This window comes from Pseudomonas sp. LBUM1658, from assembly GCF_059716055.1.
The window spans coordinates 2,126,865-2,184,404 of record NZ_CP166798.1 but is presented as its reverse complement, the minus strand read 5'-3'; the positions used below and the strand labels follow the sequence as shown (position 1 = coordinate 2,184,404).

Annotated in this window: 55 protein-coding genes and 1 pseudogene (2 of these 56 running past the window's edge); 41 read left to right on the top strand and 15 right to left on the bottom strand. The window is 60.6% G+C overall.

Translation table 11 applies throughout. The features are described 5' to 3' along the window. Together ACA064_RS09980 and ACA064_RS09975 are read left to right on the top strand one after the other, a co-directional pair. Positions 1-1,604: the 3' portion of a trimethylamine N-oxide demethylase gene (locus tag ACA064_RS09980; protein ID WP_497673200.1), read on the top strand. The gene continues 739 nt to the left of window position 1, outside the view; only the last 1,604 of its 2,343 coding nucleotides appear in the window; its start codon lies beyond the left edge, outside the window; its stop codon occupies positions 1,602-1,604. Positions 1,605-1,788: 184 nt separating this feature from the next. After that, a complete protein-coding gene (locus ACA064_RS09975; RefSeq protein WP_497673199.1) occupies positions 1,789-3,498 on the top strand; it encodes an APC family permease in 1,710 nt (569 codons plus the stop codon). A 572-nt stretch (positions 3,499-4,070) separates the two neighbouring features. Here ACA064_RS09975 and ACA064_RS09970 read toward each other — a convergent pair. The 5 genes from ACA064_RS09970 to glnT all read right to left on the bottom strand — a co-directional run bounded on the left by ACA064_RS09970 (position 4,071) and on the right by glnT (position 10,093). Continuing rightward, on the bottom strand, positions 4,071-5,405 hold the full coding sequence (locus ACA064_RS09970; protein WP_497673198.1) for an ammonium transporter: 1,335 nt from the start codon (positions 5,403-5,405) through the stop codon (positions 4,071-4,073). A 356-nt stretch (positions 5,406-5,761) separates the two neighbouring features. Continuing rightward, on the bottom strand, positions 5,762-7,084 hold the full coding sequence (locus tag ACA064_RS09965; RefSeq protein WP_497673197.1) for an FMN-binding glutamate synthase family protein: 1,323 nt from the start codon (positions 7,082-7,084) through the stop codon (positions 5,762-5,764). Between the two features lie 10 nt (positions 7,085-7,094). Further along, positions 7,095-7,778 (bottom strand): protein glxC, encoded by a 684-nt coding sequence (locus tag ACA064_RS09960; RefSeq protein WP_497673196.1) that lies wholly within the window; start codon positions 7,776-7,778, stop codon positions 7,095-7,097. A gap of 11 nt (positions 7,779-7,789) precedes the next feature. Next, positions 7,790-8,695 carry a class II glutamine amidotransferase gene (locus tag ACA064_RS09955; protein WP_497673195.1) on the bottom strand — a complete coding sequence of 302 codons (906 nt, stop codon included), beginning with the start codon at positions 8,693-8,695 and terminating at the stop codon, positions 7,790-7,792. A 63-nt stretch (positions 8,696-8,758) separates the two neighbouring features. Then, positions 8,759-10,093, bottom strand: coding sequence for a type III glutamate--ammonia ligase (glnT, locus tag ACA064_RS09950; RefSeq protein ID WP_497673194.1), 1,335 nt, complete (start codon positions 10,091-10,093; stop codon positions 8,759-8,761). A 381-nt stretch (positions 10,094-10,474) separates the two neighbouring features. Here glnT and ACA064_RS09945 point away from each other — a divergent pair, with 381 nt between their 5' ends. From ACA064_RS09945 to ACA064_RS09870, 16 genes are all read left to right on the top strand, one after another. Beyond that, positions 10,475-11,068 carry a helix-turn-helix domain-containing protein gene (locus ACA064_RS09945; protein ID WP_419115831.1) on the top strand — a complete coding sequence of 198 codons (594 nt, stop codon included), beginning with the start codon at positions 10,475-10,477 and terminating at the stop codon, positions 11,066-11,068. 460 nt (positions 11,069-11,528) lie between these two features. After that, positions 11,529-12,395, top strand: a complete 867-nt coding sequence (purU, locus tag ACA064_RS09940) for a formyltetrahydrofolate deformylase (RefSeq protein ID WP_497673193.1) — start codon at positions 11,529-11,531, stop codon at positions 12,393-12,395. Continuing rightward, positions 12,392-13,312: a bifunctional methylenetetrahydrofolate dehydrogenase/methenyltetrahydrofolate cyclohydrolase FolD gene (gene folD / locus ACA064_RS09935; protein ID WP_497673192.1), complete on the top strand. Its 921-nt coding sequence runs from the start codon at positions 12,392-12,394 to the stop codon at positions 13,310-13,312. Before purU ends, folD begins: the two co-directional genes overlap by 4 nt. After that, positions 13,312-14,553, top strand: coding sequence for an FAD-dependent oxidoreductase (locus ACA064_RS09930; protein WP_497673191.1), 1,242 nt, complete (start codon positions 13,312-13,314; stop codon positions 14,551-14,553). Before folD ends, ACA064_RS09930 begins: the two co-directional genes overlap by 1 nt. Before the next feature lie 12 nt (positions 14,554-14,565). Continuing rightward, the gene (locus ACA064_RS09925; RefSeq protein ID WP_497673190.1) at positions 14,566-14,871 is read left to right on the top strand and encodes a sarcosine oxidase subunit delta; all 306 of its coding nucleotides are present in this window, start codon (positions 14,566-14,568) and stop codon (positions 14,869-14,871) included. Then, positions 14,858-17,797, top strand: a complete 2,940-nt coding sequence (locus ACA064_RS09920; RefSeq protein WP_497673189.1) for a 2Fe-2S iron-sulfur cluster-binding protein — start codon at positions 14,858-14,860, stop codon at positions 17,795-17,797. The genes ACA064_RS09925 and ACA064_RS09920 overlap by 14 nt, the downstream gene beginning before the upstream one ends. Beyond that, entirely contained in the window at positions 17,794-18,483 is a 690-nt protein-coding gene (locus ACA064_RS09915; protein WP_497673188.1) for a sarcosine oxidase subunit gamma, read from the top strand. The genes ACA064_RS09920 and ACA064_RS09915 overlap by 4 nt, the downstream gene beginning before the upstream one ends. 25 nt (positions 18,484-18,508) lie before the next feature. Next, on the top strand, positions 18,509-19,291 hold the full coding sequence (locus ACA064_RS09910; protein WP_497673187.1) for an IclR family transcriptional regulator: 783 nt from the start codon (positions 18,509-18,511) through the stop codon (positions 19,289-19,291). A 331-nt stretch (positions 19,292-19,622) separates the two neighbouring features. After that, positions 19,623-20,213: an amino acid synthesis family protein gene (locus ACA064_RS09905; protein WP_150807571.1), complete on the top strand. Its 591-nt coding sequence runs from the start codon at positions 19,623-19,625 to the stop codon at positions 20,211-20,213. A 25-nt stretch (positions 20,214-20,238) separates the two neighbouring features. Next, entirely contained in the window at positions 20,239-21,072 is an 834-nt protein-coding gene (locus tag ACA064_RS09900) for an alpha/beta fold hydrolase (RefSeq protein WP_497673186.1), read from the top strand. Beyond that, a complete protein-coding gene (locus tag ACA064_RS09895) occupies positions 21,069-22,550 on the top strand; it encodes an aldehyde dehydrogenase (protein ID WP_497673185.1) in 1,482 nt (493 codons plus the stop codon). Before ACA064_RS09900 ends, ACA064_RS09895 begins: the two co-directional genes overlap by 4 nt. A gap of 12 nt (positions 22,551-22,562) precedes the next feature. Then, complete coding sequence (locus tag ACA064_RS09890) at positions 22,563-23,048, top strand: flavin reductase family protein (protein ID WP_497673184.1); 486 nt, start codon at positions 22,563-22,565, stop codon at positions 23,046-23,048. A 66-nt stretch (positions 23,049-23,114) separates the two neighbouring features. Continuing rightward, positions 23,115-24,566, top strand: coding sequence for an NAD-dependent succinate-semialdehyde dehydrogenase (locus ACA064_RS09885; RefSeq protein ID WP_497673183.1), 1,452 nt, complete (start codon positions 23,115-23,117; stop codon positions 24,564-24,566). 20 nt (positions 24,567-24,586) lie between these two features. Next, the gene (locus tag ACA064_RS09880; protein WP_150807566.1) at positions 24,587-24,976 is read left to right on the top strand and encodes a carboxymuconolactone decarboxylase family protein; all 390 of its coding nucleotides are present in this window, start codon (positions 24,587-24,589) and stop codon (positions 24,974-24,976) included. An 89-nt stretch (positions 24,977-25,065) separates the two neighbouring features. Further along, positions 25,066-25,818, top strand: coding sequence for a GntR family transcriptional regulator (locus ACA064_RS09875; RefSeq protein WP_497673182.1), 753 nt, complete (start codon positions 25,066-25,068; stop codon positions 25,816-25,818). Positions 25,819-25,820: 2 nt separating this feature from the next. Next, complete coding sequence (locus tag ACA064_RS09870; RefSeq protein WP_497673181.1) at positions 25,821-26,384, top strand: NUDIX hydrolase; 564 nt, start codon at positions 25,821-25,823, stop codon at positions 26,382-26,384. A gap of 3 nt (positions 26,385-26,387) precedes the next feature. Here the strand turns inward: ACA064_RS09870 and ACA064_RS09865 are convergent, their stop codons facing one another. Further along, positions 26,388-26,681 carry a DUF1330 domain-containing protein gene (locus ACA064_RS09865; RefSeq protein WP_497673180.1) on the bottom strand — a complete coding sequence of 98 codons (294 nt, stop codon included), beginning with the start codon at positions 26,679-26,681 and terminating at the stop codon, positions 26,388-26,390. A gap of 86 nt (positions 26,682-26,767) precedes the next feature. On the opposite strand from ACA064_RS09865, the gene ribBA reads away from it, so the two are divergent. From ribBA to ACA064_RS09840, 5 genes are all read left to right on the top strand, one after another. Next, positions 26,768-27,877 carry a bifunctional 3,4-dihydroxy-2-butanone-4-phosphate synthase/GTP cyclohydrolase II gene (gene ribBA / locus ACA064_RS09860; RefSeq protein WP_497673179.1) on the top strand — a complete coding sequence of 370 codons (1,110 nt, stop codon included), beginning with the start codon at positions 26,768-26,770 and terminating at the stop codon, positions 27,875-27,877. A gap of 345 nt (positions 27,878-28,222) precedes the next feature. Continuing rightward, positions 28,223-29,248 (top strand): ABC transporter substrate-binding protein, encoded by a 1,026-nt coding sequence (locus ACA064_RS09855; protein ID WP_497673178.1) that lies wholly within the window; start codon positions 28,223-28,225, stop codon positions 29,246-29,248. After that, complete coding sequence (locus ACA064_RS09850) at positions 29,245-30,189, top strand: ABC transporter permease (RefSeq protein WP_191636314.1); 945 nt, start codon at positions 29,245-29,247, stop codon at positions 30,187-30,189. The genes ACA064_RS09855 and ACA064_RS09850 overlap by 4 nt, the downstream gene beginning before the upstream one ends. A gap of 6 nt (positions 30,190-30,195) precedes the next feature. Beyond that, positions 30,196-31,005: an ABC transporter permease gene (locus ACA064_RS09845; protein ID WP_497673177.1), complete on the top strand. Its 810-nt coding sequence runs from the start codon at positions 30,196-30,198 to the stop codon at positions 31,003-31,005. 17 nt (positions 31,006-31,022) lie between these two features. Next, on the top strand, positions 31,023-32,177 hold the full coding sequence (locus tag ACA064_RS09840; protein ID WP_497673176.1) for an ABC transporter ATP-binding protein: 1,155 nt from the start codon (positions 31,023-31,025) through the stop codon (positions 32,175-32,177). A 281-nt stretch (positions 32,178-32,458) separates the two neighbouring features. On the opposite strand, the gene ACA064_RS09835 is transcribed toward ACA064_RS09840, so the two are convergent. The 9 genes and pseudogenes from ACA064_RS09835 to ACA064_RS09795 form a co-directional block, all read right to left on the bottom strand. Beyond that, complete coding sequence (locus ACA064_RS09835) at positions 32,459-33,706, bottom strand: KPHS_23130 family T6SS system protein (RefSeq protein ID WP_497673175.1); 1,248 nt, start codon at positions 33,704-33,706, stop codon at positions 32,459-32,461. After that, positions 33,706-34,002 carry a PAAR domain-containing protein gene (locus ACA064_RS09830; protein ID WP_497673174.1) on the bottom strand — a complete coding sequence of 99 codons (297 nt, stop codon included), beginning with the start codon at positions 34,000-34,002 and terminating at the stop codon, positions 33,706-33,708. The genes ACA064_RS09835 and ACA064_RS09830 overlap by 1 nt, the downstream gene beginning before the upstream one ends. A gap of 94 nt (positions 34,003-34,096) precedes the next feature. Then, positions 34,097-34,813, bottom strand: coding sequence for a hypothetical protein (locus ACA064_RS09825; RefSeq protein ID WP_497673173.1), 717 nt, complete (start codon positions 34,811-34,813; stop codon positions 34,097-34,099). Positions 34,814-34,815: 2 nt separating this feature from the next. Then, on the bottom strand, positions 34,816-36,018 hold the full coding sequence (locus ACA064_RS09820) for a hypothetical protein (RefSeq protein WP_497673172.1): 1,203 nt from the start codon (positions 36,016-36,018) through the stop codon (positions 34,816-34,818). 73 nt (positions 36,019-36,091) lie between these two features. Then, a complete protein-coding gene (locus ACA064_RS09815) occupies positions 36,092-36,592 on the bottom strand; it encodes a hypothetical protein (RefSeq protein WP_497673171.1) in 501 nt (166 codons plus the stop codon). A gap of 111 nt (positions 36,593-36,703) precedes the next feature. Then, the gene (locus tag ACA064_RS09810; protein ID WP_497673170.1) at positions 36,704-37,318 is read right to left on the bottom strand and encodes a hypothetical protein; all 615 of its coding nucleotides are present in this window, start codon (positions 37,316-37,318) and stop codon (positions 36,704-36,706) included. 177 nt (positions 37,319-37,495) lie between these two features. Beyond that, complete coding sequence (locus ACA064_RS09805) at positions 37,496-37,834, bottom strand: hypothetical protein (RefSeq protein WP_497674209.1); 339 nt, start codon at positions 37,832-37,834, stop codon at positions 37,496-37,498. A gap of 17 nt (positions 37,835-37,851) precedes the next feature. Beyond that, entirely contained in the window at positions 37,852-40,053 is a 2,202-nt protein-coding gene (locus ACA064_RS09800; protein WP_497673169.1) for a hypothetical protein, read from the bottom strand. A gap of 375 nt (positions 40,054-40,428) precedes the next feature. Continuing rightward, positions 40,429-41,622 (bottom strand): annotated as a pseudogene (locus ACA064_RS09795) (purine-cytosine permease family protein); the annotation flags it as partial. Positions 41,623-41,923: 301 nt separating this feature from the next. Between ACA064_RS09795 and ACA064_RS09790 the strand changes: the two are divergent. The 18 genes from ACA064_RS09790 to ACA064_RS09705 form a co-directional block, all read left to right on the top strand. Continuing rightward, the gene (locus tag ACA064_RS09790) at positions 41,924-42,409 is read left to right on the top strand and encodes a flavin reductase family protein (RefSeq protein ID WP_497673168.1); all 486 of its coding nucleotides are present in this window, start codon (positions 41,924-41,926) and stop codon (positions 42,407-42,409) included. Between the two features lie 58 nt (positions 42,410-42,467). Continuing rightward, the gene (locus ACA064_RS09785) at positions 42,468-43,511 is read left to right on the top strand and encodes an LLM class flavin-dependent oxidoreductase (RefSeq protein ID WP_497673167.1); all 1,044 of its coding nucleotides are present in this window, start codon (positions 42,468-42,470) and stop codon (positions 43,509-43,511) included. 79 nt (positions 43,512-43,590) lie between these two features. Then, complete coding sequence (locus ACA064_RS09780; RefSeq protein WP_497673166.1) at positions 43,591-43,749, top strand: hypothetical protein; 159 nt, start codon at positions 43,591-43,593, stop codon at positions 43,747-43,749. Positions 43,750-43,874: 125 nt separating this feature from the next. Next, positions 43,875-44,549, top strand: coding sequence for a cysteine hydrolase family protein (locus ACA064_RS09775; protein WP_497673165.1), 675 nt, complete (start codon positions 43,875-43,877; stop codon positions 44,547-44,549). A gap of 5 nt (positions 44,550-44,554) precedes the next feature. Continuing rightward, positions 44,555-45,916, top strand: a complete 1,362-nt coding sequence (locus ACA064_RS09770) for a purine-cytosine permease family protein (RefSeq protein ID WP_497673164.1) — start codon at positions 44,555-44,557, stop codon at positions 45,914-45,916. A 150-nt stretch (positions 45,917-46,066) separates the two neighbouring features. Further along, entirely contained in the window at positions 46,067-46,738 is a 672-nt protein-coding gene (locus tag ACA064_RS09765) for a GntR family transcriptional regulator (protein ID WP_497673163.1), read from the top strand. A 114-nt stretch (positions 46,739-46,852) separates the two neighbouring features. Next, the gene (locus ACA064_RS09760) at positions 46,853-47,785 is read left to right on the top strand and encodes a 4-hydroxyproline epimerase (protein ID WP_497673162.1); all 933 of its coding nucleotides are present in this window, start codon (positions 46,853-46,855) and stop codon (positions 47,783-47,785) included. Continuing rightward, entirely contained in the window at positions 47,782-48,897 is a 1,116-nt protein-coding gene (locus ACA064_RS09755; RefSeq protein ID WP_497673161.1) for an NAD(P)/FAD-dependent oxidoreductase, read from the top strand. The genes ACA064_RS09760 and ACA064_RS09755 overlap by 4 nt, the downstream gene beginning before the upstream one ends. Beyond that, positions 48,890-49,126 (top strand): (2Fe-2S)-binding protein, encoded by a 237-nt coding sequence (locus ACA064_RS09750; RefSeq protein ID WP_497673160.1) that lies wholly within the window; start codon positions 48,890-48,892, stop codon positions 49,124-49,126. Before ACA064_RS09755 ends, ACA064_RS09750 begins: the two co-directional genes overlap by 8 nt. Then, positions 49,123-50,379, top strand: a complete 1,257-nt coding sequence (locus ACA064_RS09745; protein WP_497673159.1) for an FAD-dependent oxidoreductase — start codon at positions 49,123-49,125, stop codon at positions 50,377-50,379. Before ACA064_RS09750 ends, ACA064_RS09745 begins: the two co-directional genes overlap by 4 nt. A gap of 75 nt (positions 50,380-50,454) precedes the next feature. Continuing rightward, on the top strand, positions 50,455-51,204 hold the full coding sequence (locus ACA064_RS09740; RefSeq protein ID WP_497674208.1) for an AraC family transcriptional regulator: 750 nt from the start codon (positions 50,455-50,457) through the stop codon (positions 51,202-51,204). Between the two features lie 239 nt (positions 51,205-51,443). Further along, a complete protein-coding gene (locus ACA064_RS09735; RefSeq protein WP_497673158.1) occupies positions 51,444-52,262 on the top strand; it encodes an ABC transporter substrate-binding protein in 819 nt (272 codons plus the stop codon). Between the two features lie 10 nt (positions 52,263-52,272). Beyond that, a complete protein-coding gene (lhpI, locus tag ACA064_RS09730) occupies positions 52,273-54,051 on the top strand; it encodes a cis-3-hydroxy-L-proline dehydratase (RefSeq protein WP_497673157.1) in 1,779 nt (592 codons plus the stop codon). Then, positions 54,044-54,709, top strand: coding sequence for an amino acid ABC transporter permease (locus ACA064_RS09725; protein WP_497673156.1), 666 nt, complete (start codon positions 54,044-54,046; stop codon positions 54,707-54,709). Before lhpI ends, ACA064_RS09725 begins: the two co-directional genes overlap by 8 nt. A gap of 10 nt (positions 54,710-54,719) precedes the next feature. Beyond that, a complete protein-coding gene (locus ACA064_RS09720; RefSeq protein ID WP_497673155.1) occupies positions 54,720-55,370 on the top strand; it encodes an amino acid ABC transporter permease in 651 nt (216 codons plus the stop codon). Next, positions 55,363-56,085, top strand: coding sequence for an amino acid ABC transporter ATP-binding protein (locus ACA064_RS09715; RefSeq protein ID WP_497673154.1), 723 nt, complete (start codon positions 55,363-55,365; stop codon positions 56,083-56,085). Before ACA064_RS09720 ends, ACA064_RS09715 begins: the two co-directional genes overlap by 8 nt. Positions 56,086-56,220: 135 nt before the next feature. Further along, on the top strand, positions 56,221-57,249 hold the full coding sequence (locus ACA064_RS09710) for a trans-3-hydroxy-L-proline dehydratase (protein WP_497673153.1): 1,029 nt from the start codon (positions 56,221-56,223) through the stop codon (positions 57,247-57,249). Between the two features lie 115 nt (positions 57,250-57,364). After that, on the top strand, positions 57,365-57,540 hold the 5' portion of the coding sequence (locus tag ACA064_RS09705; protein ID WP_237881750.1) for a dihydrodipicolinate synthase family protein. Its footprint extends 742 nt past the window's final position; 176 of the gene's 918 nt are visible here — the first part of the coding sequence; it begins with the start codon at positions 57,365-57,367; its stop codon lies off the right edge, out of view.

Genomic DNA, 57,540 nt, shown 5'->3' with positions numbered 1-57,540 from the left:
GGCTGTTCTCGAAGTTCTTCGACCGGCAGATGCAACCAATGCTCGAGGTAGTGCGTGACACCGTCGGTCGGCATGACTCCTTCGCCCTGGCCTGTGCGGCGCGTTACTACGAAAGCCAGGGCTATTTCGGGCACGACAACTGCAGTGACAACCTCAGTCGCGCACTTGAACCCTTCGGGGTCCAGGCCCGCAGCGGTTGGCCGGCGATCAACTTTTTCTACAACACCGGGATCGATGCCCACCAGCAGATGACCCTGGATGAACCCTGGTCGCGGCCGGGAGACTACGTGTTGCTGCGGGCCATGACCGATCTGGTCTGTGCCAGTTCATCCTGCCCGGACGACATCGACCCGGCCAACGGCTGGAACCCGACCGACATCCATATTCGTGTGTACTCAGAAAAGGAGCGCTTTTCCATCGCCATGGCCACTCGAAAAACCGCCGATGCCGACCCGACGCTGACCCGCGAGTCGGGCTTTCACTCCCGCACCAGCGCCCTCACCGGCAGCTTCACCGACTACCGCAACTGGTGGTTGCCGCTGCGTTACGACGGCTTCGGCGCCATCGATGAATATTACGGCTGCCGCGAACGGGTGGCGGTCATGGACCTGACCGCCCTGCGCAAATTCGAAATCATCGGCCCGGACGCCGAGGCCCTGCTGCAGTACTGCCTGACCCGCGACGTGCGGCGCCTGGCCATTGGTCAGGTGGTCTATTCGGCGATGTGCCATGAACACGGCGGCATGCTCGACGACGGCACCCTGCTGCGCCTGGGCCAGGATAATTTTCGCTGGATCTGTGGCGAGGACTACGCCGGGGTCTGGCTGCGGGAACAGGCGCAGAAGCTCGGCATGAAAGTCTGGGTGAAATCCGCCAGCGAGCAGATTCACAACCTCTCGGTGCAGGGACCGCTGAGCCGCGAACTGCTCAAGCAAATGGTCTGGACCCCGGCCACCCAACCCGGCGTGGAAGCCTTGGGCTGGTTCCGCTTCCTGGTCGGTCGGCTGGATGGCTACGACGGCTGTCCGCTGATGATTTCCCGCACCGGTTATACCGGCGAGCTGGGCTACGAAGTCTGGTGTCAGCCCGAGGATGCCGAGCGGGTCTGGGACCGGATCTGGCAACTGGGCGAACCGCTGGGCATCGTTCCGTTGGGTCTTGAAGCGTTGGATATGCTGCGAATCGAAGCCGGGCTGATCTTTGCCGGTTACGAATTCAGCGATCAGACCGATCCGTTCGAAGCCGGGATCGGCTTCAGCGTGCCGCTCAAGAGCAAGACCGACGACTTCATCGGCCGTGACGCTTTGCTACGACGCAGCGCCAATCCCCTGCACAAGCTGGTAGGCCTGCAACTGAACGGCAATGAGGGCGCCCATCACGGTGACGGCGTATACAGCGGTCGCGCCCAGGTCGGCGTGGTCACCAGTGCCTGCCGTTCGCCGTTATTGGGTAACAATATCGCCTTGTGCCGGGTGGATGTCGCCTGCTCCGAGGTGGGGACCACCCTGCAAGTAGGCAAGGTCGATGGTTTGCAAAAACGCATCGATGCACGGGTCTTAGCACCGATTTTCTATGACCCGCAGAAAAACCGGGTGCGTAGTTGATTCATTGCTGCACCGAACATTGAGTACAGAACACGGCCACTGCGTTGCCCACCAGCGAGACAAAGAGTCTTTCCACAAGACCGAAAACACTCGCTGACCGAAGCCCCTGTCGCCGAATCGGCGCAGGGGCATCGGCTGAACTTCCGACTGCCCCCGACAATTCTTCTTACATGGGATAACAGAGATGGAAGCGACTACATTCGAGACCGTACCGCAGGCTGGTCAGACGGTTGGCAGCCTGCAGCGCAAAATTGACTGGCGAGGTGCGTTCTGGGTTGCCAGCGGCGTGCCGGCACTGGTGCTGTTCTCCATTGGCGCGATTGCCGCGACGGTGGGCAAACCGGCGTGGATCGTCTGGATCATTTCGATCCTGTTCGGTTTTATCCAGGCCTTCACCTACGCCGAGATTGCCGGGCTGTTCCCGCATAAGTCCGGCGGTGCATCGGTCTACGGTGCCGTGGCCTGGGTGCGTTACAGTAAATTGATTGCACCTATTTCGGTGTGGTGCAACTGGCTGGCGTGGTCGCCGGTGCTGTCCATCGGTTCCGGGCTGGCCGCCGGTTACATCCTCACCGCGCTGTTTCCGGCGGATGCGCTGATCAACACCTGGCAACTGACCTTGCTTGACCTGGGCTGGATCAAGAGCGGGTTGTCCCTGCGCCTGAACGCAACCTTCGTGGTTGGTGTGGTGATTCTGCTCGGGGTGTTTGCCGTGCAACACGGCGGCATCCTGCGCTCGGCGCGGCTGACGCTGATTTTGGGCGTCACCTCACTGATTCCGCTGCTGCTGGTGGGCGTGGTGCCGTTGTTGACCGGCGATGCCCTGCAAGCCAACTTCCTGCCGTTGTTCCCCTTGGCCCACGACGCCAGCGGCCAGGTTATCGATGGTGCCTGGGACATTTCCGGCTGGTCGTTGATGGCCGGCGGTCTGTTCATGGCCGCCTGGTCGACCTACGGTTTCGAGACCGCTGTGTGCTACACCCGCGAGTTCAAAGACCCCAAGCGCGACACCTTCAAGGCGATCTTCTATGCCGGCCTGCTGTGCATTCTGGTGTTCACCCTGGTGCCGATGGCGTTTCAGGGCAGCCTCGGCCTCGGTCAACTGGTCAGCGCCGCCGTGCTGGATGCCAACGGCACAGTGGTGACGCCCGCGGTCTACAGCGGCTTGCTGGCACCGGCAATCTACAGCGGCATGGGCGTCGGCCAGGCCATGGCCGACAGCATCGGTGGCGGCAAGGTCGTGGCCGACAGCATCGGTGGCGGCAAGGTCGTGGCCAACGTGGTGTTGATCATGCTGATCCTCGCCACCTTGCTGGCGATCATGACCTCGATGTCCGGCTCCTCGCGCACCTTGTACCAAGCCTCGGTGGACGGCTGGCTACCCAAATACCTGGGCCGCACCAACGACCACGGCGCGCCCACCGCCGCCATGTGGACCGACCTGTCGTTCAACCTGCTGCTGTTACTGATGTCCGACTACGTATTCGTCCTCGCGGCGTCCAACGTCAGCTACATCATCTTCAACTTCCTCAACCTCAACGCCGGCTGGATCCACCGCCTAGACCGCCCGGACTGGGTGCGCCCGTACAAGGCACCGACGGTGCTACTGGCGTTGGGCGGCGTATTGAGCTTCGTCAACCTGGCGTGCATGGGCCTGGGCGCCGATATCTGGGGTGCCGGCACCCTGTTCACCGGCGTGCTGCTGGCGCTGCTGATCCTCCCGGTGTTTGTCTATCGCCACTACGTGCAGGACAAAGGCCGCTTCCCGGCGGCCATGCTCAGCGACCTGCATATCCAGGCCGATGACGGCGTCAAACGGGCGGGTGTGCTGCCGTATGTGACGTTGGTGGCTGGGGTGTTGGTGGTGTACTTTTGTCATAGTCTGGTGGTTTGAGTCAGCCATGCACTGACTGTTGAAAGGCTGAAATATCAGGCGAAATCTGCAACTTATAAATGAGCATTCCGAGTCCATGTTTAGCGCAACACTTCACTTTTAGCGTGAATTGCCAGGGACGGCGAAACGCTAACATCCCGCGATTTCCTCACCTATCATTGCCCGGTATTGTTGCCCTGCCCCTTTAATCTGAATGTCAGTTCTCAAGGTCCCCATCCATGACCCGACATCCAGCACGCAAGATCAAAAGATCGCAGCCTGCGGCAGCTCCTACGGGGGGCGTACATCCGATCAATCACCGTGACATGCGGTCGGCGTAGGAGCTGGCGCAGCCTGCGATCTTTTGGCGGTTTCGCAGATGGCCCAGGAGCAAGATCAAAAGATCGCTGCCTGCGCCAGCTCCTACGGGGGGCGTACATCCGACCAATCACGGTGACATGCGGTCGGCGTAGGAGCTGGCGCAGCCTGCGATCTTTTGGCGGTTTCGGAGATGGCCCAGGAGCAAGATCAAAAGATCGCAGCCTGCGCCAGCTCCTACGGGGGAGCCACGCGCCCTCATTTTTCCCGCCAGATCACACGCTATAAGCCCGTTCATCATGCTCGGCCAAATCCAGCCCCACTGACTCGTTCTCGCCACTGGTACGCAAACCGATGGTCCATTGCAGCCCCTTGAGGATGATCAGGCTCACCACAAAGCAGTAGACGAAGGTAAAGCTGACGCCTTTCAATTGAGTCAGCACCTGATCAACGATATCCAGATTCTCCACATACCCGCCCAACGCCGGAGAAGCGAAGACGCCGGTGAGAATTGCGCCGACGATGCCGCCAATGCCGTGCAGGCTGAATACGTCGAGCGAATCGTCGTAACCGAGCTTCTGTTTCAGCTGGCTGACGCCGAAGAAACACGCAGCGCCGGTGATCAGGCCAATCGCCAGGGCGCCGGCCGGACCGACGAAGGCGCAGGCTGGGGTGATGCCAACGAGACCGGCCAGGGCGCCGGAGGCTGCGCCGAGTGCGCTGGGCCGACCGTGGATCAGGGTTTCGGTGAGCATCCAGCCAACGACGCCGGCGCACGCCGCCACTTGGGTGGTCAGCATGATGATCCCGGCGCCGGTATTCACCGCCGCGCCGGAGCCGATGTTGAAACCGAACCAGCCGACCCACAGCAGGCCGGCGCCCATCAGGGTGAACCCGAGGTTATGCGGGGGCATCGCGACGTTCGGGTAGCCTTTGCGTTTGCCCAGTACCAGGCTCGCTGCCAGTGCTGCGACGCCGGCATTGATATGCACGGCGGTGCCACCGGCGAAATCCAGCACGCCCCAATTGACCATCAGCCCGCCGGGACCGCCCCAGATCATGTGCGCGACCGGGGCGTAGACGAAGGTAAACCACAGCGCCATGAACGCCAGCGCGGCGCTGAACTTCATGCGTTCGGCGAAGCCACCGACGATCAGTGCCGGAGTAATGATTGCGAAGGACATCTGGAACACGCTATAGACGCCTTCGGGAATGCTGCCCACCAGGCTGTCGTGGGTCATGTCGAGCATGAACACCTTGCTCAAGCCGCCGACGAAGCTGTGCAGATTGACTTCACCGGCGACCATGCCCGTGGCGTCGACGACGATGCTGTAGCCGTAGACCACCCACAGCACCCCGATCACGCCGGCGATGGCGAACAGCTGGGTGAACACCGAGAGGAAGTTTTTCGCCCGGACCATGCCGCCATAAAACAGCGCCAGACCGGGAATGCACATCATCAGCACGAACAGGGTCGCGGTCATCATCCAGGCGGTGGTGCCGGTGTCCAGGGTGGCATCGGCCGCCGAGGCCAGAGGTGACAGACACAGTGCGGCGAACATCAGTGCCAGGCGGGGGAAGGTCAGCCGTGAATCGGAGAATGGAATCATTGTCAGCAAGCTCCAGAGCAGGAAGGTCGTCTAATGGGGCTGGCAGAAGAAAAAAGTGCGAGGCCGTGGGGCCTCGCTGTGTGTGCGGGTCTGTGCCCGCTTGTGGGTAAAACCGAAAAAAACGCCGCCCATACGGGCAATGTTGTTCACTTAAGCCAACTCTTCAGTTTGGTTACATTTGTGGCGAGGGGGCTTGCCCCCGCTGGAGTGCGAAGCGCTCCTAAAATCAGACAACGGGATCGTTCAGTTAGAACCCGTGTGCCGGTTTTACGACTGCTTCGCAGCCGAACGGGGGCAAGCCCCCTCGCCACAGGTTTTGTGCTCGACGCTTCTTTATCTATCTGACCAGCTACGTTTTAGTACTGCTGCCCAGGAATCCACGAAGTCCCGGCCAACGGCACCCGAGCCATGGCCGCCGCTTCCACGGTCAGGGCCACCAGGTCTTCGGGGTCGAGGTTATGCAGGTGCGACTTGCCGCAGGCCCGGGCCATGGTCTGGGCTTCGAGCACCAGTACCCGCAGGTAGTTGGCCAGGTGACGACCGCCTTCCACCGGGTCCAGGCGCTTGGACAGTTCCGGGTCTTGGGTGGTGATGCCGGCCGGGTCACGGCCGTTCTGCCAGTCGTCATAGAAGCCGGCCGCCGAACCGAGTTTTTGCAGTTCTTCGTCCAGACGCGGATGGTTGTCCCCCAAGGCGATCAGCGCCGCGGTACCGATCGCCACGGCATCGGCCCCCAGGGCCATGGCTTTGGCCACGTCGGCGCCGTTGCGAATGCCACCGGACACAATCAGCTGAACCTTGCGGTGCATGCCCATTTCCTGCAGCGCCTGAACCGCTTGCGGAATGGCCGGCAGGATCGGGATGCCAACGTGCTCGATAAACACTTCCTGAGTCGCCGCCGTACCACCTTGCATACCGTCGAGTACGATCACGTCGGCCCCGGCTTTGACTGCCAGCTTGACGTCGTAGTACGGACGACTGGCGCCGATTTTCACGTAGATCGGTTTTTCCCAATCGGTGATTTCACGCAGCTCGGCGATCTTGATCGCCAGGTCGTCCGGCCCGGTCCAGTCCGGGTGGCGGCAGGCGCTACGCTGATCGACACCGATCGGCAGTGTGCGCATCCCGGCCACCCGCTCGGTGACTTTCATGCCCAACAGCATGCCGCCGCCGCCCGGCTTGGCGCCTTGGCCGAGGACGATTTCGATGGCATCGGCCTTGCGCAGGTCATCCGGGTTCATGCCGTAACGCGACGGCAGGTACTGATAGACCAGATGCTCGGACTGGCCGCGCTCTTCCGGGGTCATACCGCCGTCACCGGTGGTGGTGCTGGTGCCGGCGATGGTCGCGCCACGGCCCAGGGCTTCCTTGGCGTTGGCGGACAAGGCGCCGAAGCTCATGCCGGCGATGGTCACCGGAATCTTCAAGTGCAGCGGCTTCTTGGCAAAGCGGTTGCCGAGGATCACATCGGTGCCGCACTTCTCGCGATAGCCTTCCAGCGGATAGCGGGAAACGCTGGCGCCGAGCAGCAGCAAGTCATCGAAGTGCGGCAGCTTGCGCTTGGTGCCGCCACCGCGAATGTCGTAGATGCCGGTTTCGGCGGCGCGCTGGATTTCCTGAATGGTCAGGCGGTCGAAAGTCGCGGATTCGCGCAGGACTGGAACAGGTTTGTCGCTCATGGTGTTCTCCTTAGTACGCGGATGCGTTATCGACTTTGAAGTTGTAGAGCTGACGGGCCGAGCCGTAGCGTTTGAAGGCCTTCGGGTCAGCGCTGAAACCGGCTTGGTCGAGCAACTCCTTGAGCTCGATAAGGTGCTCGTTGCGCATCTCTTTTTCGATGCAGTCCGAACCCAGGGATTGCACGCTGCCCTGCACGTAGATCCGCGTTTCATACAGCGAATCGCCCAAGGCATCCCCCGCATCGCCGCACACCACCAGACGCCCTGCCTGGCCCATGAAGCAGCTCATGTGGCCGATGCTGCCACCGACCACGATGTCGATGCCTTTCATGGAAATCCCGCAACGGGCACCGGCGTCGCCCTCGATCACCAGCAAGCCGCCGTGGGCGGTAGCGCCCGCTGCCTGGGACGCACTGCCCTTGACCCGCACCGAGCCGGACATCATGTTTTCCGCGACACCGGTGCCGACGTTGCCGTGCACGGTGATGTGGGCTTTCTTGTTCATGCCCGCGCAGTAGTAACCGGCGTGGCCCTGGATATCGATGAACAGTTCCTGGTCAACGCCGACGGCAATGTTGTGCGCGCCGTTGGAATGGGTCACCACCCACTCGGCATCGCTCAGTTGTCTGGCCTGGTCGTGCAGCCCCTGATTGAGCTCGCGTACTTCACTGACAGATAGATCGATAGTTTTCATAACGGGGCTCCTCAGGCGCTTTTGCGTTCCCATATGTACATGGTGGATGGCGCTGGTTCCCAGACTTTGGCGTGCTCGATGCCGGGCAACCTCGAGAGCGCCTGGTATTCCGAGGCCATGGCGACGTAGTCGTCGGTTTCAGCGAGGATCGCCGGTTTGCAGGCAATCGGATCGCGAATCACCGCAAAGCCATTGCGGGTGCCGATGGCGAAGGTGAAGAAGCCGTCGAGGTCTTCCAGTGCATGATCCAGCGCGACTTTCAGCGAGTCGCCCTGTTGCAGGCGCCAGGCCAGGTAGCCGGCGGCGACTTCGGTGTCGTTCTCGGTCTGGAACACGATGCCCTGGCGCTTGAGTTCCTGGCGCAGGCGGAAGTGGTTGGACAGCGAGCCGTTGTGCACCAGGCACAGGTCGGCGCCGGTGGAAAACGGGTGGCTGCCCTCCATGGTCACCGCGCTTTCGGTGGCCATGCGGGTGTGGCCGATGATGTGACTGCCCTTCATCCCGGCGAGGTTGAAGCGCTCGGAGATTTCCTTGGGCAAGCCCATACCCTTGAGGATCTCGATGCTTTGCCCGGCACTCATGATGCGCACATCCGGCGCCAGTTCAGCCAGGGCGCTGCGCACATCGGCTTCGTTGGCCGGGGTTTTCAACACCACGGCGCTGGCGTTCTGAAACCAGTTCATCGACTGGCCCAGGCGGCCTTCCAATGCGCCCATCAGGGCACTGAAATCAAAACCGGGCACAGTGCCTTGCAAGGTCAGCTTGACCGAGCCTTCAGCCACTTCATCGCCATAAATGGCAAAGCCGGCGCTGTCCGGACCACGGTCGGTCATCGACAGCAGCATGGGTTCGAAGAGCTTTCCGAGCTGGGACTCCAGCGCTGGATTCTTCAAGTACAGACCTACGATTCCGCACATACATTTCTCCTACTGGGCAGCCGGTTCCTCGGTCAGAGGTACCGGGTCGTTAAAAACAGTCGTTTAGAAAAATTCGGTGTAACGCTGGATCTCCCAATCGGAGACGTGACGGCTGTACTCGACCCATTCCATGCGTTTGAGCTCGATGAACTCGTCGACGATTTCCCGGCCGAGTGTGGCCCGGAACAACGGGTCGGCATCCAGTGCGTCACAGGCTTCCTTGAGGCTCTGGGGCAAGGTGGCGATGCCACGGCCGGCGATTTCTTCGAGGCTCAGGGAGTAGAGGTTCTCGTTGCATGGCTCCCCCGCTTCCAGCTTGCGATCGATGCCGTCCAGACCGGCGGCGATGATCGCGGCGCTGACCAGATACGGGTTGCAACCGGCATCCGGCAGGCGAAACTCGAGACGCCCATAAGGCACGCGGACCATCGCCGAGCGGTTATTGGAACCGTAGGCAACGAACGCTGGAGCCCAGGTCGAACCGGAAAGCGAACGACCGACCACCAGGCGCTTGTAGGAGTTGACGGTAGGCGCGGCGAAGGCACACAAGGCCGGACCATGAGCCAGCAGGCCAGCGGCGAAGTGGTAGGCCATTTTCGACAGGCCCATGCCGCGCGAGTCGCTGGCGTCATGGAACAGGTTCTTGTTCACCGCGTCGGCGATCGACAGGTGAAAGTGCATGCCGTTGCCGGCGCGTTTGGGGTCAGGCTTGGGCATGAACGAGCAGATCATGCCCAGGTCGTTGGCGACTTCACCGGCGGCCATGCGGAAGAAGGTGAAGCGATCCGCCGAGGTCAGCGCGTCGCTGTAGGTGTAATTGATCTCGAACTGGCCGTTGGCGTCTTCGTGGTCGATCTGATAGATGTCGAAATCGACTTTTTGCAGCGCTTCGGTGAGATTTTCCAGGAACTGCCGCGAACGCGACAGACCTTTGTAGTCGTAGCAGGGTTTGTCCAGATTATCGCTGGCATCAACGCTGCATAGTTTGCCTTCGGCGTCACGGCGGAACAGGCTGAACTCGGGTTCCAGCCCGGTATTGAGAGTCCAGCCGCGAGCCGTCAGGCGTTCTACCTGACGCATCAGTACATAGCGCGAATCGTAAGGGTGCGGCTCGTTGTTGACGTGGCCGACGCAGACGATGCGGCCGTAACCCGGTTGCCAGGGCACGGCGGTCAGGGTGCTCGGGTCGCCCTTGGCCATGAAGTCCGGGCCGTGGGGTTGCATGCCCATGCCGCAGATAGCGAACCCGGCAAAACCGGCGCCACTGTCGATTACCGTCTGCAACCCGGAAACCGGAACCGATTTGGTTTTCGCCGCGCCGTGAATATCCACGAACTGAGCCAGCACGTATTTGATTTTGTGCTCATCGATGATTCGTTGTGTATCTGTGGGCAACATCACATATGACTCCTCGAGCAAGGCAAGACAGCGGGATCTGCTTCGAGAGTCGGCTGAGGTCCCTGACGATAGTCCAGTGCTAGAATCCAGTTGGACGGGACCTGAAGCTAAGCCGATTATTCTCTTAAAGAAACTTACTTTCCCATTGAGAATGCAATTGCCTTGCCAGATTTACCCTCAGCCGGCTGCCGGACAGCGTTATTCGCCCGCAAACACTGGCATTTCAAGGGATCGGCAGGAAAATGAGTGTCGCCTGGGTCATACTTCAGACATGCTAGAACCGCTCGAACCGGAAAAGTCGCGGCAAGCAGCAAGGGGTGCATCGCACTTTCATAGTGCGAAATTTATATTCATGACCGGAAATGAAGCATGAGCAAAGTGATTTCCACCGAGGCCGAGCCCCGCTTGCGGCTCGAGCAATATCTGGGCATGCAGATCAAGCGGCAGCGTCAATTGCAGGAATTGAAGATCGCCGATGTCGCGCAACTGGCCGGCATCAGCCAGGGCATGCTGAGTAAGATCGAGAACGCCCAGGTGTCCACCAGCCTCGACACCCTGAGCCGACTGTGCGACGCCCTCGGTATGCCAATGTCGAAACTGTTCAGCCAATACGACCAGCAAGGCAGTGGCGCCCTGCTGGTGCGCAAGGGCGAAGGGATGCAGGTGGTGCGTCGCGGCACCGAGAAAGGCCACACCTATCACTTGCTCAACCATACCCGTGGACCGAAGAAGACCTTCGAGGCCTACATGGTCACCATGGATGATGCCAGCGAGGAGTTCCCGACCTTCTCCCATCCGGGCACCGAGTTTCTCTATCTGCTCAAAGGCGAAATCGTTTATCGCCACGGCAACCAGCTCTATCACATGAAAGCCGGCGACAGCCTGACCTTCGACGGCGAAGTCCCCCATGGCCCGGAGCAGTTGGTGAAAGTGCCGATTAATCTGCTGTCGATCATGAACTACGGCGACGATTGATGATGGCGGGTCAGTTAGCGCACATTTTCAGTCTGGCGGGAAATTGTGGCGAGGGGGCTTGCCCCCGCTCGGCTGCGAAGCAGTCGTGAAACCGGCAAACTCGTTCTACCTGACAAACCGTTGTCGCCGATTTTAGGGCCGCTTCGCGCCCCAGCGGGGGCAAGCCCCCTCGCCACAGGTTCTGCACTCGACACCCATTCCCTAACTGACCGGCATTCGCGCTTACCCGCTATGGCGGCACCCAGAACACTCCTCCTCTTTCTGCTCGACCCTTTCCCCCTCGCAAAAAAAACCAAAACAACGCTGGACGGCATTTTTTATTTCACCTATAAAAAGCGCAACAGGAATATTTTATTCGTACAGAGAATTTTTATTCAGCAATGAATTTAACTCCCACCGATGAATATTCAACGACTTCACAGCCCCCTTAGCCTGTATGTCACCCTTGCGAGGACCCGTAATGAGTACCGAACCGGACCACTTCATTTTCAAGATCAGCTGCCCGGCGACGTCGGGAATCGTCGCCGCCGTGACCTCCTTTCTCGCCAATAACCGTTGCTACATCAGCGAGCTGGCGCAGTTCGACGACGAGGAAACCGGTCAGTTCTTCATGCGCGCGGTCTTTCGCTTCAACAGCGGCATCATCGGGGATATCGACGTCTTGCGTCGGGACTTCGATCAAGTGGCCGCCACGCTGAACATGGACTGGCAATTGCACGCTGTCGCCCAGCCGATGCGCGTGTTGATCATGGTCAGCAAATTCGACCACTGCCTGACCGACCTGCTGTACCGCCACCACAAGGGCGAGATGGACATGCAGATCACCGCCATCGTCTCCAACCATCTGGAGCTGCGAGCCATGGCCGAGCGTGAAGGTATCCGTTTCATCTACCTGCCGGTGACCAAGGACACCAAGGCCCAGCAGGAAGCCGCGCTGCTGAAGATCGTCGAAGAGACCCAGACCGAACTAGTGGTGCTGGCGCGCTACATGCAGATCCTCTCTGACGACCTGTGCAAGCAATTGTCGGGCCGGGCGATCAATATCCATCACTCGTTCCTCCCCGGTTTCAAGGGTGCCAAGCCCTACCACCAGGCCCATCAGCGCGGGGTGAAACTGATCGGTGCGACAGCGCACTACGTCACCTCGGACCTGGACGAAGGCCCGATCATCGAGCAGGAAGTACAGCGCGTCGATCACGCCTACAAGGCCGAGGACCTGGTGACGATTGGCCGCGATACGGAAACCGTCGCACTGTCCAAGGCCGTCAAATATCACCTGCAACATCGGGTGTTTATCAATCGCGAAAAAACGGTGATCTTCCGATGAACAGCCCTGTCCCACTCGCCCGCGACATTGACGGCAAAGCCATCGCCTCCCAGGTGCTCAGCGAGGTCGCGGCCGAAGTCTGTGAGCTGGCACAACAGCAGATCCTGCCGACCCTGGCGGTGGTGTTGGTCGGTGAAGACCCGGCCAGTCAGGTCTATGTGCGCAACAAGATTCTGCGGGCCAAGGAAGCCGGAATTCGCTCGCTGGAGCAGCGCATGCCCGCCAGCACCACCCAGGCACAATTGCTCGCAGTGATCGCCGAGCTGAACGCCGACCCGACGGTCAACGGGGTTCTCGTGCAGTTGCCGGTACCGGCGCATATCGATGAAAGCGCGGTGATTCAGGCCATCGACCCGATCAAGGACGTCGACGGCTTCCATCGGCAAAACGTCGGCGGTCTGGTCCAGGGCCAGGATGTCCTCACCCCCTGTACGCCAAGCGGTTGCATGCGCCTGCTGCGGGACACCTGCGGCGACCTGAGCGGCAAGCATGCGGTGGTGATCGGCCGTTCAAACATCGTCGGCAAACCCATGGCGACCCTGTTGTTGCAGGCCCACTGCTCGGTCACCGTGGTGCATTCGCGCAGCGTCGATGCCGCCGCCCTGTGCCGTCTGGCGGACATAGTGGTGGCCGCCGTCGGCCGACCGCAAATGATCGATGCCAGTTGGCTGAAACCCGGCGCGGTGGTGATTGATGTCGGCATCAACCGCATCGAAACCGAACACGGCAGCCGCCTGGTGGGCGATGTCGATTACGCCAGTGCCCGCACCGTCGCCAGCGCCATTACCCCGGTACCCGGCGGTGTCGGCCCGATGACCATCGCCTACCTGTTGAAAAACACGGTGATCGCCACCCGCCTGCAACTGCAACGGGCGGCCGATTCGCCAGCCACTCAACCACCGACCCGGGAGGCGTGATGCCCTTTAATCTCTTGAAGTACGGTCTCTCCTCCGAGTACACGGCGGAGATGGACCTGCCACCGCCCAAGGAGCTCAAGTCGTCCTACGATGTGGTGATCATCGGCGGTGGCGGCCACGGCGTGGCGATTGCCTATTACCTGGCCAAGTACCACGGCATCACCAATGTCGCGGTGCTGGAAAAGTCCTATCTGGGCGGCGGTAACACCGCGCGCAATACCGCGGTGATTCGCTCCAACTACCTGACCAGCGAAGGCGTGCGCTTCTACAGTGAGTCTGTGAAGTTGTTCAAGGACCTGTCCAACGAATTCGACTTCAACATCATGTATTCCGAGCGCGGCCAGTTGACCCTGGCCCACACCGATGCAACGGTCCGGGCCTTCCGCCAACGCGCCGAAGTGAACAAGCATTTCGGTGGCCGTACGGAAATGATCGACCGCCAGCAGATCCGCGAGCTGGTGCCGAGCCTCAACCTCGACCCTGGCCACCTGCCGGTCCTGGCAGGTCTGTGGCATATCGACGGCGGCACTGCCCGCCACGACGCGGTGGCCTGGGGTTACGCCAAGGGCGCGGCGCAGCGGGGAGTGGAAATCCATCAGCTGACCGAAGTGCAGGACCTGATCATCCAGAACGGCCGGATCACTGCGGTGAAAACCAACCGCGGCACCATCCAGTGCGGCTGCGCGGTACAAGCGGTGGCCGGGCACAGTTCGTTGATGGCCAGGAAGGCCAAAATCGACATGCCGATCGTCTGCTATCCCCTGCAAGCGATGGTCACCCAACCGTTCAAGCCGTTTCTCGATCCGCTGGTGAGTTCCTCGGCGCTGCACTGCTACGTGCAGCAGACCAGCCGTGGCGAAGTGGTGTTCGGCGGCGGTTCCGACCCCTACCCGCTCTACAACACCCGCTCGACCCTGGACCTCAAGGAAAGCCTGATCTCTGCGGCCGTCGAGATGTTCCCGTTCCTCGCCAACGCCAAGCTGATGCGCCAGTGGGCCGGGATCACCGACATGACCCCGGACTACAGCCCGATCATGGGCCTGTCGCCGGTCGACAACTACTACCTCGATGCCGGTTGGGGCACCTGGGGCTTCAAGGCGACGCCGATCTGCGGCAAGACCATGGCCGAGCTGGTCGCCTCCGGTGGCAAGGTTCCGGAGCTGATCAAGCCTTTCGGTCTGGAACGTTTTTCGACCTTCCAGCAAGTCAACGAGATGGGCGCGACCGCGGCCAGTCACTAAGGGGCAAACCTTATGAAAGTCATGAATTGCCCGTTGAACGGGCCGCGCAACATCACCGAATTCACCTACGGCGGCGAGTTCAAGGACATGCCCGACCCGGCGACCTGCAGCGACGCGCAATGGGCCCATTACGTATTCAACAGCGAGAACGCTGCCGGCGTGGTGCGTGAATGGTGGATGCACAACGCGTCGAGCTACTGGTTCCTCGCCGAGCGCCACACCGTCACCGACGAAATCCTGCGCACTTTCGATGCCCGGGAAATCTACCACCAGCGTGTCGAGTTCAGCCCTGCGGAGCACAGCAATGAGCCAGCCTGATTCCACCTTTGAAAGCCGCTTGCCGCTGCCCATGGGCTTGCTGATCGACCGGCAACGTCCGCTGGCCTTCAACTTCGACGGCAAGCCTTATAGCGGTTTTGCCGGTGACAGCATCGCCAGCGCCCTGCTCGGCAACGGCCGTTACCTGCTGTCGCGCTCGTTCAAATACCACCGACCACGCGGCCCGTTGACCATGGCCGGGCAAGACGCCAACACCCTGGTGCAACTGCCGGACGAGCCCAATGTACTGGCCGATACCCACTGGCTGCAGGCCGGTGTCGAGGTCAGCGGGCAAAACTATTCGGGCTCTCTGGACCATGACCGGGATGCGCTGTTGGGCAAGTTTTCGCGGTTCATGCCGGTGGGCTTTTACTACCGGTCGTTCTACAAGCCCAAGGGCATGTGGAAAATCTGGGAACCGCTGATTCGCAAAAAGGCAGGGCTGGGCATCCTCAACCTGGACTTCAAACCGGAGTATTACGACAAGGCCTACCTGTTCGTCGATCTGGCGGTGGTCGGTGCCGGGCCCGCCGGTTTGCAGGCGGCGCTGACTGCCGCCCATGCCGGGGCCAAGGTGTTGTTGATCGAACAACAGCGGCTGTTGGGCGGCGCACTGACCTATGCGCGCTTCGACGTACAAGGCGCACAGGCCGATGAGGTGCGCCAGGCGCTGGTGGAAGCGGTCAGCCAGCACGCCAACATCCAGATTCTTACTGAAGCGACCTGCAACGGCTGGTTCACCGACAACTACCTGCCGGTGATCAAGGACCAGCGCATGTACAAGGTCCGCGCCAGCCAGTGCATCATCGCCTCGGGCGCCTTCGATCAGCCGGTGATTTTCCGCAACAACGACCTGCCCGGCGTGATGCTGTGCAGCGCCGCGCAGCGCTTGATGAAGCTGTACGCGGTCAAACCCGGCAAACGCGCGGTGGTTTTGACCGGCAACGACGACGGCTATCGCACAGCCCTGGATCTGCTGGAGCAAGGGGTTGAAGTCGCGGCCGTGGTCGACATGCGCACCGGTGCCGACGATTCGCGCCTGAGCGCTGAACTCAAACGCCTGGGCGTCACCCTGCACCTGCAACACACCGTCTATGAAGCCCTGCACAGCAAGGGCATGCGCCACATCAACGGTGTCGATATCCGGCGCATCACGACCCGCGGTGAAGTCGCCAAGGAACGGCTGCAACTCGATTGCGATTTACTCTGCATGACCGCTGGCTACATGCCGGTCTATCAACTGGCGTGTCAGGCCGGTGGCAAGTTGGCCTACGCCGATCCGGTGGCGGAGTTCGCCATCACCGGGCTGCCGAAAAACCTCGCCATCGCCGGCTCCGTGAACGGTCGGCACTTGTTGGAAAACGTACTCAAGGACGGCGCCAAAGTCGGCGCGCAAGCGGCGCTGGCCCTGGGCCTGGCCGTGGAGCATCAGGAACAGCCGCTGAGCCCGGAACAGCGGGTCAACTTCGACTGGCCGATCTTCCCGCACCCCAGTGGGAAGGAATTCGTCGACTTCGATGAAGACCTGCAGATCCGCGACATCATCAACGCGACCCGTCACGGCTATCGCGACGTGCAACTGGTCAAACGCTTCTCCACCGTCGGCATGGGACCTTCCCAGGGCCGGCACTCGGCACTGCCGACGGCGCGTCTGGTGGCTGCCAGCACCCAGCGCACCGTCAGCGAAACCGGCGTCACCACAGCTCGCCCGCCGTTCGAGGCGGAAAAACTCGCGCACATCGCCGGGCGCAGTTTCGACCCGATCCGCCGTACCGCGATCCATCAGCGTCATCTGCAGGCCGGGGCGAAAATGATGCCGGCCGGTAACTGGCAGCGTCCGGCCTATTACGGCTTCAAGGATAACAACGGCCAACCGGCCAGCCGCGAGCGCTGCATGCAGGAAGAAGCCTGCCATGTACGCAAAAGCGTCGGCCTGATCGACGTCTCGACCCTCGGTGGCCTGGACATTCGCGGGCCGGATGCCGCCGAACTGCTGGAGCGGATGTACACCTTCGCGTTCGCCAAGCAACCGATCGGCCGCACCCGTTACGCGCTGATGACTAACGAGCACGGCGTGGTGATCGACGATGGCGTCTGCGCACGATTGGCCGACCAGCACTTCTATGTCACGGCCACCACCAGCGGCGTCGACCGGATCTACCAGTCGATGCTCAAGTGGAACGTGCAATGGCGGCTGAACGTCGACATCGCCAACGTCACCGCGGCCATTGCCGCAGTCAACCTGGCCGGCCCCGATTCGCGCAAGGTGCTGGCGAAGGTCTGCGCCGATATCGATTTGTCGCCTGTTGCCTTCCCCTATCTGGGTGTACGTCAGGGCACCGTAGCCGGGATCGCCGCGCGAGTGATGCGGGTCGGTTTCGTCGGTGAACTGGGATATGAAATCCATGTGCCGGCGCGTTATGCCGAATACCTCTGGGACACTTTGATGGATGCCGGACGCGAACATGATATTCGTCCGTTCGGTGTCGAAGCCCAGCGGTTGCTGCGACTGGAAAAGGGCCACGTGATCATCAGCCAGGACACCGATGGCATGACCCATCCGGCGGAAATCGACATGGGCTGGGCGATCTCGCGCAAGAAGCCGTTCTTCGTCGGCCGCCGCTCGGTGGACATCCTCGAAGCCCAGCCGCTCAAGCGCAAACTGGTGGGGTTCACCCTGCCCAAAGGCAGCAGCCAACCGCTGGAAGGTCATCTGGTGCTCAAGGGCCCGGACATCAGCGGCAACGTCACCTCCTGCGAATATTCGCCGACCCTGGGCCTGATCATCGGACTGGCCTATGCCGCCGTCGATCAGAGCACCCCGGGGCAGCAGATTCCGATTCGGGTAGAGGGCGCTGAAGTGGTACAGGCCACGGTAGTCAAACTGCCGTTTTTCGATGTCGATAGCACACGCCAGGAGTTGTGAGCATGGTCACCGCACAAGATTTTCGCGAACGCAGCCCGTTGTATGTGCTGCAGGAGAATGCCCGACTGGCACATCTGGGCGACAGCCTGATCGTCAGCAGTTACGGCGATCAGGACGAAACCGCGCAACTGGCAAGCTGCGCTTTGCTCGACCTGAGCAATCTGGCGCGGGTCGGCTTTCGCGGTGCCGATGCCGCTGCGCATCTGCTCGCGCAGCGCTTTGAATTGCCGAGCGTGCCTAACCGCTGCGTCGCGCAGGCGGATGGCAGTAGCGTCGCGCGGCTTTCCCAGACCGAGTATTTCCTGCTCGGCAGTTTGCAGGACGCGGGGGCCCGGCTTCAGCAGCTCGAAGCTCGGTGGCAACAGTCCGCCAATGCCTGTTACCTGTTGCCGCGTCAGGACAGCCATGCCTGGCTGGTGTTGAGCGGCGAACACGTCAGTTCGGTAATGGCCAAGGTCTGCGGCGTCGATCTGCGCCAACCGGCATTCGCCACCGGAGCGGTGGCGCAGACGTCGGTGGCGCGCATGAGTGCGATCGTCATCAATGCCTCACTGCCGGACCTTCCGCTGTTTCACATTCTTTGTGACAGGGCTTCGGCGCAGTATTTATGGGGCGCGCTGCTCGATGCGATGCAGGAGTTTGGTGGAAAACCCGTTGGCATTGATGCGTTACGGGGTGTCAGGTAAACCGCCTTCGCAAGCAGGAAATTCCATGAACAGCATCGAAGAACCCACCCTCGACAGCGACTACCGTGTCCCGGCCCTGCAACGGGGTCTGTGGATTCTGCAGTTGTTCAGCAGCTGCGAACGGGAACTGAGCATGAACGATATCGCCGAGCGCCTGGCGCTCAGTGTGTCGTCGATCTACCGCATCGTGCAGACGCTCACGGGCATGGGCTATCTGAAAAAAGTCGGGAAAAACACCTACGAGCTCGGTCCGCAGGTAATCGCCAATGGCTTCACCTACCTGGTCAGTCGTGATCTGGTGGACGTCGCGATCCCGCACCTGAACACCTTGCGTGACCGCAGCTCGCTGTCCTGTCACCTGACCGTGCGCGAACAGACCGACAGCGTCTACATCTACCGGGCTTTCGCCTCCCAGCGTTTGTCGGTCAATGTGCCCATAGGTACGCGCATTGCCTGCCATTGCACGGCGATGCGTCGGGTGCTGCTCAGCGATTTGAGCGACGCGACCCTGGTCAGCCTGTATCAACACGTACGGCTGGACGATTACCCGGCGCCCGCGCCCAAGACCTTGCCCGAACTGCAGCAGATTGCCGAGCAGGATCGGCAATTGGGTTGGGTGCTGCACCGCTCCGACTACTCCACCGCCATCGCCACCGGTATTCGCGATCACCGTGGCGAGGTGGTTGCCGCCATCAACCTGTCCGGCCCGGATGCGATCATGGATTCCCTGGAGAATCGCGAGCGCTTCAAGAACATGTTGCTCGACAGTGCACGCATGATTTCCGTGGAGATGGGGTTCAAGGCTTGAAACCCAAGCAAATCCCTATGGAGACCCATCTAATGTAGGAGCGAGCTTGCTCGCGATGGACGTTAACGATAACGCGTGTTTTCTGGATAAACGCGTCGCCCTTGAGTCCATCGCGAGCAAGCTCGCTCCTACAGTGTTCGCCATGTTCGCCAAGCCCCCGCCCCTACTCTCCCAACCGACGAAATCACACCCGCCGCATTCCCCACTTCCCACTACTCCCTACCTTCCGTCGCCTACCCTTTCGATGATCTTGCAGCTGATGCTTGCATACACAATATTATGGTATACCATCATACGACAAACGCATTCCCTCTCTCATATGGAGTCGCTCATGAGTTTCGAAATTCGCAAGATCGTCAGCTACGTGGAAGAAACCTTCATCGAAGGCGGCAAGGCCACTGACACGCCGGTGACCATGGTCGGCCTGGCCGTTGTCATCAAGAACCCATGGCTGGGTCGTGGTTTTGTCGAAGACCTGAAGCCGGAAATTCGTGCCAACTGCTCCGATCTGGGGGCATTGATGGTCGAGCGCCTGGTGGCGACGATTGGCGGTGCCGACAAGATCGAAGCCTACGGCAAGGCGGCCGTGGTCGGTGCCGACGGCGAGATCGAGCATGCCTCCGCAGTGATCCACACCCTGCGTTTCGGCAACCACTATCGCGAAGCGGTGCAAGCCAAGAGCTATCTGAGCTTCACCAACAAGCGCGGTGGCCCGGGCACCTCGATCCAGATTCCGATGATGCACAAGGACGACGAAGGTCTGCGTTCGCACTACATCACGCTGGAAATGCAGATCGAAGACGCACCGCGCTCGGACGAGATTGTGGTCGTCCTCGGTTGCGCCAACGGCGGTCGCCTGCACCCACGCATCGGCAACCGCTATATCGATCTGGAAGAACTGGCCGCCGAGAAAGCCCAGTAACTCATAAGATTTGCAGGAGCGATCCATGATTCGGCTCAGCGCTGAACTCACCCCGGCCGGCACCAGTTATCTGGCGACCGGCCAAGGCCAACCCGTGGTACTGATCCACGGTGTGGGCCTGAATAAAGAAATGTGGGGCGGCCAGATCGTTGGTCTCGCTCCCCACTACCGGGTCATTGCCTACGACATGCTCGGGCATGGCGCCAGCCCGCGCCCGGAAGCGGGTACCGGGCTGCTCGGTTATGCCGATCAGCTATTGGAATTGCTCGAACACTTACAACTGCCACAAGCCACGGTGATCGGGTTTTCCATGGGCGGGTTGGTGGCGCGGGCCTTCGCCCTGCACTACCCGCAGCATCTGCTCGGCCTGGTGGTGCTCAACAGCGTGTTCAACCGTAGCGCCGAACAGCGCGCCGGAGTCATCGAAAGGACCAGCCAGGCCGCCGAACATGGCCCGGATGCGAATGCCGAAGCGGCGCTGTCACGTTGGTTCAGCCGCGAATATCAGGCGGCCAATCCGGCACAGATCGCGGCGATTCGCCAGACCCTGGCCGGCAATGACCCACAAGGTTATCTGACCACCTACGAGCTGTTTGCCACCCAGGACATGTACCGCGCCGAAGACCTGGGGACTATTCAGGTGCCGACCCTGATCGCCACCGGCGAGCTGGACCCCGGTTCCACGCCGCAAATGGCCCGACAATTGGCCGAACGGATTCCCGGCGCGCAAGTAGCCGTGCTCCACGAGCAACGGCATATGATGCCGGTAGAGTCGCCGCGCCTGGTCAACCAGGTGCTGCTGGACTTCCTCAACATGGCGCAAACCCGACAAAATCAAATAAAGGGGATCGTTGCATGACACTCGCACGCTTCCAGATGTGCATCGACGGGCAATGGGTCGATGCCCTCTGCGGCAAGACCTTCGAAAGCCTCAACCCGGCACTGGCCCAAGCCTGGGCTGAACTGCCGGATGCCGATGAAGCCGATGTCGAGCGCGCCGTTCAGGCCGCGCAAAAGGCTTTCGACAGCCCGGCCTGGCGCGGCTTGACCGCCACTGCCCGCGGCAAATTGCTGCGCCGTCTCGGTGATTTGATCGCCGAGAACAAAGAGCAACTGGCGCAACTGGAAAGCCGCGACAACGGCAAGCTGATCCGCGAGACCCGCGGCCAGGTCAACTACTTGCCGGAATTCTTCCACTACACCGCTGGCCTGGCCGACAAGCTCGAAGGCGGCACCCTGCCGCTGGACAAGCCCGACCTGTTTGCCTACACGGTGCATGAACCGATGGGCGTGGTCGCCGCGATCATTCCCTGGAACAGCCCGCTGTACCTGACCGCGATCAAACTGGCGCCGGCCCTGGCGGCGGGCAATACCATTGTGATCAAGCCGTCCGAGCACGCCTCGGCCACCATCCTCGAGCTGGCCCGTCTGGCCCTCGAAGCCGGCATTCCGCCGGGCGTGGTCAACGTCGTCACCGGTTACGGGCCGAGCACCGGCGCCGCCCTGACCCGCCACCCGCTGATACGCAAGATCGCCTTCACCGGCGGCGCGGCCACGGCTCGGCATGTGGTGCGCAGCAGTGCCGAAAACTTTGCCAAGTTGTCCCTGGAACTGGGCGGAAAATCCCCGAACATTATCTTCGCCGACGCCGACCTCGACAGCGCAATCAACGGTGCCATCGCCGGCATCTATGCCGCTTCCGGGCAGAGCTGCGTGTCCGGCTCACGGCTGTTGGTGCAGGACGAGATCTACGACGAATTCGTCGAGCGCCTGGTGGAACGGGCCAAGCGTATTCGCATCGGCAACCCCCAGGACGACACCAGCGAAATGGGCCCGATGGCCACCGCCCAGCAACTGGCCGTGGTCGAAGGTCTGGTGGCCGACGCCATCGCCGAAGGCGCCCATCTGCGCCTGGGTGGCAAGCGTCCGCAAATGGACAGCGACGGCTGGTTCTACGAACCGACCCTGTTCGAATGCGACCGCAATTCGATGAAGATCATGCAGGAAGAAGTCTTCGGCCCGGTCGCCTCAGTGATCCGCTTCAAGGACGAAGCCGAGGCGCTGGCCATCGCCAACGACTCGCAGTTCGGCCTGGCGGCAGGCATCTGGACCCGTGACCTGGGCCGCGCCCACCGCCTGGCGCGGGATGTGCGCTCGGGGATCATCTGGGTCAACACCTACCGCGCGGTCTCGGCCATGGCGCCGATCGGCGGTTTCAAGAACAGCGGCTACGGTCGCGAGAGCGGCATCGATTCGGTGCTGGCCTATACCGAGCTGAAAACGGTGTGGATCAACCTCTCGTCGGCACCGATGCCCGACCCCTTTGTCATGCGTTGAGGATGGCCCGAAATGATCGAACCTGGCATCTATAAAGAGGTAATGGCCTCCTTCCCCTCCGGGGTCACGGTGGTCACCACCCTCGACCCCGAGGGCGGCATCGTCGGTATCACCGCCAGCGCCTTCAGTGCGTTGTCGATCGACCCGGCACTGGTGCTGTTCTGCCCGAACTACGCCTCCGACACCTACCCGATCCTGCGCGACAGCAAACGCTTTGCTATCCATTTGCTCTCGGCGGATCAGCAGGCATTGGCCTACGCCTTCGCCAGTAAAGGCAAGGACAAGACCAAAGGCATCGAATGGCACCTGAGCGAGCTGGGCAACCCGCTGCTGAACGAAGCCACGGCAATCATCGAGTGCGAGCTGTGGCGCGAATACGATGGCGGCGACCACGCCATCATCGTCGGCGCGGTGAAGAACCTGATCCTGCCCGAGCAGCCGGTGACGCCGATGATCTATCACCGCGGCAAGCTGGGCCCGCTGCCCACCCTCGCCTGAACACTTTTCTTCAGGGCCGCACGCCACCACTCAAGGTGCGGCCCCTTTTTATTTCCGGGAGCCGGCATGACCCCAGCAGCCTCGCAACTGTTCCGCCAGCAGGCCTACATCAATGGCCAATGGTGCGACGCCCAGGACGGCAGCCGCCAAGCGATCTACAACCCGGCCACGGGTGAAGTGATCGGGCACGTGCCAAACCTTGGCGCCACGCAGGCACGCGCAGCTATCGCCGCGGCCAATGCCGCATGGCCGGCCTGGCGGGCAAAAACCGCCAAGGAGCGCAGCACTCTGCTAAAGGGCTGGCACGCCCTGATGCTGGAAAACGCCGACGCCCTGGCCGAGATTCTCACCCTGGAACAAGGCAAGCCTTTAGCCGAAGCCAAGGGTGAAATCCTCTACGCCGCCAGCTTCATCGAGTGGTTCGCCGAAGAAGCCAAGCGCATCTACGGCGACACTATTCCGAGCCACAAGGGCGATGCGCGGATCGTCGTCAGCAAGGAGCCGATCGGCGTCGTCGCCGCCATCACGCCGTGGAACTTCCCAGCGGCGATGATCACCCGCAAGGCCGGCCCGGCGCTGGCCGCCGGTTGCCCGTGCATCGTCAAGCCGGCACCGGAAACGCCTTTCTCGGCACTGGCCATGGCCGCGCTGGCGGAACAGGCCGGAATTCCGCCGGGGATATTCAATGTGATTACCGGCGATGCCGTGGCGATTGGCGCCGAGCTGACCGGCAGCCCCGAGGTGCGCAAGCTGTCCTTCACCGGTTCCACGGCCATTGGCAAACTGCTGATGGCGCAATGCGCTTCGACCCTGAAAAAAGTCTCGCTGGAGCTGGGCGGCAATGCGCCGTTCATTGTCTTCGACGATGCCGACATTGAACGTGCGGTCGAAGGCGCGTTGATCGCCAAGTTTCGCAACGCCGGTCAGACCTGCGTCTGCGTCAATCGCTTCCTGGTGCAGGACGGTATCCATGACGCGTTCGTCGCCCGCCTCGCCGAACGAGTACGGGAACTGAAGGTTGGCGATGGCTTCGAGGCCGACGTCAACCAGGGCCCGCTGATCAATGAGCGCGCAGTGGCCAAGGTCGAGGACCATGTACAGGACGCCCTGGCCAAAGGCGCCCGGTTGCTCTGCGGCGGCGAACGGCATGCCTTGGGCCATGGCTTCTTCCAACCGACGGTCATCGCCGATCTGACCCCGCAGATGAAAGTCGCCAGCGAAGAAACCTTCGGTCCGCTGGCCGCGGTGTTCCGTTTCAGCAGCGAAAGCGATGCGCTACGGATGGCCAACGACACCGAGTTCGGCCTCGCCGCCTATTGCTACACCCGTGACCTGGGGCGTGCCTGGCGCATGAGCGAGGGCCTGGAGTACGGCATGGTCGGCATCAACGAAGGGCTGATTTCCACCGAAGTCGCGCCCTTTGGCGGAATCAAGTCGTCGGGCCTGGGCCGTGAAGGTTCGAAATACGGCATCGACGATTACCTTGAACTCAAATACACCCTGATGGGCGGACTTTGATCCGGCAGGAGCGAGCCAAGATGAACAACGAGAAATACCAGAAAGGCCTGGCGATCCGCACTCAGGTGCTGGGCCAGGACTATGTGAACAAATCCATCGAGAACGCCGACGACTTCACCCGACCGCTGCAGGAAATGGTCACCGAGTACTGCTGGGGCCACGTCTGGGGCCGTGAGGGCTTATCGCTTAAAGAACGCAGCATGATAAACTTGGCGATGATTTCGGCACTCAACCGGCCACACGAACTCAAGCTGCACGTACGCGGCGCCTTGCGCAACGGTCTGAGTCGTGAACAAATACGCGAGATCCTGCTTCAGGTAGGCATCTACTGCGGAGTTCCCGCAGCCGTAGACAGTTTCCGTCTCGCCCGTGAAGCATTCGCCGAAGCCGACGCCGAGGCATCCAGTTAATCACTGGCTGTTCAATCCGACCGGAGCACTGCCGATCGATGTGATCGAAGTACTCTTTTACATGGACAGCCACACTCAGAGCGGACCCGATGAAACGCCTGCCACTTGACGACAGCTTCAAGGTCAATCGCAACCCCGTTACCCTGCGCGAAATCGTGCTGGATAAACTGCGAAGCGCCATCATGAACTTCCAGCTGCTGCCGGGAGACCGTCTGGTCGAGCGGGATCTGTGCGAACGCCTGGGGGTCAGCCGCACTTCCGTGCGTGAAGCCCTGCGCCACCTGGAATCCGAAGGCCTGGTGGAGTTCGCCGATGCCAAGGGCCCGAGCGTCGCCATCATCACCCTGGAAGACGCCTGCGATATCTACGAGCTGCGCTGCGTGCTCGAAGGGCTGATCGTCCAGTTGTTCACCCTGCGGGCCAAGGCCAAGGATATTAAAGCCCTGGAAAAAGCCCTCGAGGAGAACCGCAAGGCCCTTAAGGACGGCGAATTGCAGCAAGTGATCGATTCGGTCCAAGGCTTCTACGACGTGTTGCTGGAAGGTTCGGGCAACCATGTCGCGGCCACCCAGTTGCGCCAGTTGCAGGCCCGCATCAGCTACCTGCGCGCCACCTCGGTGTCCCAGGAAAACCGCCGTGGCGCCAGCAACCAGGAAATGGAGCGCATGGTCGAGGCGATCAAGAGCGGCGATCCGCTGGCAGCACATCAGGCTTCGGTCGATCACGTCCGCGCCGCCGCGAAAGTCGCGCTGGACTACCTCAAGCTCAAACAGAACGAGACTGAAAAAGTGCGCGACATCGTTTCGCCGATCGTTCTCAAAGAACCGCGCATAGGTCGCTGAACATGCCCCTTCCGCGCTTCTGCCCGCAATGCGGTAGCGGTGACCTCGGTCACCAGCTACCGCAGGGCGATACCCATGAGCGCTTGATGTGCAGCGGCTGCGGTTACATCCACTACATCAATCCGAAGATCATTGCCGGCTGCATCATCGAGCAGGACGGCAAATATCTGTTGTGCCAGCGGGCTATTCCGCCGCGCCCCGGCACCTGGACCCTGCCCGCCGGTTTCATGGAAAGTGGCGAAACCACCGAGCAGGGAGCCCTGCGCGAAGTCTGGGAAGAAACCGGAGTGCGCGCGGAAATCCTCTCGCCCTACTCGATCTTCAGCGTGCCGAAGATCAGCGAGGTCTACATCATCTTCCGCGCCATCGCCGTGGAGGACACCGGCGTTTACGGCCCGGAAACCCTCGACTGTCGTTTCTTCGCGCCCGAGGACATTCCCTGGGACAGCATCTATTACCCGGCCATCCGGCAGATCCTCGAACGTTACATCGAGGAACGCCAGGCGGGTGTCTATGGCATCTACATGGGCAACGATGACAGCGGCAAAATCCACTTCATCCGCTGACTTTCAGGCTTCATACCCTTCGACAATGATCACTTCAGCCCTGGCCGCGCCCTGGCGGTACTGGCACGCCTGCTGATATTCCGCCGAGCGGTAGCACGCCAGTGCCTGCCCGTACGATGGAAACTCGATCACCACGCTGCGTTGCGGCGTCGCCCTGCCCTCCATTGCTTCGGAACGCCCGCCACGGGCCAGCAGCTTGCCGCCGTATAGCGCAAAGGCTGCGGGGGCGCGCTGGGTGTATTGAACGTATTGATCCGGGTCGGTGACATCGACGTGTGCAATCCAGTAAGCCTTCATTGCGACCTCGTTATTTCGGTTTATTGTGTATTATGGTATACCATAAACACCAACCTTCAACCATCCGCGATAAAGAGAGCCCGAGCATGGCCTTCAACAGCATCGAAGAACTTATCGAAGATTACCGCCAAGGCAAGATGGTCCTGCTGGTCGACGATGAAGACCGGGAAAACGAAGGCGACCTGCTGCTCGCCGCCGACCGCTGCAACGCCCAGGCAATCAGCTTCATGGCCCGAGAAGCACGAGGCCTGATCTGCCTCACGCTGACCGAAGAACATTGCCAGCGGCTGGGCCTGGAGCAGATGGTGCCGAGCAACGGCAGCGCGTTCAGCACTGCGTTTACCGTGTCCATCGAAGCGGCTACCGGAGTCACCACCGGCATCTCCGCCGCCGACCGCGCCCGTACAGTCGAGGCTGCGGTGGCGGCGACTGCCACTGCGCAGGACCTGGTGCAACCCGGGCATATCTTCCCGTTGCGCGCCAAGGAAGGCGGCGTGCTGACCCGCGCCGGGCATACCGAGGCCGGCTGCGACCTGGCGCGCCTGGCCGGCTTTACCCCGGCTTCGGTGATTGTTGAAGTGATGAACGATGACGGCACCATGGCCCGGCGACCGGACCTGGAAGTCTTTGCCGCCCGCCACGGCATCAAGATCGGCACCATCGCCGACCTGATCCATTACCGGCTCAGCACCGAGCACACCGTGACCCGTATCGGCGAACGCGAACTGCCGACGGTTCACGGCACCTTTCGGTTGATCAGCTATGAGGACAAGATCGAGGGCGGCGTGCACATGGCCATGGTCATGGGTGATATCCGTCGCGAAGAACCGACCCTGGTCCGCGTGCATGTGATCGATCCGCTGCGCGATCTGGTGGGCGCCGAGTACACCGGGCCGTCGAACTGGACGCTGTGGGCAGCACTGCAAAAAGTCGCCGAAGAAGGCCGCGGCGTGGTGGTGGTGCTGGCCAATCACGAATCTTCCCAGGCGTTGCTTGAGCGCATCCCGCAATTGACCCAACCACCGCGGCAATACACCCGCTCGCAGTCGCATATCTATTCCGAAGTCGGCACCGGAGCACAGATTCTGCAAGACATCGGCGTCGGCAAACTGCGCCATCTCGGACCGCCGCTCAAGTATGCCGGCTTGACCGGGTACGACCTGGAAGTGGTGGAGAGCATTCCGTTTACGGGCTGACGCGAAGAGCAAGATCAAAAGATCGCAGCCTGCGGCAGCTCCTACGGGGGTTACGTACAACTGATCAATCAGGAGTGTACCGGGTCGGCGTAGGAGCTGGCACAGCCTGCGATCTTTTGGCGGTTTCGCAGATGCCGGGGTTTTGCGGGCACCCTGATGATTTTCGAATGCACAAATTATCGCCCTCTACTGACAATCGGTATGGCGAAGCTCTTGCGGAAAGTTTGGAATACCATAATATGATATTCCATAGGCCGGACGATTTATCCCCAGTGAAGGACCTACTGCTCCCGACAAGCGGGCATCAACAACCCGCTCAAAACCACAACAAATGAGGGCGTGAAAATGGTGTTGAATAAACGTGCAACCGCGATACTCGCAGCAGGCTTGCTCGCGCTTTCCTGCACTGCAGCCCATGCGGCTGACAGCATGAGTTTCGTCAGTTGGGGCGGCTCCACCCAGGACGCGCAAAAGCAGGCCTGGGCCGACCCTTTCAGCAAGTCCAGCGGGATCAAGGTGGTCCAGGACGGCCCGACCGACTACGGCAAACTCAAGGCCATGGTCGAAAGCGGCAATGTGCAATGGGACGTGGTCGATGTCGAAGCCGACTTCGCCTTGCGCGCCGCGGCTGAAGGCTTGCTCGAACCACTGGACTTCAACGTCATCCAGCGCGACAAACTCGACCCGCGTTTCGTCTCCGATCACGGCGTCGGCTCGTTCTACTTCTCCTTCGTCCTCGGTTACAACGAAGGCAAGCTCGGCGCCGGCAAACCCCAGGACTGGACCGCACTGTTCGACACCAAGACTTACCCCGGCAAACGCGCCCTCTACAAATGGCCGAGCCCTGGCGCGCTCGAGCTGGCCCTGCTGGCCGATGGCGTTCCCGCCGACAAGCTCTACCCGCTGGACCTGGATCGCGCCTTCAAGAAACTCGACACCATCAAGAAAGATATCGTCTGGTGGGGCGGCGGCGCGCAATCCCAGCAACTGCTGGCCTCCGGTGAAGCCAGTCTCGGCCAGTTCTGGAACGGCCGGATCCATGCCCTGCAAGAAGACGGCGCACCGGTTGGCGTGAGCTGGAAACAGAACCTGGTCATGGCCGACTTCCTGGTCATCCCCAAAGGCTCGAAAAACAAGGACGCGGCCATGCGCTTCCTGGCCAACTCCAGCTCCGCCAAAGGCCAGGCCGACTTCTCGAACCTGACTGCTTATGCGCCGATCAACACCGATAGCGTGCAACGCCTGGACCCGGTACTGGCACCTAATCTGCCGACTGCCTACGCTAAGGATCAGATCACTCTCGACTTCGCGTACTGGGCCAAGAATGGTCAGAGCATCGCGACACGGTGGAACGAATGGCTGCTCAAATGAAAATGACGGCCACTGCGTCCCGTCAATCCACTCCGGTAGAGGGCGCCTCGGGCGCCACCGGTTCGGCTCCAGGCAAGGCGGCGGCAATGAAGCATTCCGCTTCACTGACCCAACGTTGGCGCGGTTCCAGCAACCTGCTGCCGGCACTGCTGTTCCTTGGCCTGTTTTTCTTCGCACCGCTGATCAGCCTGCTGCTGCGCGGAGTGCTCGAACCGACTCCGGGCCTGGGCAACTACGCCGAGCTGTTCGCCAACTCGGCTTACGCCCGCGTACTGATCAACACCTTCGCCGTTGCCGGTCTGGTCACTGTGTTCAGCCTGCTACTGGGCTTTCCATTGGCCTGGGCGATTACCCTGGTGCCCCGTGGCTGGGGCCGCTGGGTGCTGAATATCGTCCTGCTGTCGATGTGGACCAGCCTGTTGGCGCGCACCTATTCCTGGCTGGTACTGCTGCAGGCTTCAGGGGTAATCAACAAGGCCTTGATGGCCATGGGCATCATCGATCAACCGCTGGAGATGGTGCATAACCTGACCGGCGTGGTGATCGGTATGAGCTACATCATGATTCCGTTTATCGTCCTGCCGCTGCAGGCGACCATGCAAGCGATCGATCCGATGGTATTGCAGGCCGGCTCCATCTGCGGCGCCAGCCCCTGGAGCAATTTCTTCCGGGTGTTCCTGCCACTGTGTCGGCCGGGGCTGTTCTCCGGTGGCTTGATGGTGTTCGTCATGTCGCTCGGTTACTACGTCACTCCGGCCCTGCTCGGCGGTGCGCAGAACATGATGCTGCCGGAGTTCATCATCCAGCAGGTGCAATCGTTCCTCAACTGGGGCCTGGCCAGCGCGGGCGCAGCCTTGCTGATCCTGATCACCCTGGTGCTGTTCTACTTCTACCTGAAGCTGCAACCGGAATCCCCGGTCGGCTCCAGTAACTCGAGGTAAGCCATCATGTTATTGACCGCCAATGCCATGAGTCGGCGCATGCGTTTCAGCCTTTACCTCACCACCGGGGTCATAGCGTTATTCCTGTTGCTGCCTATCGTGTTCATCGTGCTGTTGTCGTTCGGTTCCTCCCAGTGGCTGGTGTTCCCGCCGCCGGGCTGGACCCTGAAGTGGTACATGCAGTTCTTCTCCAATCCCGAGTGGATGGACGCCGCCGTGGCCAGCCTCAAGGTCGCGGTGCTGACCACGATCTTTGCCGTGGCCCTCGGTTTGCCGACCGCCTTCGCTCTGGTCCGTGGACGTTTTCCCGGCCGCGAGATGCTGTATGGCCTGTTCACCCTGCCGATGATCGTGCCGCTGGTGATCATCGCCGTCGCGGTGTACGCGCTGTTCCTCAAGCTCGGCTACACCGGGACGATGTTCGCCTTCGTCGTCAGTCATGTGATCGTCGCCTTGCCGTTCACCATTATCTCGATCATCAACTCGCTGAAGCTGTTCGATCAGTCGATCGAGGATGCCGCGGTGATCTGTGGCGCTTCACGCCTGCAGGCAGTGTTCAAGGTGACCTTTCCGGCGATCCGCCCGGGCATGGTCGCCGGTGCGCTGTTCGCCTTTCTGGTGTCGTGGGATGAGGTGGTCCTCAGCGTGATGATGGCCAGTCCGACCCTGCAAACCTTGCCTGTAAAAATGTGGACCACCTTGCGTCAGGACCTGACTCCCGTGATCGCCGTCGCCTCGACGCTGCTGATTGCGTTGTCGGTACTGGTCATGGTGATCGCCGCCGCTGTGCGCCGGCGCAACGAAGTCAGCGCCTGAGCGCCTGGGAGAAAGCAATGAGTGCCGTGATCAAAGACCCCGCACAGCAGGACAACAAGACCCTGGTCAGCCTGCGCAACCTGAACAAGTACTATGGCGACTTTGCCGCCGTGGACGACATCTCGCTGGACATCCAGGACGGTGAATTCCTGACCTTCCTCGGCTCCAGCGGCTCGGGTAAAAGTACCACCCTGTCGATGCTGGCCGGCTTCGAAACCCCCAGCTCCGGGGAGATCCAGGTCAATGGCAAATCCCTGGTCAATGTGCCGCCGCACAAGCGCGACATCGGCATGGTGTTCCAGCGTTATTCGCTGTTCCCGCACCTGTCGGTGCGCGACAACATTGCGTTCCCTCTGGCGATTCGCAAACTGGCCAGCGCCGAACGGGAACGTCGGGTCGATGCGATGCTCAAGCTGGTGCAGCTTGAGCAATTTGCGCATCGCCGCCCTTCGCAACTGTCCGGCGGCCAGCAACAGCGGGTGGCGATTGCCCGGGCGCTGGTCTACGAGCCACGCATCCTGCTGATGGACGAGCCCCTCGGCGCACTGGATAAAAAGCTCCGTGAAGACCTGCAGGATGAACTGCGTCAGTTGCATCGGCGGCTGGGCATCACCATCGTCTACGTAACCCACGATCAGGAAGAAGCCATGCGTTTGTCGCAACGCATCGCGATCTTCAGCCATGGCAAGATCGTTGGCCTGGGCAGCGGTTATGACCTCTATCAGAACCCGCCGAATGCCTTTGTCGCCTCGTTCCTCGGCAACTCGAACTTCCTCAAGCTCCAGGCCCAGGGCAATGCCGTGGCGATCTTTGAAGGCCAACCGCTGTCGATCCGCCTGACCTCCGGGTTGCAGACCAATCAGGAAGTGCTGCTGATGGTCCGCCCGGAAAAAGCCCTGGCCCTGAGCGTCGAACAAGCCGCCAGCGAACCCCTGGCTCCGGGTTGGAACGAAGTCTCGGCCACCGTCACCGAAGTGTTGTTCCTCGGTGAAAGCCAGACCTGCAGCGTGGTCACCTCCGGCGGTACCGCAATGACCGTCAAGGCGCTGTCCGCCGCGGGCATGCCGCTGAAAACCGGCGATCCGGTGCGCGTGCGCTGGGCGACGGCAGATGCCTGTGTCTACACCCAATGGGCGGAGAGTGATTTGAACAAGGCGGCTGGGGCGCACTGATCCCCTTCCCTGCCAAACCAGGCCAACGCACCTTTGACGAGGGCGTTGGCTTTTTTTGGGTGATGGGGTCGCGTTGCCGGCAAGTCTTGGAGTTGATGCAGGTCTTTTGCCTAACTGGCATTTGTGGCGAGGGGGCTTGCCCCCGCTCGGCTGCGCAGCAGTCGTAAAATCGGTGAACACGGTGTGCCTGATACAAAGCATTTGCAGGTTTTAGGGCCGCTGCGCGCCCCAGCGGGGGCAAGCCCCCTCGCCACAATTGATCGTCAGTCCATTGATCTACGCTAGCTGACTGGCCTTGAAGCCGAAGCCGATGACGCAGGCGTTAGCACCGTGCACCACAATTTTTCATCGGGGGCGCCATCCCCGCTGAAGACGAAGTGCGGCTCTCCACTACTGCGAACTTCCTCCACCGCAGCGGCGATCGCCAGCCACGGCGCCGAAACGCCCGGCAGCCCCAGTGAAGACCCAATGTTATGCAGCCCCTGGCCCGTTTTCACCGGCATCGGTATTCCGCTCAAAACCTTAGCAATTGCGGCCTCTCGTACCGAGCAAACACCCGCCAGCCAGACATGCCGGACGGTTTCGGCGTCCAGCGTCGCCCAATCCAGGGCCTGGCGCACGGCATAGCGCAAATCCGCGGCCGTGGCCTCACGCTCCTGTTCGGGACGGTACAGGTAGGCCAGGGGTTCAAGCGTGTTTTGCGTCAGCCGATTGCCAAACAACAGCCCAACCACTGATTCCGCGGTCTCCTCGGGCTGCAAGGGCGCCACTTGCAGGGCCACCACCAGCAACAACGCCTGATCGTGAATACGCTCATCCAGCCAATGATCCACCACTGCCAGGCCGTTGCCGTCCAACAGTGTGGTCCGCTGTCTGATGCCCGATGCACTCCAGGCCTGTTGCCAGATGTCCTGCATGTCATCTTCCGGTACTGCACTATTGGCCTGCAGCAACAGAGCCAACGGCCTGTCCGCCGGGAGTGTCGCCAATGTAGTCGCCAGGTCCGCCAATACCTTCGATAGCACCCGCAGCAACAACTTCTCGGGCGAATCAGCCCCCTCTCGCGACAAGTGGCTGTGGCGTATTGAGCTGTCCTGCCAGGAAGGTTGAGTCCGCAAGGCCGATTCACCATTAAGCAGGACCGACAACTGCGCCTGCCCACTCCGGGCATCCGGCTCACGCATCGCGGTGTGCAGACTGACCGCCAGTACCTGTTGCGATCGTCGTCCCTGACGCATTTTTCGGACCATGTCCTCTTCGCGCGCTTGATCCCACCCCTCAGCCATGGCCACCTCGCCGAGATAGAGCATCGCCCGCAAACAACCCAGTACACACCAGCCCAGAAACGGCAGCCCCAAGGCGGTTGCCCAGAACCGAACCGGCTGCTGAGCAAGCGCTTCATCACCCAGCCACACCGTCCCCCCAAGGCCCAGCGCGAGGCACAACGGACACAGCAGCAGCCAGACCCAAAACCGTGGTAGTTCCGGGCTCGGGGCCGGCGCCGGAAGCCTATCCAACCTGACCGGCATCAGCTCGCAACCGCTTCTGGCAAGGACGAAATCGAGGCACGACCGCAGGCACATCGGTGCATGTGAAAGGCGATAGGTACACCACCTTCACGAAACTTCGGGTGTCCTTCGGTGATCTCTGTCGGACCATAGCTGGACATCGGACAGCTCATCGGGTCACCTTGGCGAGCCACGCCAATGCCGCCGAAAATGATTGCGGCGAAACCGGAGAGAACCATTCCGCCGCCAGTGGTTTTGTCGCCAATAGGATGATGCCTCGCATTTCCTATACCTATTCCAAAAAATGAACCGCCCACTATTCACCCTACTTTTCTACGTTCAATACTTGATGTGGGCGTAAAACAGCACCGCACCATGTATATGAAACAAGCCTGAGCCTTCATCTTCTAGCTACACACACTTACCCACAGCTAGCTTTTTTAAATCCTGCTCATTCATACGTTGAAGCTTCATAGGATCTTCCGACTGAAGAACATCAAGATATTGAAGGCGTGGCTTGTCCTTATCTAAAAACACCAAGAACCCCACTGCATCTCCAAAATTAAAGCAGCCAGAAGAACTTTTAATATATTTCTGGGGGGCTGCATTTTCTAGCGCCTCGACTGAAGGATATCTATCATAAACTTCAATACCTCCAATTTTCCCCAACAAAAAATTGGTTGCCATGCCCTTCTCAAACACGGGACTAGTATCAAAAGAAAAAATTGACGCCCGCCATTTATTTGAATAATCTTGCGCAATTTCATCATAGACTTCGCTGAGCCGCACATTGAGCCCGCACATGCCGGCAGACGCTCTGGCGCCATTATAGGTGTTTCGTACATCAAAGTAGGCGCAGTCAATTAATACGCCATCCTCCACAACCACCAGAGTATAATAAAAATTATATCTAGCTATTACCTGCAGTGCGGGCAAACCATTTATATCCATTAACCTGCGGTCAAAACCTTCTTTACCACCAGTTATATTTTCATAAACCACTTCTCGGCCATTATCACGAAGCATAATGCTTCCTGGCTTTTTTCCGTTTACTATTTCTCCTGCACTTACTTTTGAACAGACCAGAAATAATAATAGCAATGTAAGCGTAGATACTTGCTTAGCCATACTTAAAATTCCATCGACAATTGAGAAGTTTGCTTAAGAATGGTTTCAAACTTTTCTGCATAGGAAGCAATCAACACCTGTTCGTCAGTACCATTAATAATTTTCCTTGCTGCCAAGTAGTCTACTTTGTTGACATTTAAGTAATCAGCCAATTTCTTCCCAGTGAACATTCCTTTAGTCATGCCGATAATCATGATAGGTATGGAGTACTCAAACTTTGCCGCAGCATCTGGATTTGAAACAAAATCGAAAAACAGTAAATTTGAGAATTTTCGATAATTATTTTTCCATGTCAAATGCACGCAACCACGACCTCTGTACTTGAACCCATCACCCTCTTCGGTATTTCCATTTTTCCTAGCTGTCTCTCGAGCCTCAAGATCTGAAGCTAGAACCGGATCATACTTATTAAAATAAGAAACTTTCCCAACTTCTGGCTTTTCGCTAAAAAACTCCGCTTGGGGGAAGTAGTATGTTTCATGCCTCGCAGTTGCCAGCATATAAGAAACCTCGTAAAGATTTGCTTTCTGCGGAGATGATTCGTAATATGTGTTTATAGCAATTATTATTTTTTTCAGATTATCTTTTGACTCTTTAGTAAGGGCGGGTGTGTTAGGCAAGAAAAGTTCGTGTGCTTGCTCATACTGCAGTAAAAAATCTTCCACATTAATTAGCCCGCCCATTTTCGCAAAATGCCCGGCCATCCCCACCGGATGAAAGTGATACACCCTCCCATGCGCCGGCAGCCCAACCTTCTCCGCCACCTCACTCCACCAACTCAGTTGCTTGACCCGCTCCTTCTCCGCCAGCCAGTTCAGGTGCGGGGTCGAGCCGCTATGGCCGAGCAGTTCGTCCAGCATGTCCCACTTCTGCGGTTTGTAATACCACTCGCTTTCATAGCGCACGATCAACTGCGAGATCGACTGGGCATGGGCCGGCAGGCGGAGGGCCGCTTGCAGCTCTTCAGCGGTCATCTTGCCGTCGCGGTTGCGGTCGATGATGTCGTACAGCCGGCTCTTGGTCGGGCCCTTGTCCCCTTCGTCGGCCATGGGGCCGTAGCGCTCGAGTTGCTGTTCGCTGAAGTGGTTAACGGCACGCAGGAACGAGGCCAGGACTTCCCGAGGGGAGTCGTAGTCGAAGATGACGTCGTAGCCTTCCCATGACCAGGGACTGACCCAGGGGGTGACACCCACTTCTTCGCGCACCCAGCCATCCAGCAGGTTGTTGTAGGCATCGTGGAGCAGCCCATCGAGGCGATACCAGTTGCAGGCCCTGCGGTCAGCCGTGGCCGGGACCGCGATTTTTCTCTCGGCCCGCAGGCCATCGAGCAGGCTCTTGGGAACCAGCAGGTCGGCGTCGCTCAGGGTTGTTGGCCGCGCTCAAGATGGGCCACTGCGTGGCGCTGTAGTTGTCCTGATGCGCCACCACCGCCGTGCCCTTGGCCAGTTTCAGCCAGGTCTTGTCCTGGGCCGGGAGACGATCTGCCCAGGCGCGACTGGCCGCGATGAAGGTTCTCATGGTGTCGGTGCTGAACACTTCCAGGTGCAGTTTCTTTTCCGGTCGCTGCGCATGGCAGTCCTGATACCGGCCGAGGTGGCCGATCAACTCCCCGGCCTTGATCGGGATGGGCCGCTCGAGCACCACCACTCGATCCGACGCCAGCGGTTCCAGTGCGCCTTGCAGCGATTTGAAATGCACGTACTGGTCGATGCGTTCCAGCTTGCGGTACTCGCCTTCACCGCTGACCGTGACTTGGGTGCCATTCGGCAATGCGCACATGGCTGCGCGACGGCGCTGATGAAGACTCCGCACACGCGAAGGGCCCGTCGCCGTCAAATACTTTGCGCCGCACGAAATAAATTGCGAGCTCAGTAACATGAGATTCATACGCTAAAGTTCATTACAGTCTTCGAGATCACTGCACTTCAACCACCCTTCAGTAGTGGTATTTCCTGAGAATCTAAACTCAACCCAGCCTTCACCACTGCGCGACTTATCAAACCCGAGGAGCGTAACTTTATCTCCACGTATCAAATACTTTTTTGTTGATTGCACGGCTTCTGGAGAGGAAAAGATCTCAGCTCGGAGAGAAGCCACCTTAGCAGTTAACGGAGTTCGCTTTTCGAAATCAACATCATCAGACACCAAGAACCTAATAAACGAACCATCAGAATTGTATTTTTTCCGCCTTACCTCGCCGCACCCTACACAATTATCTGAAATCATAGCCTCTACCTTCCCACCTTTAATACTATAGACATCTTCACTCCAGGCGGCACCTTCCCTATAAGAGCTAACGACATAACCACGCTTAGTTATAAAGTTACACAAGGCACCCCCACCAAAAGTTAACTCACTCAAGGAGCGCCCACTTTCGGTATAACTTAATATCTTTGAGCAAGAGTTTACACCATCACCTTCCAAACGAAAAACAACCTCCCCCACCCCGTCGCCACTTAAGTCCTGAATATACACATCGCCATATAAGCCCTCAATTTCACGCATAAAATTACTAGGCAACGACAAGGGATATGATTTCCCTTGCTCTAAAACGGACAGCGCAAGAGGAAGGCGACTATCCACCTTTAGTACAGGTATAGAGAACTCTGCGTAAACCGCACATGAAAAAAAATAGCACACTGATAAGAAGCCAGCTATCGATACCGAATTCACTCTACCCATTTACGTAAGCCCCCACTCTTTTCGGATCGCCTCGTATATCTCTGCTCGCTCATGCAAGCCATTGCCTCCCCCATTCACCGCCAAAGTTACGAGCCTAACATTGGTAGGTTCATTATCTATCAAGACATTAATATCGCCCTGCGCATTATGCCTTCTACTGACCGCCCCATTGTGTCGCCAATACCAACACGAAACGTCAATAGCATTGAACATATCTTCAGCGAGCAGATTCGGAGCGCCAACAAAATCACCCTTCCTGTAATTGGAGTAGGATATATAATTATTTTTCCAAGTCAGCTGAATCAGCCCTTTCCCTTTATACTTTGGGCCGTCTCCAATCTCTGTATTCCCGCTGGCTATAGCATTAACATGCTTCCAGGATCATACTGAGCACCGGAGGCAAACTCAACAGTCGTCTCAAATGCAGCGGACTCATGAAAACATTGGGAAATAAAATGCGCCTGCTGGTACGGGGTAATTATTTCATACCTTTCTAGAGCATCATTAAGCTGACTAACAAACTCATATTTGTCATATCTATATATCCGCGGATACCTTTCTTCGAACTTTCTAACGAACGTACGACCGCCCCCTCTCCCAGTGAACCAGTCACCCGATTTACCAGTAACTTTTTCCAAGAAATCTACAGTGATTTTCCGAACATTAGTGTGAAAATTCCCCGTCAACCCAATCGGATGAAAGTGATACACCCTCCCATGCGCCGGCAGCCCAACCTTCTCCGCCACCTCACTCCACCAACTCAGTTGCTTGACCCGCTCCTTCTCCGCCAGCCAGTTCAGGTGCGGGGTCGAGCCGCTATGGCCGAGCAGTTCGTCCAACATGTCCCACTTCTGCGGTTTGTAGTACCACTCGCTTTCATAGCGCACGATCAACTGCGAGATCGACTGGGCATGGGCCGGCAGGCGGAGCGCCGCTTGCAGCTCTTCAGCGGTCATCTTGCCGTCGCGGTTGCGGTCGATGATGTCGTACAGCCGGCTCTTGAGCGGGCCCTTGTCCCCTTCGTCGGCCATGGGGCCGTAGCGTTCGAGTTCCGTTTCGCTGAAGTGGTCAACGGCACGCAGGAACGAGGCCAGGACTTCCCGAGGGGAGTCGTAGTCGAAGATGACGTCGTAGCCTTCCCATGACCAGGGACTGACCCAGGGGGTGACACCCACTTCTTCGCGCACCCAGCCATCGAGCAGGTTGTTGTCGGCATCGTGGAGCAGTCGATCGAGGCGGTACCAGTTGCAGGCCCTGCGGTCAGCCGTGGCCGGGACCGCGATTTTTCTGTCGGCCGGCAGGCCCTCGAGCAAACTATTGGGGACCAGCAGGTCGGCGTCGCTCAGGGTGTTGGCCGCGCTCAAGATCGGCCACTGCGTGGCGCTGTAGTTGTCCTGATGCGCCACCACCGCCGTGCCCTTGGCCAGTTTCAGCCAGGTCTTGTCCTGGGCCGGGAGACGATCTGCCCAGGCGCGACTGGCCGCGATGAAGGTTCTCATGGTGTCGGTGCTGAACACCTCCAGGTGCAGTTTCTTTTCCGGTCGCTGCGCATGGCAGTCCTGATACCGGCCGAGGTGGCCGATCAACTCTCCGGCCTTGATCGGGATGGGTCGGTCGAGCACCACCACCCGATCCGACGCCAGCGGTTCCAGTGCGCCTTGCAGCGATTTGAAATGCACGTACTGGTCGATGCGTTCCAGCTTGCGGTACTCGCCTTCACCGCTGACCGTGACTTGGGTGCCATCCTGCAGTTTCTCGAGAACGGCGCTGGTAAAGCTCGGTTCGGCGCGAACGTTGAGCGAGCCCCAGCGTGTCGCGACGTGATATTCGTTCCCGGCACTCTGTCTCAGCTGGGTGATGGAAACATAGCCGCGTAGCGAACCCTCGGCGTTGGTCAGGGAGGTCGGCCCGAGGGTGTTCTCCAGCTTGCGGTAATCACCCTCGCCGCTGACCGTCACCTCCGCCCCCCGTGGCAGGAGGTCGATCACCGTGCTCCGCCAGGCGGCCTGGTTGCGCACGTTCAGGCCGCGCTGCGTTGGCTGGCCGGGGCGGACGTCGTTCACTGTCGCCTTGACCCGCCGGACTGCCGCCTCGGGCCAGAACGCCGGGCGGGCCAGGGCGGGGTCCTCCTGGTACACCGCCCAGTCCTGCAGGTGCAGGTACAGGCTGTAGAAGGTCAGGCTCGGCGGTGTGTCCGGGCTGCCCTCGAGCTTCGGCGGCTGAAGGCGATGGCGGACCAGCACGAAATTGCGCGAGAAGGGTTTCTTTACGGACAGCTTGTGGACCCAGTAGGCCGTGGTCGGCGAGCGCTGGTCGATGCGATAAGCCACCACCTCACCATCGGCCAGGCACTGCACTCTGGATTGATCCAGGCCGTCGGCGGTGCCGCTGTCGAAATGCACGCCGCCGTGCCACAGGCCATTGATCCCCAGCGGATAATAGCCCGCCGTCGCCTTGGCCAAGTGGGTCAACTGCTGCAGCGGATTGCGCGTGTCCTTGAACGGATGACTCCAGTTCTTCAGCGGTGGCAGGGCGTCGGTGCCTGGTTCCGGGGGCAAAGATGAGCGGACCGGACCGGTGTCGGGCGTCGGCAGGATCGGCGCTGCCTGCCTTTCAAACTGTGAGTCCCTATTACGGTCGTAGCTTTTAAAAAAACGATGGAACAGGCTGGCCATAGTGTATGTCGCTCCTGGTTTCGCAAAGGGATCAGCCTGAGGAATCCGAACAACAATGAATCATCTTCAGCGACCTATCCACCCCCTGAAGTCTCATCAGGAACGTCCCTATAACCTTTGCCGAATATGCCTACAGCGATGCGTAGGAGCTGCCGATAGGCTGCGATCTTGGCGATCCAGTTCGCGCCGAAAATCTTTAAAACCAAAAAAGGCACCGGGCGTTTTCACGCACGATGCCTTTTTTTGAAACGCGCTCGATCAGTCAGCGAAGCTCAGCTTCTGCGCCTTGCTCACCAACGCCTGATTACGCGTTGCCAGGCAGTAATAGAGTGGACAGGTCACGGCCAGTCCCACCAGCCACGACAGGTCCACGCCTTCGATAATATTGGCGTAAGGCCCGACATACAGCGAAGTATTGGCGAAGGGCAACTGCACCAGGATGCCGATGAAGTAAGCGACGATCGCGTGCAGGTTGAACCGACCGTAGATCCCGCCATCGGCGCGGAAGATCGAGGCGATGTCGTAGTGGCCGCGCTTGATCAGGTAGAAGTCGATCAGGTTGATCGAGGCCCAGGGGACCAACACCAACAGCAGCGCCAGAATCAGCCCGATGAACTGCGAGATGAAGTCCGCCGAAGCGCTCAGCGCCAGCAGGCAGCAGCCCGTGAGCACGAGGGTCGACAGCAGCACGCGCACCTTGATGCTCGGCGTCCAGTTGCTGGCGAAGGTCTGGATCGAGGTCACGATGGACAAGACCGCGCCATACAGATTCAACGCGTTGTGACTGATGATATTCAGCAAGAACAGCACCATCAGGATCGGCCCCAACCAGCCGGTGGACTGCTTCACCGCGGCCATCGCTGGAGTGCCTTCGGGTGTCGCCAGTACCGCGACTGCACCGAAACTGAAAGACAGAATAGTGCCCAGGGTAGCCCCGGCGTAGGTGGCGAAGAACGGTCTGGTGATGCCGATGTCGGCCGGCAGGTAACGGGAATAATCGGAAACGTACGGCGAAAAGCTGATCTGCCAGATGATCCCCAGGGAAATCGTCGCCAGCCAGCCGGACAGATTGAAACTGCCACGGCTGAAGAAGTCCGCCGGCAAGTCATGGCCGAAGATATAGACAAAACCGGCGAGCAACGCGCTGCCCATGACCCAGGTGCCGATCCGGTTGAGGGTATGGATAAAACGGTAGCCGATCACGCCGATGGCCGTCGCGCTCAAGGCGCCAATAAGGATACCGGCCGGCAATGGCACCGACTCGACCATGCCGTGGATCGATTCCCCGGCCAGGACGATGTTGGAGATAAAGAACCCGACGTAAATGACCGCCGCGAAGAACACGATCAACAGCGCGCCATACCGGCCGAACTGCCCACGGCTCTGGACCATCTGCGGGATCCCCATGCGCGGTCCCTGGGCCGAAGCCAGGGCGATGACAACGCCGCCAAGCCGCCTGGATCGCGACGCACACCTGTTTTTTGACAGAATCGTCGACGGATACCATATTATGGTATTCCAAAGCTTTAACAAGACTGATCCGGGGTTTTACCGACCAACTGATCCGCAATTCACAGCCTGAAATAGCTGTCTATCGGTCTGAAAACCCCGTATTCATTGAACATTATCGAAAAATCGACGTTCGTCCGCCCAGCGCAAAAAGCACTTGCAAAGCAGGTATTACGGTATACCATCAGACATACAAAATATTTAGTAAGGCGCACAGCGCTACCGTCTGACCGAGGAACATCCAATGATCGACGCGAACGTCTACAAATTAGTCATGGGCTCCTTCCCTTCCGGCGTGACGGTCATCACCACGCTGGATGACGAAGGTCAGATCGTCGGCCTGACGGCCAGCGCGTTCAGTTCGCTGTCGATGGACCCGGCACTGGTGCTGTTTTGCCCCAACTACAGCTCCGACTCTTATCCGGTGCTGATCAAGAACAAGCGCTTTGCCATTCACCTGCTGTCCGGTGAACAGCAGAACGAAGCTTATGCCTTCGCTCGTAAAGGCAAGGACAAGGCGCAAGGTATCGAATGGACGCTCAGCGAGCTGGGTAATCCGCTGCTGAACAATGCCACGGCGATTATCGAATGCGAGCTGTGGCGAGAATACGAAGGCGGCGATCACGCCATCATGGTTGGCGCCGTGAAGAACCTGATCGTGCCGCAGCAGCAAACCCGCCCGCTGGTGTATTGCCGCGGCAAGATGGGCGCGCTGCCGGCCTTTGCCTGACCCCAAATCCCGCGCCTGTAGTTGACAGGCCAACAATAAAAAATTCGAGGTATGCGTCATGAAGTTTTCGTTATTCGTTCATATGGAGCGCTGGGATGAGCAAGTCAGCCACCGCCAATTGTTCGAAGACCTGACCGAACTGACCCTGATGGCCGAGGCCGGTGGCTTCAGCACGGTCTGGATCGGCGAACACCACGCCATGGAATACACCATCTCGCCTAGCCCGATGCCGTTGCTGGCTTACCTGGCCGCCAAGACCACCACCATTCACCTCGGAGCCGGCACCATCATCGCGCCGTTCTGGCACCCGTTGCGGGTCGCCGGCGAGTGCGCCCTGCTGGACGTGATCAGTAACGGTCGCATGGAAGTCGGGCTGGCCCGCGGCGCCTACCAGGTGGAGTTCGACCGCATGGCCGGCGGCATGCCCGCCTCCTCCGGCGGTCAGGCCCTGCGGGAGATGGTCCCGGTGGTGCGTGCCCTGTGGCAAGGCGACTACGCCCACAACGGTGAGATCTGGAAATTCCCCACCTCCACCAGCGTGCCGAAACCGATTCAAAAACCCTGCCCGCCGATGTGGATCGCCGCCCGCGACCCGGACTCGCACAATTTCGCCGTGGCCAACGGCTGCAACGTGATGGTCACGCCACTGATGAAAGGCGATGAAGAAGTCCTCGACCTGAAGAACAAGTTTCAGGCTGCCCTGGACAACAATCCGGACGTGCCGCGTCCGCAATTGATGGTGCTGCGCCACACCCACGTCCACGCGGCCGATGACCCTGACGGCTGGAAAGTCGGGGCCAAGGCGATCTCGAAGTTCTACCGTACCTTCGACGCCTGGTTTGGCAATAAGGAAGTGCCGGTCAACGGTTTCCTGGCGCCGAGTCCGGAAGAGAAATTCGCCGGGCGCCCGGAATTCGAATTGGAGAGCCTCCACAAAACCGCCATGATTGGCACCGCGGAGGAAATCATTCCGCGCATCAAGTACTACCAGGAATTGGGAGTCGACGAATTCAGTTTCTGGTGCGACAACAGCCTGCCCCACGCCGAGAAAAAGAAATCCCTGGAACTGTTCATCAAGCACGTTGTGCCGGCGTTCCAGTAAGCCGCGGGTTACGCGTACTGCCGGACCGGCCTGGGTCCGGCAGTCCCCCGATCAGCCTTGCCTGTCATGGTCGTTTTGCATGATAAACCGTCGATTCCAGCCACTTGCACGTACCCCTGCGCCAGGCGCTGAACTGGCGTACCTGCGTGGCAATTCGACCGCTTCGCACATCCATCTCAAGCGCTTGCGCGCCTGCGTTTCGGCCAAGCAGAACGGCTTCTGGCAGATAGTCCCCTGAGCAAACCCTGAGTTAGAAACACACCGCGACCGGCTTTGGCCTGTCGCTCTGTACTCTGCTTCGACTCGATTCGATCGAGTCCGCGTGGCGGCCGTTGGTGCCGCGCGCTTTATCAGGTTTGCCCCATGAATAATAAAAACGCACTGTTGATCATCGACATGCAACAGGAAGATGGCTTCACCCTGGAAAACTTCCAGGGAGTCATCGCCCACAATCTTGCATTACTCACGGCAGCCCGCCGTCACACTATTCCGGTGTTCTACACCCGACATATCAATCAGGCTGACGGCGTTGGCCTGCCGCCCGGCGAGCCCCGGTCCGCCGATGGTGGCCCGAGCAGCTATCGGGCTGGCACCGCTCAAGTAGAAATCATCCCTGCGCTGGCGCCTTTGCCGGACGAGCAGGTCATCGACAAACATCGCTACAGCGGCTTTCACCAGACCGATCTCGACGCTCGACTCAAACAGCTGGGCGTCGACACCCTGATCGTCAGCGGAGTCCTGACCGATGTCTGTGTCCTGACCACAGTGTTCGACGCCTTCTCCCTGGGCTACCGCGTCCAGCTGATCACCGACGCCTGTACCACCAGCACCCGGGCGGCGCACTACTCGGCACTGCTGATCATGGCCAACTGGGTGTACTGCATCGAGTTGTTCAGCTGCGAGCAATTCCTCCGCTCCCTTAGTGGTGAACCATTCACCTGCTGCGCGCCCCGCCAACCAGACCTGTTCGCCCACCAGCCTGACGAGTTGCCGAACGCCATTGCCCGCCTCCAATCCAGCCTTCAGTGCCAGGAGTGACTGCCATGAGTATCGAAAAAAGAAGCATCGATTTCATTCCTGAAACCGAACGCCATGGCAAACCCGGCTCACTGTTTTTCATCTGGTTCGGCGCCAACATGAACATCACCACCATCGCCTCTGGCGTGCTGCCCGTGGTGCTGGGGCTGAATCTGCTGTGGAGCGCGCTGGCGATCATTCTCGGCTCGCTGCTGGGGGCGATTTTCATGGCCTCGCACTCGGCCCAGGGACCCCGGTTGGGCATCCCGCAAATGATCCAGAGCCGCGCGCAGTTCGGGGTGATCGGGGCGATCCTGCCGTTGCTGTTCGTGATGCTGATCTACCTCGGCTTCTTCGTCAGCAACACCTTGCTCGCGGCCCAGGCCCTGGAGACGGTCAGCCCGCTGGGTAGCAATGGCAACATTCTGCTGATCGGCGCGCTGTGTTTTGTGGTGGCGCTATATGGCTACCGGCTGATCCATCGGCTGCAAAAACTGCTGTCGATTCTGTCGTTGCTGGTATTCATCGCTGCCACGCTGCTTGCATTGAGCCTGCCGATCGCCCCGGAGCAATGGGCGGCGACGGACTTCTCGCTGGCGAAATTCCTGATGGCGGTGAGCATCGCCGTGACCTGGCAACTGTCCTATGCCCCCTATGTAGCCGACTACTCACGCTACCTGCCGAGCAAGACCTCGATGCCCCAGGTGTTCTGGTACAGCTACGCCGGGACGGTCAGCGGCGGTGCCTGGATGATGATCCTCGGCGCAATCCTCAGCGTCGCGATTCCCGACTTCGCCAGCAATGTCGGCGGCCATGTCGCCGGATTGTTTGGTCCGGTCGCCCTGCTGCTGTTCGTGTTTATCGTCTACGGCCAGGTCTCGATCAACGTCTTCAACCTCTATGGGGCATTCATGTCGACCATCACGGTGATCGAGCCCTTCGCCCGCCTGCGGGTCACGCCACGGGTCAGATGCGTGTTCATGCTGATCATCAGCCTGATCGCTACGGCGTTGTGCACCATTAGCCAGGATGACTTCATCAGCTTCTTCCTCAACTTCATCTTTTTCATGAGCTATTTCCTGATCCCCTGGACGGCGATCAATCTGGTCGACTTCTACTGGCTGAGGAAAGGCGAATACCGGATTGACGACATCTTCGACATGAACGGCATCTACGGCCGGGTCAACTGGATCGCCTGCGCCAGTTTCATTGTCGCCATTGCCGTGGAGATCCCGTTCATGAATACCACCCTGTATGTCGGTCCGCTGGCCACGCAACTGGGCGGCATCGACCTCGCCTGGGTGGTCGGATTGGTGGTGCCGGCCCTCGGTTACTACTGGCTGATGAGATTTGCCAGGCAGACTTCAAGGGTCGGTGAGTTGTCGTAACCCTGCCCAATTGCCCGCTGCTGAAGGATATTCAGCAGCGGGCTTTGGCGTTATGGCCTCACCAATGGTCGGATTGGCAGCAAAGTCGAGGGCAACGCCCGGGTTTTATTCGTATACCATATCCACAAATCATTTCGAACGACCACCACCGTGACCCTACCTAGACTCAACGCACCGGACCTGGGCAATTCGCCTTCGACTTCGGAGATCATCACCCGGCATCTGCGCGATGCCATCGTCGCCGGGCATTTCGCCGAGGACGAGCCGATTCGCCAGGACGATATCGCCCGCCAGTTCAACGTCAGCAAGATCCCGGTGCGCGAGGCGCTCAAACGCCTGGAAGCCGAGGGCCTGGTGATGTTCCAGCGTAATCGCGGGGCGATGGTCACGAGCATCTCCGAGCCGGAACTGGCGCAGATGTTCGAAGTGCGCATGCTGCTCGAAGACAAGGCGCTGCGCCTGGCCATTCCGAACATGACCGAAGAAACCTTCGCCCGTGCCGAACGGATTTGTCAGGAGTTCATCGGCGAAGATGACGTGGGACGCTGGGCCGAGCTCAACTGGGAACTGCACGCCTGCCTCTACGAACCGGCACAGCGACCGTTCCTGGTCAGCCTGATCCGCTCGGTCAACGACAAGCTGGAGCGCTACCTGCGCATGCAGATGAGCCTTTCGGCCGGCAAGGAACGCGCCGATCACGAACACCGGGAAATCCTTGCGGCCTGTCGCGCCGGTGACGTGGATCGCGCGGTGAAATTGCTCGACGAGCACATTGCCGGGGTCTGCAAGACCCTGTTCGAGCACCTGCCTCACAGCCACTGACCGCTCAACCCACTGTGCCGATTTCGTCATTGGCACTGGATAAAACCATCAAGCCGGCACCCCCCCGCACAGGCCACTCTTTCGTTCACTCATCTGAACGGACGTGGCCCTCCCATGAAACGCATCACCGTGATCGACTCCCACACCGGCGGCGAACCCACCCGCCTGGTCACCGCCGGCTTTCCTGACCTGGGCAGCGGCAGCATGGCCGAACGTCGCCAGCGGCTGGCCGACCATCACGACCAGTGGCGCGCCGCCTGTGTGCTGGAACCACGGGGCAGCGACGTGCTGGTCGGTGCACTGCTCTGCGAGCCGGTGGACCCGACCGCCTGTGCCGGAGTGATTTTCTTCAACAACAGTGGCTACCTCGGGATGTGCGGCCACGGCACCATCGGCCTGGTGGCATCGCTGGCGCACCTGGGCAAGATCGGCCCCGGCGTGCACAGCATCGAGACGCCGGTAGGGACGGTGCAGGCGACCCTGCACCAAGACCGTTCGGTCAGCGTGCGCAACGTGCCCGCCTACCGTTACCGCAAGGGGTTGACCCTGCAGGTGCCGGGGGTTGGCCAGGTGGTCGGCGATATTGCTTGGGGTGGTAACTGGTTTTTCCTGATCGCCGAGCATGGTCTGCACATTGTTGGCGACAACCTCGAGGCACTGACTGCCTACACCTTCGCCGTGCAGCAGGCACTGGAGGTTCAGGGTGTCCGCGGCGAAGACGGCGGGCTGATCGACCATGTCGAACTGTTCGCCGATGACCAGCAGGCCGACAGCCGCAACTTCGTGCTGTGTCCTGGCAAGGCCTACGATCGCTCGCCCTGCGGCACCGGCAGCAGTGCCAAACTGGCGTGCCTGGCGGCCGACGGCAAGCTTGCGCCAGGACAGATCTGGCGCCAGGCCAGTATCATCGGCAGCGAATTCGAAGGCTCCTACGAAACCCAGGGCGAGCGCATCGTGCCGACGATTCGTGGCCGTGCCTATATCAGCGCCGAAGCCAGCCTGATCATCGAACAGGACGACCCGTTCGCCTGGGGCATTCGCCCATGAACGAGGGCCGGGTGGCCGATGTGATCGTGATCGGCGCCGGCATTATCGGCGCCGCCTGTGCCCAGGCGCTGGCCCGGCGCGGCTTGCGCGTGCTGGTGCTGGATGCCGGCCTGCCCGGGGCGACGGCAGCGGGCATGGGCCACCTGCTGGTGCTCGACGACAATCCGGCAGAGCTGGCCCTCAGCCAATACTCCCTGCAACGCTGGCGCGAACAGGCGCCGGCCCTGCCCGATGGCTGCGCCTACCGCAGCAACGGCACCCTGTGGCTGGCGGCCAATGTCGAAGAAATGGCGGTCGCCCACAGCAAATACTTGAACTTGCAGGCCCAAGGCGTGGCCTGCGAGTTGATCGCCAGCCGCGCCTTGCGTGAGCGTGAACCGGAGTTGCGCGAGGGCCTGGAAGGCGGCCTGTTGATCAATGGCGACGGCATTCTCTATGCCCCGGCGACCGCCCGCTGGATGCTCGAAACTCCGAACATCAGCCAGCGCCAGGCGCGGGTCAGCGAAGTCGATGGCCACCGCGTGCGCCTCGACGGCGGCCACTGGCTGAGCGCCGAGGCGGTAGTGCTGGCCAACGGCATCCAGGCCAACGAGCTGTGCCCGGAGTTGCCGATCGAGCCGAAGAAAGGCCACTTGCTGATCACCGACCGCTACCCCGGAAAAGTCACCCATACCCTGGTGGAACTCGGCTACGTCACCAGTGCCCACAATGCCAGCGGCCCTTCGACGGCCTGCAACATTCAGCCGCGGCCAACCGGGCAGTTGTTCATCGGCGCCTCGCGACAGTTCGGCACCAGCGACCCGCAGGTCGAAGGCTGGATGCTGGCGAAAATGCTCAAGCGCGCCATCGACTATATGCCGGGCCTGGCTCAGCTCAACGGCATCCGCGCCTGGACAGGTTTTCGCGCCGCCAGCCCCGACGGCCTGCCGCTGGTGGGCCAGCACCCGCAACGCAAAGGTTTATGGCTGGCGGTCGGCCACGAAGGCCTGGGCGTCACCACCGCCCCCGGCACCGCCGACCTGTTGGTCGCGCAATTGTTCGACGAAACGCCACCGCTGGCCGCGCAACCTTATTTGCCGCAACGTTTTCTCGGAGAACCCGCATATGCCTGAATTGATGCTGGACGGCCGTGCCCTGCGTGTTGCCGAGGGCACCAGCGTCGCTGCCGCACTGGCCCTGGTTGGCGATGGTTGCAGTCGTACCTCGGTCAACGGCCAGCGCCGCGCACCGCTATGCGGCATGGGTATCTGTCAGGAGTGCCGGGTGACCATCGACGGTCGACGGCGCCTGGCCTGCCAGACTCTGTGCCGTGACGGCATGCACGTGGAGACTCAAGCATGAGCGAATACGCCGATCTGCTGATCATCGGTGCCGGGCCCGCCGGCATCACTGCCGCGCTCGCCGCGGCACCAAGCGCTGCACGCATCGTCCTGCTCGACGATAACCCGCTGCCGGGCGGGCAAATCTGGCGCGACGGTCCCCAGGCCAGCCTGCCGAACCAGGCGCGCCGCCTGCGCGAAAAACTGGAAGCCTGCAGCAACATCCATCGCTACTCCGGCACCCGGGTGATCGCCTGCGCCGGCCCGAAACAACTGCTGGTGGAAGACCCCGATCGTGGCTGGCTGATCAGATACGACAAACTGATTCTGTGTACCGGCGCCCGCGAGTTGCTCCTGCCCTTCCCTGGCTGGACGCTGCCCGGGGTGACTGGCGCGGGTGGACTGCAGGCACTGATCAAGGGCGGTTTGTCCGTGCACGGCGAACGCCTGGTGATCGCTGGCAGCGGGCCGTTGCTGCTGGCCAGCGTCGCCACCGCGAAAAAATACGGTGCGCAGGTCCTGCGCATTGCCGAGCAGGCCTCCACGGTCGCCGTCGCCGGTTTCGCCGCACAACTGCCACGCTGGCCTAACAAGCTGATGCAGTCGTTCACTTTGTTTGACCGCCATTATCGTACCCGGACCCACGTACTGGCCGCCTTGGGCAATGAGCGGCTGGAAGGCGTGCGCCTGCACCAGCAGGGAAAAGTCGTCGAGCTGGCTTGCGATCGACTGGCCTGCGGCTTCGGCCTGATTCCCAACACCCAGCTCGGCGAAGCCTTGGGCTGCGCCCTCGAAGGCCAGGCGCTCGCCGTCGATGCCTGGCAAGCCAGCAGCCGCGCCGATCACTACGCGGCGGGCGAATGCACCGGCTTCGGTGGCAGTGAACTGGCGTTGGTCGAAGGCGCGATCGCTGGCCATGCAGCCGTCGGTGACAGTCAGGCGGCCCGAGAATTGTGGCCGCGGCGTGCGCGCTGGCAGGGTTTCGCCAAAGCGCTGAATCAGGCATTCGCCCTCGACCCACGACTCAAGTCGCTGGCCCAGGCCGATACGCTGGTATGCCGCTGCGAAGACGTACCCTATGGGGCACTGGCCGGGCACACTGGCTGGCGCGAGGCCAAGCTGGCCAGCCGCTGTGGCATGGGCGCCTGCCAGGGCCGGGTGTGCGGCGGCGCACTGCAGCACCTGTTCGGCTGGCAACCCTCGGCGCCACGCCCGCCGTTCAGTCCGGCGCGGATCGAGACCTTGTTGTGCCTGGGCGACACTCCGTCGACCTGATTACCGGCCCGGGGCTTTCGGGTCCGCTACCGAGTCTTTATGATCCCGCAGGTCACCCACCAGACCTCCAGCGCCATGTACGCCTCGCTCACTACCTTCAAACCCTGCGACCTGCCGACCCTGCTGAGCAGTCTGCAGCCGATCGCGGCGTTGCTCGATACCCTGTCGGATGTGGTGTTTTTCATCAAAGACAGCGAGGCCCGCTACGCCTTCGTCAACCAGACCCTGGCCCGACGCTGTGGCTTCAAACACAGTTCCGAGCTGCTCGGGCGCACCGCCGAAATGGTCTTCCCGGAGCGCTTCGGTCCGCTGTACACCGAGCAGGATCGTCGAGTGCTGTCCAGCGGTCGCGAGCTGGCCGACCAGCTTGAACTGCACCTTTATTACGGCAACCAACCCGTCTGGTGCCTGACCCACAAAGTCGCGTTGCACGACCAGCAGGGGCATATCGTCGGCCTGGCCGGCATCTCCCGCGACCTGCAACTGCCACAGTCGAGCCATCCGGCCTTCCAGAAACTCGCCGCGGTGGACGCGCATATCCGCAGCCACTTCGCCCGGGCCATCAGCCTCGCCGAGCTGACGGCGATCGCCGGGTTTTCCGTGGCGCAACTGGAGCGTCACTGCAAGCGGGTGTTCCAGCTCACCCCACGGCAGATGATTCACAAGGCCCGACTGGAGGAAGCCTCACGGCTGTTGCTGGACACCGAACTGCCCATCACCGAGATTGCCCTGCGCTGCGGTTACACCGACCACAGTGCCTTCAGCCGACAGTTCCGCGCGTTGACCAGTCTCTCGCCCAGCCAGTATCGCGAAAGCCGTCGCTGAATCCGGGCGAGTGTTCCTTTAAGGGGCGCCCGGCGTCCCTGTTGCTCCCTTCTGTAACACCCCGCTGATACTGCCCATGGATGCCCTCGCTGTTCTGTCGAACCTGGAAGACTCTGGCTCAAGGGTTGCCGGTGAATTCTCGAATCCGCTCGAAAACAGGCACGCTCATTGCTAATAAAATATCGTATACGAAATTCACAATACGATATCCAACAGCACTTTCCGACCACGAGGCCTCTATGAAAAACCCCGCATTTGCCGTAGCCCTCAGCGCTGTTCTAAGTACTTCCTTTGTTGCCACCGCACAGGCCGACAAGCTCGACGAGATCATTGGTTCGGGCAAGCTGCGCTGCGCCGTGACCCTGGACTTCCCGCCCATGGGTTTTCGCGATGAAGGCAACAATCCCGCAGGTTTTGACGTGGACTACTGCCACGACCTGGCGAAAATCCTCGGGGTCGATGCCGAAGTGGTTGAAACGCCATTCCCCGACCGGATTCCAGCTCTGGTCTCCGGGCGGGCCGACGTGATAGTCGCCTCCACCTCCGACACCCTCGAACGGGCCAAGACCGTCGGCCTCACCGTGCCGTACTTCGCCTTTCAGATGGTGGTGCTGACCCGCGACAACACTGGCATCAACAGCTTCGCCGATATCAAAGGCAAAGCCTTGGGCAACACCAGCGGCACCTATGAAGCCATCGCCCTGGAAAAAGACGTGAAGAACTGGGGCAGCGGCACCTTCCGCGCCTATCAGTCGCAGAACGACACGCTGCTGGCGGTCGCCCAGGGGCACATCGACGCCACCGTGGTCACCAATACCGTGGCCGCCGCTACACTTAAGTCAGGTAAATACAAGAACCTGAAAATAGCCGGTAACGCCCCGTACGTGATCGACTACGTGTCCCTCGGCGCCAAGCGCAACGAGTATGGCCTGCTCAACTATCTCAATCTGTTCGTCAACCAGCAGGTGCGCAGCGGCCGTTACAAAGAGTTGTTCGTCAAATGGGTCGGCACAGAGATTCCGCCGACCAACCTGACCGTGCCACAGGTCTACTACTGAGGTGTCCGGCATGCCCAGGACCACTTCCCTGACCGGGCGCAGCCTGGTCGCGGGCGCCGCCCAGGGCGCCCTGCTGTTCGCCGATGTCGGGCTGAGCTTCTGGGGCGGGGTCGACTCGTATAGTGGCGAGGTCATCGACCGTCACCACCCCCTCAGCGGCGAATTCCTGGCCGGTCGCGTGCTGGCCATTCCCAGCGGCCGCGGCTCGTGCACCGGCAGTAGTGTGCTGATGGAACTGATCAGCAACGGTCACGCGCCCGCCGCACTGGTGCTGGCCGAGCCCGATGAGATCCTGACCCTCGGCGTGCTGGTGGCACAAACCATTTTCCAGCGTTCCCTGCCGGTGCTGTGCATCGGCAGGGAGGCCTTCGCCGCCTTGCGCGGCAAGGCCTTCGCCCGGGTCCAAGGCTCCTCGTTGACACTGTTCCAACACCTGCCCGGCGATGCCTGGCAGGCACAGGACCGTCCTTTGCCGACAGCAGAAACCAGCGCCTCGATCGAGCTCAACGGACTCGACCGGGCGCTGCTCGACGGCCAGCATGGCAAGGCCGCCCAGGTGGCCATGCGGATCGTCCTGCGCATGGCCGAACTGCAAGGAGCCCACAGCCTGGTGGATGTCACCCAGGCGCACATCGACGGCTGCATCTATACCGGCCCGGCGAGCCTGCGCTTTGCCGAACAACTGGTGCAATGGGGGGCAACAGTACGGGTGCCGACCACCCTCAATTCGATTTCCGTCGACCAGCGCCGCTGGCGCGAGCTGGGCATCGACCCGGCCCTCGGCGAACCGGCCAGTGCCTTGGGCGATGCCTATATGGCGATGGGCGCGCAGCTCAGCTTCACCTGCGCGCCCTACCTGCTCGACAGCGCGCCGAAGGCTGGCGAGCAGATCGTCTGGGCCGAATCCAACGCGGTGGTCTACGCCAACAGTGTGCTCGGCGCACGCACCCTGAAATACCCGGACTACCTGGATATCTGCATTGCCCTGACCGGCCGCGCGCCACTGATTGGCTGTCATCTGGAGGCGCAACGCAAGGCTCGTCTGCAAATCGAGTTGCCCGCCCTGGGCGAGCTGGACGACGCCTTCTACCCGCTGCTCGGTTACCACATAGGCGCCCTGGCCGGCAGTCGGATCCCGCTGGTGCTGGGCCTGGAACAGCGCAGGCCGAGTCTCGACGACCTGAAAGCCTTCGGCGCGGCCTTCGCCACCACCTCCTCCGCGCCGTTGTTTCATATCGCCGGGGTGACCCCGGAGGCACTCGATCCGGCACAGGTGCTGGAGCCCGATCACCCCGTGCCGGTGGAAAAAATCCGTCTGAAGGACCTGCTGGTCAGCTGGCGCGAGCTCAACAGTGCCCGCGATAACCGGGTGGACGTGGTCTCCCTGGGCAACCCGCATTTCTCCCTCAGCGAATTCGCCCACCTGGCGCGGCTGTGTCGCGGTAGGCACAAACACCCAGAGGTGGTCCTCGCCATTACCTGCGGCCGGGCGGTGCTGGAGCGGGCTCGCAAGGCCGGGCATATCGCAATGATCGAAGCCTTCGGCGCAACCCTGGTCACCGATACCTGCTGGTGCATGCTCGGCGAACCGGTGATCCCGCTGGCCGCAAAAAACTTGATGACCAATTCCGGCAAATACGCTCACTACGCACCCGGCCTTGTGGGGCGCAACGTCCATTTCGCCAGCCTTGCCGAATGCGTCGACGCCGCCTGCAGTGCCACGGCCAGTGGTCGTCTGCCGGCCTGGCTGCAATCTGCCACCCCCTTGGAGAACCACGCGCATGTTTGATTACACCTTCCAATGGCGCGCGACGCTGCGCGCCCTGCCGGACATGCTCGGTGGCGCCTGGGTCACCTTCGAGACCGCCGCGCTGTCGATGATCTTCGGCGTGCTGATCGCCCTGGCTCTGACAGTTATGCGCGAAACCCGACACCCGCTGCTGCGCGGCATCGGCAACGGTTGGGTATCGATTGCCCGCAACACCCCGTCGCTGTTCCAGATCTACGTTCTGTACTTCGGGCTCGGTTCGCTCGGCTTGCATGTCAGTTCCTGGTTCGCGCTGCTGGCCGGGATCACCTTCAACAATGCCGGCTACCTGGCGGAAAACTTTCGCGGCGGCCTCAAGGCCGTGCCCGACACCCAAGTGCGCGCCGCGCGCTCGCTGGGCATGAGTGCCTTCCAGGCCTACCGGATGATCATCGTCCCGCAACTGCTGCGGATCGTCTTCTACCCCTTGAGCAACCAGATGGTCTGGGCGGTCTTGATGACCTCGCTGGGGGTGATAGTCGGGCTGAACAATGACCTCACCGGGGTGACCCAGGACTACAACGTCAAGACGTTCCGCACCTTCGAGTACTTCGCCATCGCCGCGGCGCTGTATTACCTGATTGCCAAGGCGATCGTCGCGGCAGCCCGGCTGATGGCCTGGCGGCTGTTCCGTTACTGAGGACCTGTCCATGTTTCCAACCAGTTTTTCCTGGAACGACCTGCTGTTCCTGCTCGATGGTGCCTGGGTCACTCTGCAACTGACCTGCTGGGCGATACTCCTCGGCTCCTTTGCCGGGCTGCTGTTCGGCCTGCTGCGGGCTCTGTTGCCCAGAGCCAGCCTGCCACTGGCCTGGGTGCTGGACGTGTTTCGCAGCGTGCCGCTGCTGATCCAGTTCGTTCTGTTCAACTCGCTGAAGAGCATCGTCGGCTTGAACATCAGCGCCTTCAGCGTCGGCTGCATCGTGCTCGGGGTCTACGCCGCCGCCTACTTCACCGAGATCGTGCGCAGCGGCGTGCTCTCGGTACCGTTCACCCTGCGCCGGGCCAGTCGCTCGCTGGGCCTGAGCTTCCTCCAGGATCTGCGCTGGATCGTCCTGCCGATGGCCACGCGGGTGGCCTTCCCCGGCTGGCTGAACCTGGTGCTCAGCGTGATGAAAGACACCGCGCTGGTGATGTGGATCGGCATCGTCGAACTGCTGCGCGCCTCGCAAACCATCGTCACCCGCATCCAGGAACCGCTGCTGGTGCTGTGTATCGCGGGCCTTATCTACTACGTCATGAGCCTGGTGGTCGCTCGCCTCGGCGCTCGTCTGGAAAGAAGGTGGCAAGAAAATGATTGAGATCGACAACGTACATAAATCCTTCGGCGACCTCGCAGTGGTCAAGGGCGTCAGCCTGACGGTTAAAAAGGGCGAGGTGGTGTCGATCATCGGCGGCTCCGGCTCCGGAAAATCGACCCTACTGATGTGCATCAACGGCCTGGAACCGATCCAGCAAGGCAACATCCGCGTCGACGGCGTCGAGGTCCACCACAGCGCCACCGACCTCAATCGCCTGCGGCAGAAGATCGGCATAGTCTTCCAGCAATGGAACGCCTTCCCGCACCTGACCGTGCTGGAAAACGTGATGCTGGCGCCGCGTAAAGTGCTCGGCAAGAGCAAGGCCGAAGCCGAGGAGCTGGCGGTCCGGCAACTGACCCACGTCGGTCTGGGTGACAAGCTCAAGGCGTTCCCCGGCAAGCTGTCCGGCGGTCAGCAACAACGCATGGCCATCGCCCGTGCCCTGGCGATGTCGCCGGACTACATGCTGTTCGACGAAGCCACCTCGGCCCTCGACCCGCAACTGGTGGGCGAGGTGCTGGACACCATGCGCATGCTCGCCGAAGACGGCATGACCATGGTCCTGGTGACCCACGAAATCCGCTTCGCCCGCGATGTGTCGGACCGCGTGGCGTTCTTTCGCAATGGCCTGGTCCATGAGATCGGCTCGCCCGACCAGGTCATCGGCAACCCGCTGCACGCGGAAACCGCGGCCTTTCTCAAGTCGGTGAAGTAGCTGATGGCCCCATCGCGAGCAAGCTCGCTCCCACAGTGATCTGTGTCGGTCATCAATTTGGTATACACCCCCCAAACCCTGTGGGAGCGAGCTTGCTCGCGATGAGGCCCTAACAGACGAAACAAGGAGCAGGCAATGCGCTCATCGAAAGTCATTCATGTGGTCAGCTGTCATGCCGAAGGCGAAGTCGGCGACGTGATAGTCGGCGGTGTCGCCCCGCCCCCCGGCGCCACCATTTGGGAACAGTCGCGCTGGATCGCCAACGACCAGACCCTGCGCAACTTCGTGCTCAACGAGCCGCGTGGCGGGGTGTTCCGCCACGTCAACCTGCTGGTGCCGGCCAAGGACCCTCGGGCGCAGATGGCCTGGATCATCATGGAACCGGCCGACACGCCCCCGATGTCCGGTTCCAACTCGCTGTGCGTGGCCACGGTGCTGCTCGACAGCGGCATCCTGCCGATGACCGAACCGCAAACCCGGCTGGTGCTCGAGGCACCCGGCGGACTGATCGAGGCCGTGGCCGATTGCCGCGACGGCAAGGTCGAACGGGTGGAAATCAAGAACGTGCCGTCCTTCGCCGACCGTCTCGACGCCTGGATCGAAGTCGAAGGCCTCGGCTCATTGCAAGTCGACACCGCTTACGGCGGGGACAGTTTTGTGATCGCCGACGCTAAACGTCTGGGCTTTTCCATCTGCCCAGACGAGGCCGCGGAACTGGTCGAGGTCGGGCTGAAAATCACCCGCGCGGCCAACGAACAACTGGGCTTCGTCCATCCGCTGAACCCCGAGTGGTCGCATATTTCCTTCTGCCAGATCGCTGCGCCCGTAGTCGTTGAAAATGGCATCGCCACCGGGGCCAACGCGGTGGTGATCCAACCCGGCAAGATCGACCGCTCGCCGACCGGCACCGGCTGCTCGGCGCGCATGGCGGTGCTGCAGGCCAAGGGGCTGATGCAGGTGGGCGAGCGTTTTATCGGCCGTTCGATCATCGGTTCCGAGTTCCACTGCCGCATCGATTCGCTGACGGAAGTGGCTGGACGCCCGGCGATCTACCCATGCATTTCCGGCAGGGCCTGGATCACCGGCACCCATCAATTGCTGCTCGATCCGAGCGATCCCTGGCCCCAAGGCTACCGACTCTCAGACACCTGGCCTGGCGCCTGACACTCCCACAGACAAACGGCTACCAAAACCACTGATTATTTTGCAAAAAGCACTAGCCGAGCATTGGCATTTAAAATATCGTATACGAAATACAATTAACGAACCGGAGGCAACAATGAGCAAGCGCATAAACTGGAGTGGTGTCTTCCCCGCGGTGACCACTCAATTCAACGATGACTTCTCCATCAACCTGGAAAAAACCCATCAGGTGATTTCCAACGTGATTCGTGACGGCGTGTCGGGCCTGGTGGTGTGCGGTTCGGTGGGGGAAAACACCTCGCTGAGCGCCGA

What these genes read in the sequence shown, in the direction of transcription:
- ACA064_RS09875 (WP_497673182.1), top strand. Translation starts at nt 25,066, where the DNA reads ATGAAACGCCTGCCACTTGACGACAGCTTCAAGGTCAATCGCAACCCC.
- ACA064_RS09750 (WP_497673160.1), top strand. Translation starts at nt 48,890, where the DNA reads ATGCCTGAATTGATGCTGGACGGCCGTGCCCTGCGTGTTGCCGAGGGC.
- ACA064_RS09715 (WP_497673154.1), top strand. Translation starts at nt 55,363, where the DNA reads ATGATTGAGATCGACAACGTACATAAATCCTTCGGCGACCTCGCAGTG.
- ACA064_RS09845 (WP_497673177.1), top strand. Translation starts at nt 30,196, where the DNA reads ATGTTATTGACCGCCAATGCCATGAGTCGGCGCATGCGTTTCAGCCTT.
- ACA064_RS09880 (WP_150807566.1), top strand. Translation starts at nt 24,587, where the DNA reads ATGAACAACGAGAAATACCAGAAAGGCCTGGCGATCCGCACTCAGGTG.
- ACA064_RS09865 (WP_497673180.1), bottom strand. Translation starts at nt 26,681, where the DNA reads ATGAAGGCTTACTGGATTGCACACGTCGATGTCACCGACCCGGATCAA.
- ACA064_RS09710 (WP_497673153.1), top strand. Translation starts at nt 56,221, where the DNA reads ATGCGCTCATCGAAAGTCATTCATGTGGTCAGCTGTCATGCCGAAGGC.
- ACA064_RS09905 (WP_150807571.1), top strand. Translation starts at nt 19,623, where the DNA reads ATGAGTTTCGAAATTCGCAAGATCGTCAGCTACGTGGAAGAAACCTTC.
- ACA064_RS09775 (WP_497673165.1), top strand. Translation starts at nt 43,875, where the DNA reads ATGAATAATAAAAACGCACTGTTGATCATCGACATGCAACAGGAAGAT.
- ACA064_RS09790 (WP_497673168.1), top strand. Translation starts at nt 41,924, where the DNA reads ATGATCGACGCGAACGTCTACAAATTAGTCATGGGCTCCTTCCCTTCC.
- purU (WP_497673193.1), top strand. Translation starts at nt 11,529, where the DNA reads ATGAGTACCGAACCGGACCACTTCATTTTCAAGATCAGCTGCCCGGCG.
- ribBA (WP_497673179.1), top strand. Translation starts at nt 26,768, where the DNA reads ATGGCCTTCAACAGCATCGAAGAACTTATCGAAGATTACCGCCAAGGC.
- ACA064_RS09720 (WP_497673155.1), top strand. Translation starts at nt 54,720, where the DNA reads ATGTTTCCAACCAGTTTTTCCTGGAACGACCTGCTGTTCCTGCTCGAT.
- ACA064_RS09760 (WP_497673162.1), top strand. Translation starts at nt 46,853, where the DNA reads ATGAAACGCATCACCGTGATCGACTCCCACACCGGCGGCGAACCCACC.
- ACA064_RS09910 (WP_497673187.1), top strand. Translation starts at nt 18,509, where the DNA reads ATGAACAGCATCGAAGAACCCACCCTCGACAGCGACTACCGTGTCCCG.
- ACA064_RS09975 (WP_497673199.1), top strand. Translation starts at nt 1,789, where the DNA reads ATGGAAGCGACTACATTCGAGACCGTACCGCAGGCTGGTCAGACGGTT.
- ACA064_RS09955 (WP_497673195.1), bottom strand. Translation starts at nt 8,695, where the DNA reads ATGTGCGGAATCGTAGGTCTGTACTTGAAGAATCCAGCGCTGGAGTCC.
- ACA064_RS09890 (WP_497673184.1), top strand. Translation starts at nt 22,563, where the DNA reads ATGATCGAACCTGGCATCTATAAAGAGGTAATGGCCTCCTTCCCCTCC.
- ACA064_RS09740 (WP_497674208.1), top strand. Translation starts at nt 50,455, where the DNA reads ATGTACGCCTCGCTCACTACCTTCAAACCCTGCGACCTGCCGACCCTG.
- ACA064_RS09835 (WP_497673175.1), bottom strand. Translation starts at nt 33,706, where the DNA reads ATGCCGGTCAGGTTGGATAGGCTTCCGGCGCCGGCCCCGAGCCCGGAA.
- ACA064_RS09900 (WP_497673186.1), top strand. Translation starts at nt 20,239, where the DNA reads ATGATTCGGCTCAGCGCTGAACTCACCCCGGCCGGCACCAGTTATCTG.
- ACA064_RS09755 (WP_497673161.1), top strand. Translation starts at nt 47,782, where the DNA reads ATGAACGAGGGCCGGGTGGCCGATGTGATCGTGATCGGCGCCGGCATT.
- glnT (WP_497673194.1), bottom strand. Translation starts at nt 10,093, where the DNA reads ATGTTGCCCACAGATACACAACGAATCATCGATGAGCACAAAATCAAA.
- ACA064_RS09925 (WP_497673190.1), top strand. Translation starts at nt 14,566, where the DNA reads ATGAAAGTCATGAATTGCCCGTTGAACGGGCCGCGCAACATCACCGAA.
- ACA064_RS09810 (WP_497673170.1), bottom strand. Translation starts at nt 37,318, where the DNA reads ATGCGTGAAATTGAGGGCTTATATGGCGATGTGTATATTCAGGACTTA.
- ACA064_RS09745 (WP_497673159.1), top strand. Translation starts at nt 49,123, where the DNA reads ATGAGCGAATACGCCGATCTGCTGATCATCGGTGCCGGGCCCGCCGGC.
- ACA064_RS09965 (WP_497673197.1), bottom strand. Translation starts at nt 7,084, where the DNA reads ATGAGCGACAAACCTGTTCCAGTCCTGCGCGAATCCGCGACTTTCGAC.
- ACA064_RS09825 (WP_497673173.1), bottom strand. Translation starts at nt 34,813, where the DNA reads ATGGCTAAGCAAGTATCTACGCTTACATTGCTATTATTATTTCTGGTC.
- ACA064_RS09970 (WP_497673198.1), bottom strand. Translation starts at nt 5,405, where the DNA reads ATGATTCCATTCTCCGATTCACGGCTGACCTTCCCCCGCCTGGCACTG.
- ACA064_RS09735 (WP_497673158.1), top strand. Translation starts at nt 51,444, where the DNA reads ATGAAAAACCCCGCATTTGCCGTAGCCCTCAGCGCTGTTCTAAGTACT.
- folD (WP_497673192.1), top strand. Translation starts at nt 12,392, where the DNA reads ATGAACAGCCCTGTCCCACTCGCCCGCGACATTGACGGCAAAGCCATC.
- ACA064_RS09850 (WP_191636314.1), top strand. Translation starts at nt 29,245, where the DNA reads ATGAAAATGACGGCCACTGCGTCCCGTCAATCCACTCCGGTAGAGGGC.
- ACA064_RS09855 (WP_497673178.1), top strand. Translation starts at nt 28,223, where the DNA reads ATGGTGTTGAATAAACGTGCAACCGCGATACTCGCAGCAGGCTTGCTC.
- ACA064_RS09785 (WP_497673167.1), top strand. Translation starts at nt 42,468, where the DNA reads ATGAAGTTTTCGTTATTCGTTCATATGGAGCGCTGGGATGAGCAAGTC.
- ACA064_RS09870 (WP_497673181.1), top strand. Translation starts at nt 25,821, where the DNA reads ATGCCCCTTCCGCGCTTCTGCCCGCAATGCGGTAGCGGTGACCTCGGT.
- ACA064_RS09895 (WP_497673185.1), top strand. Translation starts at nt 21,069, where the DNA reads ATGACACTCGCACGCTTCCAGATGTGCATCGACGGGCAATGGGTCGAT.
- ACA064_RS09815 (WP_497673171.1), bottom strand. Translation starts at nt 36,592, where the DNA reads ATGTGCGCATTGCCGAATGGCACCCAAGTCACGGTCAGCGGTGAAGGC.
- ACA064_RS09770 (WP_497673164.1), top strand. Translation starts at nt 44,555, where the DNA reads ATGAGTATCGAAAAAAGAAGCATCGATTTCATTCCTGAAACCGAACGC.
- ACA064_RS09920 (WP_497673189.1), top strand. Translation starts at nt 14,858, where the DNA reads ATGAGCCAGCCTGATTCCACCTTTGAAAGCCGCTTGCCGCTGCCCATG.
- ACA064_RS09840 (WP_497673176.1), top strand. Translation starts at nt 31,023, where the DNA reads ATGAGTGCCGTGATCAAAGACCCCGCACAGCAGGACAACAAGACCCTG.
- ACA064_RS09780 (WP_497673166.1), top strand. Translation starts at nt 43,591, where the DNA reads ATGATAAACCGTCGATTCCAGCCACTTGCACGTACCCCTGCGCCAGGC.
- ACA064_RS09960 (WP_497673196.1), bottom strand. Translation starts at nt 7,778, where the DNA reads ATGAAAACTATCGATCTATCTGTCAGTGAAGTACGCGAGCTCAATCAG.
- ACA064_RS09725 (WP_497673156.1), top strand. Translation starts at nt 54,044, where the DNA reads ATGTTTGATTACACCTTCCAATGGCGCGCGACGCTGCGCGCCCTGCCG.
- ACA064_RS09885 (WP_497673183.1), top strand. Translation starts at nt 23,115, where the DNA reads ATGACCCCAGCAGCCTCGCAACTGTTCCGCCAGCAGGCCTACATCAAT.
- lhpI (WP_497673157.1), top strand. Translation starts at nt 52,273, where the DNA reads ATGCCCAGGACCACTTCCCTGACCGGGCGCAGCCTGGTCGCGGGCGCC.
- ACA064_RS09930 (WP_497673191.1), top strand. Translation starts at nt 13,312, where the DNA reads ATGCCCTTTAATCTCTTGAAGTACGGTCTCTCCTCCGAGTACACGGCG.